Raw genomic sequence first — 56,258 nt, 5'->3', positions numbered from 1 at the left:
CTCGCTGTAGTTACGGCAGCCAGGCCGAGGTGGCCAGGTTGCGCAGCGTCTGCACGGCGGCACCGGGGTCGGCGGTGTTGTAGACGGCCGACCCGGCCACGAAGCAATCGATCCCGGCCGCGGCGGCCTGCTCGATGGTGTCGTCGTTGATGCCACCGTCGATCTCGACGACCAGGTGCAGTTCGCCCGAGTCGACCAGGTTGCGCACGATCCGCGCCTTCTCCAGCACGCCGGGAATGAACGACTGCCCGCCGAAACCGGGTTCCACGCTCATCACCAGCAGGGTGTCGAATTCGCGCAGGATCTCCAGGTACGGCTCGATCGGGGTGTTCGGCTTCACCGACAGCCCGGCCCGGCCGCCCGCGGCGCGGATATCGCGCGCCACCGCGATCGGATCATCGGTCGTCTCGGCGTGGATGGTGACGTTGTAAGCGCCCGCCTCGGCGTAGCTCGGGGCCCAGCGGCCCGGATCGTCGATCATCAGGTGGCAGTCGAACGGGATGTCGGTGGCCTTCAGCAGGCTCTGCACGATCGGCAGACCCAGTGTGAGGTTCGGCACGAAGTGGCCGTCCATGACGTCGACGTGAAGCCAGTCGCAACCCTCGACAGCGGCGGCCTCGGCGGCCAGATTCGCGAAGTCCGCGGACAGGATTGACGGGGCGATCATCGGCTGGGACGGACGAGAGAACGTCGGAGTGGACACAGCGCGCAAGTGTAGCGACGGCCATGGTGATTGCCGTGACGGGTTATGGGTAGCCTCATCAGGGTGACCAATTTTTCGGCGGAACATGGGCCTTTCGGCGCCCCGGTGGAGATTCGTGTGGCAGCCCAGCTGACGCAGCTGCCAATCGTGCGCGGACTGGCCGAAACACTGGTGCTACTCAGTGATTTCACCCTCGACGAGGTGGCCGATGTGCGCCTGGCCGTGGACGAGGTGTGCTCGACGATCATCGCGATCGCAGGCCCGGATACGCTGCTCACCTGCGAATTCCTTGTCGGTGACAACGAATTGCAGGTGCGCGTGGACGGCGTCGCGGGCGCACAGGGCATGCCGGATCAGCGCAGCTTCGGGTGGCATGTGCTGCGCACACTCTGTGACGAGGTCATTGCCGACCAGCGCGACTTCGACGCGACCGTGTCCGGGTATCCGACGACGGTCCGATTCCGTCGGGTCCGGGGGAAGGCGTAGTGCACGGCGAGGAAAAACAGCCCGACCAGCACGATCTCAGCGAAACCGACACCACCGACTCCCCTGCCGCCGAGTCGGACAAGACCGCTGAGCCGGACAAGGCTGAAACAGCTCTCGAGCAGGAAACTCTCGACGACGAAACCGACACGCCCGAACCGGTGTCCGGGTACGACGACGTCAGCGCGCTGTTCGAGCGGCTGGCGGCGACCGAGCCCGGCAGCGTGGCACACGCGGTGGCCCGCGACGCGCTGATCAACCGCTGCATCCCCCTCGCCGACCACATCGCGCGCAAGTTCAGTGGGCGCGGTGAGCCGTTCGACGATCTGTCGCAGGTGGCGCGCGTGGGTCTGGTGCACGCGGTGGACCGGTTCGATCTGAGCCGCGGCTCGAATTTCCTGTCGTTCGCGGTGCCGACGATCATGGGTGAGGTCCGGCGGTATTTCCGGGACAACACCTGGGCGATGCGGGTTCCGCGGCGAGTCAAGGAAACTCACCTGCGCATCGGCGCGGCGGTGGACCAGCTGTCGCAGCGGTTGGGGCGCTCACCCACTGCCAAGGAGATCGCCGCCGAACTCGACGTCGATCCCGATGAGGTCACCCAGGCGGTGATCGCGGGCAACGCCTATCAGCCTACGTCGATCGACGCGGCTTCGATCGGGCGCGACAGCGATGCCTCGCTGCTCGACACCCTCGGCGAGGAGGAATCGCAGTTCGACCGGGTCGAGGAGTACATCGCGGTGCGCCCGCTGCTGGCGGGCCTGCCCGAGCGTGAGCGCCGCATTCTGACCATGCGGTTCTTCGAGTCGATGACGCAGACGCAGATCGCCGCACAGCTGGGGATCTCTCAGATGCACGTGTCGCGGATTCTCGCGAAAACGCTTGCGCGCCTGCGCGAATTGTCCGAACGGGACTGACGCGCACCAGGACAACGACGTCCTAGGCGCTCTCCCTCGCGCGCCGCAGTTTCGCGGGTGCGCGCAACCACCAGGCACTGTCGATCAGTTCGGCGAGCTGTTGCCGGTCGACCACGTCGAGGTCGATGAGAATGTACGGGTGCCCGTCGTAGTGCGGGGTCGTGTAGAAGGACGGGTCGCCGGAAGCCAGCAGCGCCTCCTTTTCCGCGGGCTCGCAGAGCAGCACGAGGCCGCCTTCGGCTTCGTCCCGTAGCCGGGCGAAGCTCTTTCCGCCGACGTTCAGGCCCGGACTGCGCCACCAGGTGCCTTCCGCCACACCCGGCAGCTCCGTCGCCATCGCCACCACCTGTTGCCACGTCATCGCCATCTGCCGATTCTCCTGCGCGGCGAGGGCCGTGCGCTTGGACAAATGGAACGGCGCCGTCCCGCTGGGGAACGGCGCCGTTGTCGTGTCGCGGCTATTTCTTGCGCAAGGTCGCCAGGAACATGGCGTCGGTGCCGTGGCGGTGCGGCCACAGCTGCGCGGACGGGCCGTCGCCGAGAGCGGTGACACCGGGCAGGTATTCGCGGCTGTCGAGTTCCTCGGCGCCGGTGCGACGGACGAAATCGGCGATCACGGATACTGTTTCGGCCAGGTGCGGCGAACAGGTGGAGTACACGACGACACCGCCCGGACGCACCAGATCCCATGCGGCGGTGAGCAGTTCACGCTGCAGGGTGACCAGTTCCGCCACATCGGCGGGGGTGCGACGCCAGCGTGCTTCCGGGCGGCGGCGCAGGGCACCGAGGCCGGTGCACGGTGCGTCGACGAGCACGCGGTCGTAGCCGGGGGTCAGGCCGCTGTCGCGTCCGTCGGCGACGTGCACGGTGACGGGCAGGTTGCGCGTGGATTTGCGGACCAGTTCGGCGCGGTGCTCGGCCGGTTCGACGGCGTCGACGGTGAACAGGTCGATCGCGGCCAGTGCGCCGAGCAGGGCCGCTTTACCGCCGGGACCTGCGCAGAGGTCGAGCCAGCGCCCGTTGTCCGGACCGTCCAGTGGTGCGCGGGTGAGGGCGAGCGCGACCAGCTGGGAGCCCTCGTCCTGGACCGAGGCGATGCCGTCGCGGACCGGTTCCAGCAGGCCCGGGTCGCCACCGTCGAGGTACACCGCGTACGGCGACCAGCGGCCCTCTTCGCCGCCGGTGACCAGAGCCAGTTCTTCGGAGGTGATCTCGCCGGGGCGGGCGACCAGGTGCACGACCGGGCGCTCGTCGTCGGCCTTCAGGAGTTCGTCGAGCTCGCCTGCCTCGGCGCCGAGCGCGTCGGCGAAGGACTGGGCGATCCACTTCGGATGCGCGTGTTCGAAGGCGAGCTTGCCGACCGGGTCGGCGGGTGCCAGCTCGGCGATCCACTCCTCGTGGGTCTTCTCCCCCGCCCGGCGCAGCACGGCGTTGACGAAACCGGCACGGCCCTGGCCGAATTCGGCGCTGGCCAGATCGACGGAGGTGTCGACGGCGGCGTGCGCGCTGGTGCGGGTCCGCAGCAGCTGGTAGACGCCGAGGCGCAGGATGTCGAGAATGGGGCCGTCGATTTCCTCGACCGGCCGGCCCGCGCACGCCGAGATCACGGCGTCGAGCTGGCCCTGCGAACGACTCGCCCCGTAGGTGAGCTCGGTCGCGAAGGCGGCATCGCGCCCACTGATCTTGCGCTCGCGCAACAGTTTCGGCAGCGCGAGGTTGGCGTAGGCATCGCGTTCACGCACCGCGCGCAGCACGTCGAGGGCAACCTCGCGCGCCGGATCCACGGGTTCGCCGCGGCGCTTGCGCGGGCTGGGCACGCTGGGATCGGGACGTTCGGGACGGCGCTGAACGGGCGCCTTGCCCGCACCGGCATCCCGGCCGGACGCACCACGACCCCGCGAATCCCCTTCGCGCGCACCACGATCGGGACGCGATGCACCACGATCGGATCGTCCCTCACCGGAACGTCCAGTACCTGAGCGACCTGCGCCACCACGCTGCTCGGCCGCGCCACCACGCTGTGCGGCCGCCTCACCCCGCTGCCCGGGCGCCTTCGCACCACCGAAACCGGGACGGTCGTCCGCGCGGCGTGGCCCGCCGGATCGGTTGCCGCCGTCGCGGTCGTCGCGGCGAGGTCGATCGGCGCCACCCCGGTCGTCACGGCCGGTCCAGCGGTCGCCGTCGGCGCGGGGGGTGGTGGTGCCCTTCGCAGCGCGGGCAGCCCAGCCGCCGTCGACGTTCTTGCCGGTGATCTTGCGGTCCTCGCGGGAGCTGCCCGGCTTGCCGGTGGGCTTGCGGTCCTCGCGGGGGCCGACACCCTTCGCGGCGTCGGCTTCGCGACGCCTGCGGCGGTCAGAGGCACTCATGCCTGCACCTCTCGGTCACTGGGCTCCGAAACCATGGCAGCTGCGTCAATCGGGCGCTCGCTCATCCGATCACCGTGCCGGGGGCGAGGCGGGCGCCGCGGGCCCAGTCGAGGGCGTTCATCATTTTCTTGCCGGGCGGTTGGACCTGCCCCAGGCGGACCGCTGTGGTCGATGTTCCGACGAAGACGCCGGATTTGCGCACCTCGATCTCGCGTTCGGGCAAGGTTTCCTCCACCATTTCCACCGGGCCGAGTTTGAGGCGCAGCCCGTTCACCTCGGTCCACGCGCCGGGCGCCGGGGTGACGGCGCGGATGTGACGGTGGATGGCGAGTGCGGGTTCGTCGAACCCGATCCGTCCCGCCTCCACGGTCACCTTCGGTGCGTAGGTCACGCCGTCGTGGGATTGCGGAATCGCTTGCAGCGACCCGTCTTCCACACCGTCCAGGGTCTTCTCGAGCAGCACGGCTCCGGCTTCGGCGAGCCTGGCCAGCAGTTCGCCCGCGGTGTCGGTCAGCCCGATCTTCTCGGTCATCACCCCGTAGACCGGGCCGGTGTCCAGGCCCGCTTCGATCAGGAACGTCGACGCGCCGGTCATGTCGTCACCCGCGTCGATGGCCGCCTGCACGGGCGCCGCCCCGCGCCAGGCGGGCAGCAGCGAGAAGTGCAGATTGATCCAGCCGTGCGTGGGGATGTCCAGGACCTGCTGCGGCAGCAGCGCACCGTAGGCGACGACCGGGCAGCAGTCGGGCGCGAGTTCGGTGAGCGCGGCGACGAATTCGGGTTCGGACGGCTTGCGCGGCGTGAGCACCGGAATGCCGTGCTCGTCGGCGAGCTGTCCCACGGGCGAGCGCAGCAGCTTGCGGCCACGGCCGGCGACCGCGTCGGGTCGGGTGACCACCGCGACGACCTCGTGGCCCGCGCTCTCGATCAGTCGGCGCAGCGACGGCACCGCGGGTTCGGGGGTGCCGGCGAAAACTACCCGCATCAGCGACCACCGCCCACACCGCTGGATTCGCGCACGGTGATCCCGCCGCGGAACCAATCGGATTCGCGGATGGTGCGCATCGCGTCCTTGCGGTCGGCCGGTTCGAGGCGGTTGATGAACAGCACGCCGTCGAGGTGGTCGTGTTCGTGCTGGACGCAGCGGGCGAGGAGACCGTCGGCCTCGAATTCCACCGGTGCGCCGGTGACGTCGACCCCGGTGACCCGCACGCGCGAGGCCCGGCGCACGTCGTAGCGCACGCCGGGAATCGACAGGCAGCCCTCCGGACCGACCTGTTCGTCGGCGCCGATCGCCGACCATTCCGGGTTCACCACGTGGCCCGCCGCGTCGCCGGTGTCGTAGACGAACACCCGCAGCCCGACCCCGATCTGCGGTGCGGCCATCCCGACCCCACCGTCGTCGTGCATGGTCTCGGTGAGATCGGCGACCAAGGTGGCGAGGTCGGGTCCGAACTCGGTGACCGCGTCGGCACGCGAACGCAGGATCGGGTCGCCGAACAGGCGAACGGGCTGAATGGTCACGGCGGCTCCCGGGGAGGACGAATTGCGGTCGTCCCAGTCTAGAGACCCCGTCAGGTGCTTCCGTCCAGCCCGGCCGTCATGAGTTGCCCGCGATGATCACCTCGGGAATACCGGTGCCGAGCGGAACCGGCTTGCAGACCGGAGCCGGTGCCCGGACGGGATCGAGGACGCGCTGCAGCAACTGCTGCACGAACGGGTCGTAGACCAGGTGGAAGTGGCCGGTCATGTCCTGCGCGCACTCGTCCTGCAGCACGATGTTCTCCGCGCCCGCACCGCGTAACGCGATGTTGGAGAACGGCTGGATCATCTCGTCGACCCGGCTGCCGACGGTGACGTAACGGACACCCGGCACGGTGTCGCCGCCCGCGTTGAGCTCCACCATCAGCGGTTCGCCCTGCGCCTGCTGGACCGCCGCCGTTGAGGTGACGCGCGCGAAGACGCCCATCATGCCCGGCACGGCCTGCCCCACCGGCACCAGGCCGTACATGACCCCGCCGTAGCTGGGCGAGGCCAGACCGACCCAGGTGCCGACCTTCGGCGCGCCGCCGAGCTTGTTGACGTAGAACCGGCTGACGTTGGCGCCCTGCGAGAAGCCGACCAGATCGACCTTCGTCGCCTTGGTCGCGACGAGCACATCGTCGACGAACGCGGCGAGCTGAGCGAAACTGATCCGCATGTCCTCGGTGCCATAGGTGTCGGCACCCGGCGCCCCGCCGTAGTTCAGCGCGAAAACGCAGTAGCCTGCCGACACCAGCTGCGGTCCGATACCAGCCCAATCGGAGTACACGCTCGAGTCGGTGCCGTGCACGAGCACGACCGGTCGCGGATGCTCGACGCTCGGGGTACAGCCGAAGTTGTTGAGGCCCACCGGAACCGAGTTCGGATGGGCGTTGATGTAATGAGCGGCTTCCAGATGATCGGACTGCGCCGGACCGACTTTCATCGGAACGACAGCGGGCCGATATCCCGCGGGTTCAGCGGCGGCGATCGGCGCGATGGACACACCGATCACCGCCGTGCACGCGAGTGTCGTGACCGACACCGCCGTGCGCAATCGTGATGTTCCCCAACCCCACAACGTTCCCAGTTGTTCCATGACCCAAAACAATTACTCCATGGGTCCGACAACCGCACGCCGGGAGGGCCGTTCACGACGCCCTCACTTCTCGGGGGTTGCGTCGCCCTCGGTGTTGACATCGTCCTCGGCGAGGATTCGATACAGCGCCCGGCGGGTCTCGGCGAGCACCTCGGCCGCCTTCGCCGCCTGCTGGGGCGTGCCGACCTGGGCCACCTGACCGACCGCGCCCATCACCTGTCCGACCAGGCCGCGCAGGTCGAGCGCCTGGGCGCCGACATCCTGGCGCACCTCGGCCCACGGGTCGCCGAGATCCTCGCGATGGGTCTCGACATAGACCTTGCCCTCGTCGGTGAGCTGCGCGGTTTTGCGACCGGCCACCTTCTCGATGAGCACCAGACCCTCGTCCTCGAGCTGGGCCAATGCCGGGTAGATCGACCCCGGGCTGGGGCGCCAGACATCGTCGCTGCGGTCGCGGATCCGCTGGATCAGTTCGTAGCCGTGCATGGGGCGTTCGACGAGCAGCAGCAGCACCGCGGCCCGCACGTCACCGCGCCTGCCCCGCCCGCCACGGCCGCGTCCACGACCGAAGCCGGGGCCGAATCCCGGCCCGAAACCCGGGCCGAAGCCGGGTCCGAACTCGGGGCCGTGCCCGTGACGTCCGCCGTGGCGGAACTGCTGACGGTCGGGACCGAATTCCCGCGGGCCCGGTCCGCGACCGCGCCGGAAGTGTCCGAATTCTCGTTGTTCTTGGTTGTGCATGACAGCCTCCTCGGGCTCTCTCGTTGTTCTTGACACTATCGACGATATATCGGCAATGCATCGAGTGCAAGGAGTAACCTGAATTCGTGACGGACCCACCCTTTCGGCTCGCCGAGCTGGTCGCCTCGCTGTCACTGGCCACCGACCTCGGGCTCGGCCAGCCGCAGGAACACGTCCTGCGCCAGACCGTTCTGGCCGTGCGACTCGCGCAGGCCGCGGGGCTGTCGGAGGCCGATCGTGCCGCCGCCTACTACGTCTCACTGCTGGCCTGGGTGGGCTGTGTCGCCGACTCCCCCGAGATGGCCCGCTGGTTCGGTGATGACCTGCGGATCCGGGCCGACAGCTACGACGTCGACAAGACCGGGCTGCCGATGATGGGGTTTCTGCTCGGACACCTCGCCGAAGGTGCCTCCCCGCTGCGCCGGATCGCGACGACCGGCCGTTTCCTCGCGGGCGGCGTCCGCGACACGATGGACTCGTTTCTCACCCACTGCCGGACCGCAGCCGATATCGCCGAACGCCTCGGTATGCCCGATGCCGTTCAAGCGGCGCTGCCGCAAGCCTTCGAACGCTGGGACGGCCACGGCGTACCCGGCGGATTGCGGGGCGAGGCGATCACTCCGGTGATGCGGGTCGTACACATCGCCGATGACGCCGAAGTCCATGCGCGCGTGGGCGGTATCGATGCGGCGGTCCGAATGTTGTTGTCGCGCAGCGGAACAGAATTCGACCCCGACTTGGTCGAACTGTGCACGCGAGACGGCGGGGCGTTGCTCGACGGGCTGGACCAGGTCGATGCCTGGCAGCAGGTGATCGACGGCTGCGCGGCGCTGGACAGACCGATCCCGGACTCGGAACTCACCGATGTTCTCACCGTTTTCGCGGATTACTCGGATGCGAAAGCGACCTGGTTTCTCGGCCATTCGCGCGGTGTCGCCGATCTGGCCGAAGCCGCGGCCCGCGAGTACGGCCTGCCCGCAGATCAGGCAGCCACCGTGCGACGGGCGGCCTTGGTGTGCCGTCTGGGCACCATCGGTGTCTCGACGGGAATCTGGAACAAACCGGGACCGCTGACCGCGTCCGAACGCGAACGAGTGCGGATGGTGCCGTATCTGACCGAGCGGGTGCTGGCGCGCAGCCCGCACCTGGCGGCGCTCGCGGGCCCGGCCTCGATGGTCTACGAACGGATGGACGGCTCCGGGTATCCGCGCGGGCTCACCGGGTCGATGCTGCCGCCCGCCGCACGAATTCTGGCCGCCGCCCAGATGTTTCGCGCGCTCGGCGAGGACCGACCACACCGACCGGCCATCGTTCCCGACGAGCGCGCGCGTGTGCTTCGGGCCGAAGTGACAGCGGGGCGACTCGACGGCGACGCGGTGGCCGCCGTCCTGGCCGCGGCCCAGGGTCGACGACCACGCAAACGCGCGCAGATCGCCGGCCTCACCGCCCGCGAACTCGACGTCCTGGCCCTGCTGGTGCGCGGCCGGTCGACCCGCGAGATCGCCCAGACCCTCGGCATCAGCCCGCGCACAGCGGGCAGTCACGTCGAGCACATCTACACCAAGATCGGGGTGCACAGCCGCGGCTCGGTCGCGGTGTTCGCGATGCGCCACGGCCTGCTGCCCGACGAGGATCAGGCGGCAAAGATCGGGTGATCACCCGATGTTCGATGTCGGCGCAGGTCGCAGACTTTTCCCATGACTACTTCGACCCCCACCCCGCAGGTGACCGCATCGGTCGCCGACCTGTTTCTCGCCGCGTTGATCCGGCGCGACTTCGCCACCATGGCGTCCTACCTGGCCCCCGAGGTCACGCTGCGCGGCCTGATCCCACCCGGCCCGTTCACCGAGGTCGGCGCCGATCCCGCTATCGAACGCTTCCGTGGCTGGTTCGGCGGACCCGACGACTTCACCGTCGTCGATTCCGGCCGCGACCGCGTCGGCGACAAGCTCGCGCTGCACTGGCGGGTCCGGATGCGCCCGGCCACCGGTTCCCCGCGCCTCGCCGAACAGCGTGCGTTTCTGACCACCGACAACGGCACGATCACCAGCATCGACCTGGTGTGCACGGGCTGGCAGCCCATCGAGTGAGCCGAGCCCGACGGGGGTTTGCGCCGGGCTCAGCAGACCCCCTTGACCTGCCTCTACTTCTGCGCCAACTCGTCGATCCATCGCTCCAACCGCGCACCCTCGGTGACCATCAGTTCCGGGTCGCGGAAGGTGTTGGCGAGCAACGAGATTCCCTGGTAGGCGGCGACGAAGGCGATCGCGAGTTCGCCGGCGTCGTCGCGACCCAGCTCCGCGAACTGCTCCCGGGCCCACTCCACGAGCAGCCCGATCACCCGGGCGGGCTCGCCGCCGAAGGCATCCTCGCGCTTGTCGAGTTCGGCCGCGAGCGAGCCGGTCGGGCAGCCGAATCGGGCCGCCATCTCCCGCTGTTCGACCCAGCTGCGGACCATCGCCTTCAATTTGTCGGCCGGTCCCGGCAGCTCCGCCAGCTCGGCGACCGCACCCGCCAGCACTTCGGCGTGGAGCTCGAGGACCGCGGCGATGAACTGATCCTTGGTCTTGAAGTAGTAGTAGACGTTGCCGACCGGCACGTCGGCCTCGCGTGCGATATCCGCGATCGTCGTCTTCTCGATCCCCTGCTGGTAGAACACGCGCATCGCCGACTGCACCAGGCGTTCCCGCTTCCCGAGCTTGGGGCTGACCTGCGCCTCCGATTCAGTCATGCAACTAACTATAGGCAGTCGGCGCTCGCACTCCGGCGGCTGCACGCCGATCACCCGATATCGACCGGGTCGACCTGCACCCGCAGCGGCGCATCCGACCGATGCGTACTCCGCACCGCCTGCGCCGCCGCCAGCGCACGAGCCAGCGGACCACCCTCGGACCGACCCACCCGCAACAGCATCCGCTCGACTTCGGCGGGCGCGTCACCGCCCGAGAACGGCTTACGGGCGGTGGGTGGCAACGGCACCGGCCCCAAGATCTCGGTGCCTTCGGGAAGTGTTGCGGCATCGAGCAATTCGGCGATGGAACCGGAAGTCCCGTCCACCGCCGCCAACCGAACCGCGGGCGGAAAGCCCACCTCGGCTCTGGCTTCGAGTTCGGCGGCAGCGTGGTTGACCGGATCCCAGCGAACCAATGCCTGCACCGTGGGCAACGAGGGCTCGGCCATCACGATGACCTGTCCGCGCGGGCGAACCAGGGCGGCGGCACCCATCCAGCGACGCAGGGTGTCCTCGCTCGCGCGCAGGTCGGCGCGACCGAGCAGTGCCCAGCCATCGAGCAACAGAGCCACCCCGTATCCGCCGGGGACGACAGGTTCGGCGCCGACCGTCGCCACGACGACCTGGGCGCCGGGTTCGACGGTGTCGAGCATGTCCCCACCCCCCGACGTGCGAATGGGAACCCCGGAAAACGCGCGCCCGAGTTCCTCGGCGGTCCGACCCGCCCCGATCACTGTCGCCCGCAGCGCCCGGGCGCCACACGCTTGACAGCGAAACGCCGCCTCGGTGATCCCACACCACTTGCACTGCGGGCTGGCCGCTGCACCGTGGGCGGAATGCGGCAACGCCAACGGGCCGTTGCAGTGCCGACACCGTGCGGGCGTGCGGCATTTCGCACAGGCCAGCGACGGAACATATCCGCGTCGCGGCACCTGAACCAGCACCGCCACGTTTTCTTTGATCGCCGAACGCGCGGCCGCGAACGCCACCCCAGGCATGCGCACCGACCGCGCCAGCGCATCACGCTCCAACGCGAAATCGCTGTCGCCCGGCGCGCTGATCCGGGGCGCCACCTCACGCAACACCTCGCGGGGGGCGAGAAGATCACGTGCCCAACCGGATTCGACCACCGCCTGGATCTCCGCGGTCCGCGCGAAACCGGCGGCGACGAACGCGGCACCTGTCTCGTGGGCGCGCAACATCGCCACTTCACGGGCGTGCGGATAGGGCGAGCGCGGCTCGGCGTAGGTGTCGTCACCGTCGTCCCAGATCGCGATCAGCCCGAGATCCCGCGCGGGCGCGAACACCGCCGCCCGGGTCCCCACCACGATCCGCGCCTGCCCACGCAACACCGCCAACCACCGCCGATACCGCGCCGCGGGGCCCAACCCCGCGGACAGGCCGACAGCCGAATCACCCACCAGCGCAACACATTCGGCGAGCAGCCGATCGAGGTCACGTTGATCGGGCACCATCAACACCGCACTGCGCCCGGCGGACACCACGGTCGCCGCCAGCTCCGCGAGCCGCGCCGCCCAGTCCTCCCCGGGTAGCGCCTGCCACGCCGCCCGCACACCCCTCCCCTGCGCCAGCGCCCCGACGAACCCCATGCCGTGCGCATACCGACCCCACGCCGACGCGTCGACCTCGACACTCGATTCCGCTGCGACACCGGGCATCCCCCGGACACCCGCCCGCGCAACCGCAGTCTCCGCCGCACCCGCACCGAACTCCTCAGCCGGATCGCCGACGTCGCTCGAGCCTTGCGCGGCCCTCACCGAGTCCCCACCGGACCTCTCCGCCGAATCGCCCACTTCGCCCGAACCTTGCGCGGCCCTCGCCGAGTCCCCGCCGGACCTCTCCGCCGAATCGCCGACGTTGCCCGAACCGGATGCGACGGAGCCGCCCGAGCGCGAAACTTGCTCGTCATCAACAGCTTCCGGCGCCGGGCCGACCGCATCCCGCTCATCGGCGGCGACCGACTCCGCCGACGCGGACGCGGACGCGGACGTGGACGTGGACGTGGACGTGGACGTGGACGTGGACGTGGACGTGGAATAATCGGCGGTATCAACAACTTCCGCCGTCGAACGCGCCGGCTTCTTCACGGCATCGGTTTTCTTCGCACCGCCGGTTTCGGTGCGGGCGTGGCGCGGCGGGATGGCGAGGCGCAGGACATCGGCGCGTGTCCCCGCGTAACGGGCGGCGACCGCAGTCGCCAGACGCAGGATGTCCGGGGTGAGGACGCGTTCGGGTGAGACGACCCGTTCGAGCGGCATCATCTTGCCGTTGTGGTCGCTGCGGGGCAGACGTTCGAGGAGGTAGCCGTCGACGAGCCGTCCGGCGAAACGGACGCGCACGCGAACGCCCGGCTGAGCGATCTCGTCCAGTTCAGCGGGGACGAGGTAGTCGAAATCGCGGTCCAGGTGCGCAGGCGACAGCAGCGGGAGCACCCGTGCGATCGGGTGTCCCGCTGCTGTCGATGGTTCTTCCGCTGGCACGCGGTCCGTGGGTATTACAGGCCGACGGCCGCGCGCAGCTTGTCGGCGCGGTCCGTGTGCTCCCAGGGCAGGTCGACGTCGGTGCGGCCGAAGTGACCGTAGGCCGCGGTCGGCGCGTAGATCGGGCGCAGCAGGTCGAGATCGCGGATGATCGCGCCCGGACGCAGGTCGAAGACCTCGGAGATGGCGGTGGCGATGCGGGCCGGGTCGACCTTCTCGGTGCCGAAGGTCTCGACGAACAAGCCGACCGGGGCCGACTTGCCGATCGCGTACGCGACCTGCACCTCGACGCGATCCGCGAGGCCGGCGGCCACGACGTTCTTGGCGACCCAGCGCATGGCGTAGGCGGCCGAGCGGTCGACCTTCGACGGGTCCTTGCCCGAGAACGCGCCGCCACCGTGGCGGGCCATGCCGCCGTAGGTGTCGACGATGATCTTGCGGCCGGTCAGGCCGGCGTCACCCATCGGGCCACCGAGCACGAACTTGCCGGTGGGGTTCACCAGCAGCCGGAAGTCGGCGGTGTCCAGGCTCGGCATGTTCAGATCGGCGAGCACGGCCTCGACGACCTTTTCGCGGATATCGGGCGCCAGGAGGTTGTCCAGGTCGATATCGGCGGCGTGCTGGGTGGAGATGACCACCGTGTCGAGGCGGACCGGACGGTCACCGTCGTATTCGATGGTGACCTGGGTCTTGCCGTCGGGACGCAGGTAAGGCAGCACACCCGACTTGCGGACCTCGGTGAGCTTGCGCGACAGGCGATGTGCCAACGCGATCGGCAGCGGCATAAGCTCGGGCGTGTCGGTGCAGGCGTAGCCGAACATCAGGCCCTGGTCACCGGCGCCCTGACGCTCGATCGCATCGTCGGAACCGCCGACGCGCGCCTCGTGCGAAGTGTCGACACCCTGGGCGATATCGGGCGACTGGGCACCGATCGCGATATTGACACCGCAGGAATTGCCGTCGAATCCCTTTGCGGAGGAGTCGTATCCGATCTCGAGGACCTTCTCGCGCACGATCCGCGGGATGTCGGCGTAGGCGGAGGTGGTGACCTCGCCCGCGACATGGACCTGCCCGGTGGTGACCATGGTTTCCACCGCGACCCGGCTGCTCGGGTCCTCCGCGAGCAGTGCGTCGAGGATGGAATCGCTGATCGCGTCACAGATCTTGTCCGGATGCCCCTCGGTCACGGACTCACTGGTGAATAGCCGACTACCTGTCGTACGCACAGTTATTCCCTCTCCCTCAACGGGTTACTCGTTCGGCTTGTGACGGTAACTTCTCGGTGTTACCGCGCAACCCTTCTCATCAAGACTATTCCAAACCACCGACATGGTGGCGAGTAAATACCAAGCCACCACGCGAACACCCGCACCGGCGGTACACTGCGCGACCACCGTTGCCGTGCAACAGTTTTCGCGCCACACAGACGCGGAGCACCCGCTCAGCCCCAGCTGTCAGGACCTCAGCGCAGCAACGGGACCAGCGCGTCGAGCACCCGGCTGGCCAGCAGCGCCTTCGATCCGTGATCGAGCGCGGCCTCGGTGCCGTCGGCGCCGAGCAACCAGCCGTCGTTGGTGTCGACCTCGAACGCCTTGCCCTCGCCGACCGCGTTCACCACGAGCAGATCGCAGCCCTTGCGCGCCAGTTTGGCGCGCGCGTGGGTGAGCACGTCGCCGTTGTCGTCACCGGTCTCGGCGGCGAAACCGACGATCGCGGTACCGGCCAGGCGTCCCTCGGTGCGGGCGTCGACCAGACCGGCGAGGATGTCCTCGTTCTTGGTCAGTGGGATCACATCGGGCTCGTCAGCGCCCTTCTTGATCTTCGCTGCCGCCACATGGGTCGGACGGAAATCGGCGACCGCGGCCGCCATGATCACCGCGTCGGCGCCGAGCGCGTGCTTGTCGACCGCGGTCTTGAGCTGGTCGGCGGTGGTGATGTGGACCAGTTCGACCGCGGCGGGCGGCGCGAGCTCGATGGTGTTGCCCGCGATCAGCGTCACCTGGGCACCGCGCTGGGCGGCGACCCTGGCCAGGGCGTAGCCCTGCTTACCGGAGCTGCGGTTGCCGAGGAAGCGCACGGGGTCGAGGGGTTCCCTCGTGCCACCGGCGGTGATCACCACGCGGCGACCGGTCAGGTCGCGGGGCAGCGCGTCGGCACGTTCGAGCAGCAGCGAGGCCAGACCGAAGATCTCCTCCGGCTCCGGCAGCCGTCCGGGACCCGTATCGGTGCCGGTGAGCCGACCCGACGCGGGTTCCATCACGTTGGCGCCGTGCGCGCGCAAGGTCGCGACATTGGCCACCGTGGCCGGATGCTCCCACATCTCGGTGTGCATCGCGGGCGCGAACAGCACCGGACATCGGGCCGTCAGCAAGGTGGCGGTGAGCAGATCGTCGGCGCGCCCCTGTGCGGCGCGCGCCATCAGATCCGCGGTGGCGGGGGCGATGACGACGAGATCGGCCTCCTGGCCGATCCGGACATGCGGCACCTCGGGCACGTCGGCGAACACCGTGGTGTGCACCGGCTGCCCGGACAGCGCCTCGAAGGTCGCTTTGCCGACGAACTGGAGAGCGGACTCGGTGGGGACAACCCGCACCTGATGTCCGGTCTCGGTGAAACGGCGAACGAGGGCACACGCCTTATAAGCGGCGATGCCCCCGCCGACCCCGACGACGATCCGCATGGTCTTACGCCTCCGGAGTAGAGATTGTCACTCGCCCTCGGTGTGTTCGAGCAGGTCGGAGTGGATTTCGCGCATGGCGACCGACAGCGGCTTCTCCTGCAGACCCGGCTCCACGAGGGGGCCGACGTACTCGAGGATGCCGTCACCGAGCTGGTTGTAGTAATCGTTGATCTGACGCGCGCGCTTGGCCGCGTAGATCACCAGGGCATACTTGGACGAGGTGCGCTCGAGCAGCTCATCGATCGGGGGGTTGGTGAGGCCGATCGGGGTGTCGTACGCGGGTACTGCGGTGATGTCTGTACTCACTAGGAGTGGCTCCTGCGGGTTAGTGGGTCAAGAACTCGAATTTGTGCTAACGAACAACGATACCAACTGCTCACACGCAGTGGTTACCTCGCTGTTCACGATGACCGTGTCGAACTCGTCACGGGCCGCCAATTCGACCCGGGCGGTCTGGAGCCTGCGCTCGATCACCTCGGGTGTCTCGGTGCCGCGCGAACGCAACCGCGAGACCAGTTCTTCCCAGCTCGGCGGCGCGAGAAACACCAGCAGTGCCTCCGGCATCGCCTGCCGGACCGACCGTGCACCGGCCAGGTCGACTTCGATCAGTACTGAAAGTCCGCTCGCCAGCGCTCGACGCACCGGGGCGGCGGGGGTGCCCGATCGCTGCAACCCCCCATGGATGTCTGCCCATTCGAGCAGTTCGTCCGCCGCGATCATGGCGTCGAACTCCGCTCGGGAAACAAACCGGTAGTCGCGACCGTCGACCTCGCCGGGACGGGGGTCCCGGGTTGTCGCCGACACACTGAAAACCAGCTCGGGCAGGCGTTCCCGCACGCACTTCACGACCGTGGATTTACCCACGGCCGAGGGGCCGACCAGTACTACCAGCCGACCCTTCCGCGTGTTTTTGTCCACCAGACTTTAGGCGTCGAAGTCGAAGCGGGTGAGCAGCGCGGCGCGCTGCCGGGCACCGAGACCACGGAGACGACGCGTAGGCGCGATCTCCAGCTCGGTCATGATCTCCGCCGCCTTGACCTTGCCTACCTTCGGCAGAGCCTCGAGCAGCGCAGAAACCTTCATCTTGCCGAGAATCTCATCGGACTCGGCGTCGGTGAGGACCTGCTTCAAGTTCGTTCCACCACTCTTCAGGCGCGACTTGAGCTCTGCCCGAGCGCGGCGAGCGGCAGCCGCCTTCTCCAGAGCAGCGGCGCGCTGCTCATCGGTCAGCTGGGGAAGGGCCACGGGTTCCTCCGTCTCATCGTTCATTGCCAGATCTACCGCCGGTTACCCGGACGGTCTGTGCGACCGTACCCACGGTGCGCGCCGATTGCGAACCCGACCCCCAGGTCAGGGCAGGATTACGGATGCCGTATGGCGCGCGCGGACTCGATGCGGTGACGGCTGATTCCGCCATCACGATCGTACCGCCGAATCAGGAAAATGCATCCCCACCTGCGGTTATACCGATATGGGCGATGATAGCCACCAGGTAGCGCGAGCGTCGAGTTCGACCCTGGCAAACCCGGTGGTGCGCGACCAGCGGATTTCCTGAAAAAGCCCGCGTGTCGCCCGATTTCGCGCAGCGTGTCGTCACGCTCGGGCCCGAAACTCGTCGAGAACCGCCCCCGAAGCGGTCGCCACGACGTCGTCGATCCAGTCCGGAATCGGGGCCGCGCGGGCGATGTAATCGCGGACGAGTCCGTACGGAATCGCCTTCACGGCGGCGCCCGCGATGGCCAGCGAGCGGTCGTCGGCGGCGCCGAATTCCGTCACGACGGCGGTCAACAGGGCGGCGTTCATGTCGTCGTTGACACCGGCGATCTCGGCCCGCAGATCGTCCGGACCGACCTCGAGGAGTTCGTCGCGATGGAACATCTTCATCGCCCGCGCCTCGGTCGGGTGCGCGCGGCAGTAGCGCGGCAGGAACGTGGCGGCGGCCAGCAGTGGCGCGGGACCGGTCAGCGCCGCGATGAAGCCCTCGTGGAAGCGGCGGATAGATCGCAACCACAGCCGGGCGAGGAGTTCGTCACGTGAGGCGAAACGCACATAGAGCGACCCGGAGTGCACCCCGGCCGCGGCACCGATCGCGGTGATCGCCGGTCGGGTGACGGCGGGGTCGATCAGCAGGTCACGGGCCGCGTCGAGCACCTGGTCGTCGGTGAAAAGGCGAGGTCTTGCCACCGGCTCAGCCTAGTGGCACAGTTTATGAATATGGATTCAAAAACAAGATTTCCGCTCGCCGGAGCACTGATGATCTTCATCGGGACTGTGCACACCGCACTCGGTGTGGCCCTGTTCACCGCCGACGATCACGACGTGGAACTCACGTTCTGGTTCACCGAGTTCGGGGTGCTCGCGGTCGGTTTCGGTATCGCGATGATCGCGCTGGAACGCGCGCTCGGGTACCTGCCGGGTGCGGTGCTGCTCGCGCTCGGTGTGGTCACGGTGTCCGGGCTGGCGTTCATGCCGCTGTCGGGGTTCCTGACGGTGCTGGTGCCCCTCGGTGTCGGCGCGTTCGGATGGTGGCGAGCGCGCGACAAACGCTTCGCGGCGACCTGAGGTCGGACGGACCTATTCCGAAAAGCGCACTACCGAGGCGGCCGGCCCGGTGCGTTACGCCTGTGTCGCACCGGCTCGCAGGTGTTGCAGGATGGCGAGGACCCGCCGGTTGTGTGCCTCGCCGACCGGGAGGTCGAGCTTGGTGAAGATCGCGTTGATGTGCTTTTCGACGGCGCTGCGGGTGACGTAGAGCTGGGCGCAGATCGCCGCGTTGCTCAGGCCCTGTGCCATGAGTTCCAGGACCTCGCGTTCGCGCTCGGTGAGTCGGTGCAGTGGCGAGTCCGCGCGATTGTGCAGCAGGAGCTGACGGACCACCTCCGGGTCGAACGCGGTGCCGCCCGCGCCCACTCGGTCGACGGCGTCGAGGAACGAGCCGATCGCGGCGACCCGGTCCTTGAGCAGGTAACCGATGCCGCCGGTGCCGGTGAGGAATTCCGCCGCGTGCCTGCGCTCGACGTACTGCGACAGCACCAGGATTGCGATCCCCGGCTGGTCACGGCGGATTTCCAGGGCCGCTCGGATGCCCTCGTCGACGTGGTCCGGTGGCATTCGCACGTCGGCGATGACCAGGTCGGGTGGGCGCACCCGCACGGCGGCGAGCAGTTCGGTTCCGGTGCCGACGGAGTCGACGATCTCGTGCCCCTCGGCGGTGAGCAGCTGGGCCAGGCTCTCGCGCAGCAGCGCGGAGTCCTCGGCCAGGGTTATCCGCACGGAACCTCCACGGTGATGATCGTCGGACCGCCCGGCGGGCTGTCCACTGTCATGGTGCCGTCCAGTGCGGTGACGCGGGTGGCGATGCCGGTCAGGCCGTGTCCGGCGGGGTCGGCGCCGCCGTGTCCGTTGTCGTGGACTCTCAGGCGCAGGATCCGGCTGTCGCGCTCGACATCGACCTCGATGGCGGTGGCTCCGGAGTGCTTGATGGCGTTGGTGATCGCCTCGCTGGCGGTGAAATAGCAGGCGGATTCGGCGGGGCGTGGTGGGCGTTCGTCGAGGTCGACGGTGAGGCGCGTCGGAATCGGAGTCCGGTCGGCGAGGGCTTCGAGGGCGGCGTGCAGGCCGTCGCGGGCGAGCATGGCCGGGTAGATCCGCCAGGAGACCTCGCGCAATTCGTCGAGGATGTGGCCGGTTTCGGTGATCGCGCGGCGCTGCAGTTCTCCGCGCGCCGCCTCGTCTGTCGCGCGGTCCATCCGGCCCAGCAGGATCGACAAGGCAACCACCCGCTGCTGCACGCCGTCGTGCAGATCGCGTTCGATCCGGCGCCGTTCGTCGTCGATCACCTCGACCACCTCGGCGCGGGTGGTGGTGAGCTGGGCGACCCGCTGGGCGAGTTCGTCCTGCCCCGGGCGAGTGCTGCGCCGCAGGCACCATGCGTCGGCACGCACCACGCCGAGCAAACCCTGCACGGCGAGGAAACACAGCACCGCCCCTGGCAGCGCCAGCACCGCGACCGTCGCCCAGGTGACCTGACCCGGTTCGGTCGCGTCGATGATCGGCACCGCGGCGCCGGTGGACGCGCCGTAGACCACGGCCACCGCGACGACCACACCCAGCGCCGACAGTGCCAGCACCAGCGCACCGAGCACACCGACGAGCGCCCGGGCCGCCAAGTAGCCTGCGGCCCGCGCGCCACTGGGCGCACTGTTCGACCGCACACCGAGCAATCGGGTGAGGCGCGTGCGCTCTCCCTCCGCGATCCGATCGGTGATGCCCGGGGCGATCGGCGTGGCGAACACACCGAACAGGTCGAGCGGCACGGTGAGCACCCCGAGCAGATATCCCACAACCGCGGTGGCTACGCGAGATGACCGCGCCGGGGAGGTACTCATCGCCCAATTCTCGCGTGCGCCTGTGTCTGTCGCACGCGCCGGACGATGAACACGGTCACGGCTACGAGAACAGCGGCGATCACGGCTTTCTGCAGAATCCCCGCGTAGCTCTCGACGAGGTGCCAGTTCTCGCCGAGAAAGTAGCCCGCGAACACGAAAATCGCATTCCACAGCAGGCTGCCTGCGGTTGTCAGGAGGGTGAAGCGGGTCAGTGGCATGCGTTCGACGCCGGCCGGGATGGAGATCAAGCTGCGGAAGATCGGGATCATGCGGCCGAAGAAGACGGCCTTGTCGCCATGGCGGGCGAACCAGTCCTCGGTGCGGTCCAGGTCGGACAGGCGGACCAGGGGTAGGCGGTCGACGATGCGGCGCAGGCGGTCACGGCCGAGGGCAGCGCCGAGTCCGTAGAGGGCGAGGGCTCCGACAACCGAGCCGAGTGTTGTCCAGAGCAGGACCTCAGCCAGGCTGAATCGGCCGCGGCTGGCGGTGAAACCCGCCAGGGGCAGGATCACCTCGCTGGGGAGCGGCGGGAAGAGGTTTTCCAGTGCGATCGCGATGCCCGCGCCGAGGCCACCGAGTTGTTCCATGAGGTCGACCGCCCAGCCTGCGATGCCGGTGAGTTCGGTCGAAGTGCCTGTCGTATCCATGGTTTCGACGCTAGGAATCAGGCGGCTCGCGATCAGTAGCGTCAGCCACCCGGTCGGTGCGGTACGACCACAGGCGCGGGGTGGGGTTTTCCGCACCCCTGTTGCGGGGCGTACACCCTCGCTACGGGAAGAACAGGTCCCTAGCGTCGAAAGGTATGCGACAGAGACTGTTTCGGGCCGCAGTGGTCATTCTCGGCACCGCGCTGACGACCACGCTGGTGGCCGCCCTGGTCCTCGTGACGGCGCGATGGCAGGTCGTCGGGGACACGGTGGAGGCGGCGGCCCGCTGGCACGACACCGACGTGGTGCTGCGAGTCTCCGACGGCGAACAGCAACGCGAATGGCATCACGTAGGCAGCGCGGACGGACAGGCGACCAGGCCCGGGCCGCACAGCAGGTTCCGGATCGGCAGCATCACCAAGACCTTCGTCGCCACCGTGGTGCTGCAACTCGTCGATGAGGGCAAGGTCGACCTGGACGGTTCGATCGCCGCGCAGCTGCCCGATCCGATTCCCGGCGGGGAGCGGATCACGGTGCGGCAGTTGATGAATCACACCAGCGGGCTCTACGACTACATGAAGGAACCCGGCATGTCGACGAACCGGTGGCGCGGCGACGACCGGTTCCGCAGCCACACACCCCGGGACCTGCTCGCCACCACGGTCCGCCACGACCCCTATTTCGCCCCGGGTGCCCGTTTCCGCTACTCGAACACCAACTACATCGCCCTCGGCCTGCTGATCGAGCACGTGACCGGCCACCGCTACGGCGACGAGATCCGCGACCGCATCCTCGCCCCGCTCCGACTGACCGCCACCAGCGTCCCCGGCAACGACCCCGGCATCCCCGAGCCCGCCCTCACCGCACATCGCGACATCGAGGGCGTTGGCCGAGTGGATGTCACCGAAATGAACCCGTCACTGGACTGGGCGGCAGGCGAAATGCTCTCCACGACAGCCGATCTCGACGCGTTCTTCGCGGCCCTGCTGGACGGGCGCCTGATGAGCCCGGCCGCACTGGACCGGATGCGCGAGACCGTTCCGATGGGCATGGGATTCCATTACGGCCTCGGTCTGCAACGTTTCGGGCCGCCGTGCGGGGACGATCTGTGGGGACACGGTGGTGAACTGCTCGGCTACGTCACCTACGCGTTCCGGTCGACGGGCGGCCGGTCGATGACGATGGTCGTCGGCTCGGCAGCGTCCTCGGACGCGCTCTCGATGTTCGCCACGGTCACAGCGACGTACTGCCTCGCCTGAACCGTCACCCGCGCTCGGCGAAAACCTGTTTCGCATCGTGCGGGCCGTCGGAATAATCGGCGCGATGGATTTCAGCGAGTTCGATACACGCGGATATCGCACCGTGGATGTGCGCACCGGATACGGCGAGTGGGTCGCCCATTACGAGCGGACCGTCGAGGACGCGATGGATATCGCACTGCTGGACAGACTCCAGGAGCCGTCGTGGGCTGCCGTGACCAGGGCCGTCGACCTCGGCTGCGGTACCGGCCGAACCGGACTGTGGCTGCGGGACAAGGGAGTCGGTTCCATCGACGGGGTCGATCTGACGCCGGAGATGCTGGCCGTAGCGCAGCGCCGTGGCGCGCACGACCGCCTCATCGAGGCCGATATCGCAGCCACCGGTCTCGACGATTCGACCTACGACCTCGTCATTTCGTCGCTGGTCGACGAGCATCTCGACGATCTGCGACCGCTGTACCGGGAGGCATGGCGGCTGGCGACCCCGAAGGCGACCTTTGCCCTGGTCACCTTCCACCCGCATTTCATCATGGCTTCGGGCATGCCGACGCACTACACCGCCGTCTCCGGCGAATCGGTGGCCATCACGACCAATGTCCATCTCATCAGCGACCACGTCACGGCGGCGGTGAACACCGGCTGGCAATTGGCCGAGTTGCACGAGCGCGTCATCGACGACGAATGGGTTGCGCTGAAACCGAAGTGGGAGCGCTTCCGCCATCACCCGATCTCGGCCGCCTATGTGTGGCGCAAGGACTGAACAGCGACGGAGCCGGAGTGGTAGTCCACTCCGGCTCCGTCACACCAGGTTTCAGGCCTGGAGGAAAGCGAATGCTTCCTGCAGCTCAGCTGTTTTGCCGCACAGCGCCGTCACCGACGGACCCGCGTTGAGGATCTCGCGGGACACGGCGGGCACGACCCCTGACAGGTTCGCCTCGGGGACCAGGGCGCGGATGGAGTCCGCTCCCCCGCCCTGAGCGCCCACGCCCGGCATCAGGATCGGGCCGTTGAGGGCCGACAGATCAGGTGCCTCGGTGAGTGTCGCACCGACGACCACGCCGACTGAGCCGAAACCGGGTCCGGCGTTGCGGGCGGCGGCTTCGTCGACCATCGTCTGGGCGATCGTGCGCCCGTCCGGGGCGGCGATCCGTTGCAGTTGCGCCCCTTCGGGATTCGAGGTCGCCGCGAGAACGAAAACGCCACGGTGATTGTCCTTCGCCAGATTCAGCGCCGGATCGAGGGATCCGAAACCGAGGTACGGCGAGACCGTCACAGCGTCCGACCCCAGGGGTCCGTCGCCGAGCCAGGCGTGGGCGTAGGCATCCATGGTGGAGCCGATGTCGCCACGCTTGGCATCGGCCAGCACCAAAGTGCCCGAGGCCCGCAGCACCGAGATGGTGCGTTCGAGCACCGCGATGCCGCCCGACCCGTAGGTCTCGAAAAACGCGACCTGCGGCTTCACCAACGCGACGCGACCGTCGAAGGCTTCGACGCAGATCTCGGCGAAGGCCTCGAGCCCGTCGACGTCTTCGGTCAGGCCCCACGCCCGTAAGAGCGCAGGATGGGGATCGATGCCGACACACACCGGGCCGAATTCGCGCATGGCGTGCTGCAATCGACTACCGAACGTCGTCATCGATCCTGCTCCTGATTGTCGTCATGGTGGTCAGCCACGCAGCTTGGAGTGCAGTTCCTGCAGCGAGCGCACCCCGATGCCACCGTTGATGCTGGCCTCGATGCCCTGCACCGCCGCCGCCGCGCCCTGCACGGTGGTGATGCACGGGATGTTCGCGCCCACCGCGGCGGTGCGGATCTCGTAGCCGTCCACGCGGGGGCCCGAGTTGCCGTAGGGGGTGTTGAACACGATGTCGATCTCGCCGTCGCGGATCTGCTCCACGATCGAGGCTTCCGGCATGCCGGTGGCCGGATCGGTGGCGTCCGGGTCGGAGTGCTTGCGCACCTGTTCGCACGGAATGCCGTTGCGGCGCAGGGTTTCCGCGGTGCCCTCGGTGGCGAGGATCCGGAAGCCCAGGTCGTGCAGGCGCTTGATCGGGAACACCATGGCGCGCTTGTCGCGGTTGGCGATCGAGACGAACACGGTGCCCTCGGTGGGCAGCGAGCCGTAGGCGGCGGCCTGGCTCTTGGCGAAGGCGGTGCCGAAGTCGGCGTCGATGCCCATGACCTCGCCGGTGGACTTCATCTCCGGGGAGAGCAGCGAGTCCACGCCGGAGCCGTCGGCGCGACGGAACCGGTGGAAGGGCAGCACGGCTTCCTTCACCGCGACCGGCGCGTCGAGGGGCACGTGGCCGCCGTCGCCCTCGGGCGGCAACATGCCTTCCTTGCGCAGGTCGGCGATGGTGGCGCCCAGCATCACGCGCGCGCAGGCCTTCGCCAGCGGTACGGCGGTGGCCTTGGAGACGAACGGAACCGTCCGGCTGGCACGGGGATTGGCTTCCAGGACGTAGAGCACGTCGTCCTTGAGGGCGTACTGCACATTGAGCAGGCCCTTGACGCCGATGCCCTTGGCCAGGGCGATGGTGGAGCGTCGCACGGCCTCGATGTCGCTGCGGCCCAAGGTGATCGGGGGCAGCGCGCAGGCGGAGTCGCCGGAGTGGATGCCGGCTTCCTCGATGTGTTCCATCACGCCGCCGAGGTAGACCTCTTCGCCGTCGCACAGGGCGTCGACGTCGATTTCGATGGCATCTTCGAGGAAGCGGTCGACCAGCACCGGATGGTCCGGGTTGAGTTCGGTGGCGCGGGAGATGTAGCCCTCGAGGGACTGCTCGTCGTAGACGATCTCCATGCCGCGCCCGCCCAGCACGTAGGACGGGCGGACCAGGACCGGGTAGCCGATCTCGTTGGCGATCTTCTTGGCCTGGGCCACGGTGGTGGCGGTGCCGTACTTGGGTGCGGGCAGTCCGGCGGCGACGAGCACGTCACCGAATTCTCCACGGTCTTCGGCCAGGTCGATCGCGGCCGCGGAGGTACCGACCACCGGCACGCCTGCATCGGTGAGGCGCTGCGCCAGACCCAGCGGAGTCTGACCGCCGAGCTGCACGATCACACCGGCGACGGTGCCCGACTCGGCTTCGGCGTTGTACACCTCGAGGACGTCCTCGAAGGTGAGCGGCTCGAAGTAGAGGCGATCGGCGGTGTCGTAGTCGGTGGAGACGGTCTCGGGGTTGCAGTTGACCATCACGGTCTCGTACCCGGCGGCCGAAAGGGTCTGTGCCGCATGCACACACGAATAGTCGAACTCGATGCCCTGACCGATGCGGTTCGGGCCCGAACCCAAGATGATGACCTTTTCGCGGTCGGGCTGCGGGGCGACCTCGGACTCGGCACCGGGGTCCAGCTCGTAGGTGCTGTAGTGGTACGGGGTCTTGGCCTCGAACTCCGCGGCGCAGGTGTCGACGGTCTTGTAGACCGGGCGCACCTGGAGGCGGTGACGCAGCGAGCGCACGCCCGCCTCGCCCGCGAGCTCGGGACGCAGCGCCGCCAGCTGACGGTCGGACAGACCGTAGTGCTTGGCGCGACGCAGCAGATCCTCGTCGAGGACGGGCGCGTCGAGGACTTCCTGACGCAGCTCGACCAGACCGAGCACCTCGGCGACGAACCACGGGTCCACACCGGAAGCCAGTGCGACCTCTTCGACGCTCGCGCCGTAGCGCAGCGCACGCTCGACCTGGTAGATGCGACCCTCGGTCGGCACACGCAGATCGGCGAGAATGGCCTCGATCGCCTCGCGCACCGACGCCGGATCGCTCGGATCCGCCGGTGCCCACTGGCCGTCGTCGGTGGTCCAGAAGCTGGCGGCCTTGGTCTCGAGCGAACGCAGCACCTTGCCGAGCGCCTCGGAAAAGTTGCGGCCCATCGACATCGCCTCGCCCACCGACTTCATGGTGGTGGTCAGCGTGGCATCCGCGCCGGGGAACTTCTCGAAGGCGAACCGGGGCGCCTTGACGACGACGTAGTCCAGGGTCGGCTCGAAGGAAGCCGGGGTCTCGCCGGTGATGTCGTTGACGATCTCGTCGAGGGTGTAGCCGATGGCCAGCTTCGCGGCGATCTTCGCGATCGGGAAGCCCGTGGCCTTCGACGCCAGCGCCGACGAACGCGAGACGCGGGGGTTCATCTCGATGACGATCAGACGACCGTCCTTGGGATCCACCGCGAACTGGATGTTGCAGCCACCGGTATCGACGCCGACCTCGCGCAGAATGGCGATACCGAGATCGCGCATCTTCTGGTACTCGCGGTCGGTCAGGGTCATCGCGGGGGCGACGGTCACCGAGTCACCGGTGTGCACACCCATCGGGTCGACGTTCTCGATCGAGCAGACGATGACCACATTGTCGTTGCGGTCACGCATGAGCTCGAGTTCGAACTCCTTCCAGCCGAGGATGGACTCCTCGATCAGAACGTTCGCGGTCGGCGACGCGGACAGGCCACCACCGGCGATCCGGTCCAGGTCGGCCTCGTTGTAGGCCATGCCCGAACCGAGCCCACCCATGGTGAACGACGGGCGCACAACCACCGGGTAACCGAGGTCGGCGACGGTCTCGCGCACCTCGTCCATGGTGTAACAGACTGCGCTGCGGGCACTTTCACCGCCGACCTTGGCGACGATGTCCTTGAACTTCTGCCGGTCCTCACCGCGCTGGATGGCGTCGAAGTCGGCGCCGATCAGCTCCACGTTGTACTTCTGCAGCACACCGTTCTCGTGCAGCGCGACCGCGGTGTTGAGCGCGGTCTGCCCACCGAGGGTGGCCAGGATGGCGTCGGGGCGTTCCTTCTCGATGACCTTCTCGACGAACTCGGGGGTGATCGGCTCGACGTAGGTGGCGTCGGCGAACTCCGGGTCGGTCATGATGGTCGCCGGGTTGGAGTTCACCAGCGACACGCGCAGTCCCTCGGACCGCAGCACCCGGCACGCCTGGGTGCCGGAGTAGTCGAATTCGCACGCCTGGCCGATCACGATCGGGCCAGAGCCGATCACCAGAATGTGCTTCAGATCCTCGCGGCGAGGCATCAGGCTCCTTCCATGAGACCGGCGAAACGGTCGAACAGATATGCGGCGTCGTGCGGGCCTGCGGCGGCCTCAGGGTGGTACTGCACCGAGAAGGCGCGGCCGTCGATCAGCCGGACCCCTTCGACGGTGCCGTCGTTGGCGCAGATGTGGGAGACCTCGGCCTTACCGAACGGGGTGTCGAACACCTCGCCGCGCTCGCCTTCGAGGGCGAAGCCGTGGTTCTGGGCGGTGATGGACACGCGGCCGGTGCCCTCTTCGATCACCGGGATGTTGATGCCGCGGTGGCCGAACTTCATCTTGTAGGTGCTACGGCCCAGCGCCCGGCCCAGGATCTGGTTGCCGAAGCAGATGCCGAACAGTGGGATCCCGCGTTCGAGGACACCCTGGGTGAGCGCGATCGCGCCGGTCTGGGTGGCCGGGTCGCCGGGACCGTTCGACAGGAACACGCCGTTGGGGTTGAGCGCGAGGATGTCGTCGATCGAGGTGTTGGCCGGGACAACGTGCGTGCGCACGCCGCGCTCGGCGAACATGCGGGGGGTGTTGGTCTTGATGCCCAGGTCGACCGCGACGACGGTGAACTTGTGGTCGCCCACCGGTTCGATCGTGTACATCGCGTCGGTGCTGACCTCTTCGGCGAGGTCGGCGCCCAGCATCGAGGCCTGGCCGTTGACCCGGGCGAGGAGTTCCTCGTCGGTGGCCAGCGCGGCACCGGAGAAGATGCCCGCCTTCATCGAACCGCGGCTGCGCAGGTGGCGGACCACCGCGCGGGTGTCGATCCCGGCGATGCCGACGACGCTCTGCTTGTCCAGTTCGTCCTGCAGCGTGGTGGTCGCGCGCCAGTTCGAGCTGACCCGCGAGGGGTCGCGCACGGCGTAACCGGCGACCCAGATCTTGCCGGACTCGTCGTCCTCGTCGTTCCAGCCGGTGTTGCCGATCTGCGGGGCCGTGGCCACCACGATCTGGCGGGCGTAGCTGGGGTCGGTGAGGGTTTCCTGGTACCCGGTCATCGCCGTGCAGAACACGGCCTCACCGAGTGTCTGGCCCTGCGCGCCGAAGGCGGTTCCGCGGAATACGCGGCCGTCCTCGAGCACCAAGGCTGCCTTATCTGTGCTCATTCATCGTCTCCCGTCGTCACCCTGGTCGCATCCGCAGTCCATGCCGGGTACACCGTCTTGTCGTCGCCGCGGAAACCGGTATCGATCTCGGTTCCGCTCGGCAGTGTCCAGCGAATTACCAGCACACCATTTTCCGTCATCACTTTGCCCGCGTGGCCGCGCTCGGTACGCACAGCGCTCACGGATTCCTGCGGAATCCAGATCACCGTGGCGCCGTCGCGTTCGAGCAGAATTCCGCGTTCGAACCGCGTCAGTTCGGCGGTCGCCCGGAATCCCAGGTCACCGACCGCGATCCGGTCCTGCCAGCTGGGCGCGATGGTGCTGCCCAGGTACATGCCGGTGGTCGGTTCCAGTAGTTGTGCGCCCAGTTCGGCCGGCACCGTCGGCAGTTCGCCGATGCGTGCCTGCTGTCGCGTGGCCTTCTTCTGCCATGCCCGGTACATCAGCCACAGGCACACAATGAAAAATGCCAGCAGCCCGACTACCCACAGCGTTCTTTCCACGTCCTGGCCTCCCTAGATCCCGACCGCCTTGCCCTCGCGGGCAGTTACCCGGCCGCGCAGCACGGTGGCTGTGACCTCGGCCGGGAACGTCATGTCCTCGAACGGTGTGTTGTTCGAGATACTCGCCAGCTCGGCGCCGCGCACCGTCCACTCGGCGTCGGGGTCGATCAGCGTGAGGTTGGCCGGTTCACCGACGGCGATCGGGCGACCGTGGTCGTCGAGGCCGACGATCGCGGCGGGCTTCTCGCTCATCACCTTCGCGACACCGCGCCAGTCGAGCAGACCCGGCTGGACCATCGTCTGCACGATGATCGACAGGGCGGTCTCGAGGCCGAGCATGCCGGGGCGGGCGGCCGCGAATTCGCAGCACTTGTCCTGTTCGGCGTGCGGGGCGTGGTCGGTGGCGACACAGTCGATGATGCCGTCGGCGAGTGCCTGGCGCAGGGCGGCCACGTCGGTGGATTCGCGCAGGGGCGGGTTCACCTTGTTGACCGCGTCGTAGGTTTCCAGGCGCGAGTCGTCGAGGAGCAGGTGGTGCGGGGTGACCTCGGCGGTGATCGAGATGCCCTGGGACTTGGCCCATTTCACCAGTTCGACGGTGCCAGCGGTGGAGGCGTGGCAGATGTGCACGCGGGCGTTCGCATCGCGAGCGAGCAGTGCGTCGCGGGCGACGATCGACTCCTCGGCGGCGCGCGGCCAGCCCTGCAGGCCCAGGCGCGCGGCGTTGGGGCCTTCGTGCGCGATGGCGTTCTTGGTCAGGCGCGGCTCTTCCGCGTGCTGGGCGATGAGCACGCCCAGGGAGTTCGCGTATTCGAGGGCGCGGCGCATGATCAGCGGGTCGTCGACGCAGTGGCCGTCGTCGGAGAACATTTTGACCTGGCCGATACCGGCGGCCATCGTGCCCATCTCGGCGAGCTGCTTACCCTGCAGACCCACGGTGACCGCACCGACCGGGAACACGTCGACGAGGCCGACTTCCTGGCCGCGACGCCACACGTGGTCGGTGATCACGACCGAGTCGGCAACCGGGCTGGTGTTGGCCATCGCGAACACCGCGGTGTAACCACCCAGTGCCGCTGCGGCGGAACCGGTTTCGATGGTCTCGGTGTCTTCGCGGCCGGGTTCACGCAGGTGCGTGTGCAGGTCGACGAAGCCGGGCAGCAGGACCTGGCCGTTGCCCTCGATCACCTCGGCGTCATCGGAAACCGCGAGGCCCGAACCGATTTCGGCGATGATGGTGTCGCGCACCAGGACGTCGACGGGGTCGCCTTCGCCGTAGGGCTTGACGTTCTTGATCAGCAGCTCACTCATACCGTTTCCTCCTGACCGACGAGCAGCCGGAACAACACGGCCATCCGCATGTGCACACCGTTCGACACCTGCTGCAGCACCGCCGATTTCGGCGAATCGGCGACCGCCGAGGCGATTTCCATACCGCGCAGCATCGGGCCGGGGTGCAGCACCACGGCGTCGTCGTCGAGCAGTCCGAGCCTGCGCTCGGACAGTCCGTAGTTGATCGAATATTCGCGGGCCGACGGGAAGAACCCGCCGTTCATCCGCTCCGCCTGCACCCGCAGCATCATCACCGCGTCGGCACCGGGCAATTCGGCGTCGAGGGAGGTCGAGACCCGGCAGGGCCACGCCTCCACGCCGATCGGCAGCAGGGTGCGCGGGGCAACCAGGACTACTTCGGCACCAAGGGTGTTGAGCAGCAAGACATTCGAGCGGGCGACCCGGCTGTGCAGGATGTCGCCGACCAGCACGATCCGCTTGCCCTCGATGTCACCGAGGCGCTGACGCAGGGTGAGTGCGTCGAGCAGCGCCTGGGTGGGGTGCTGGTGGGTGCCGTCACCGGCGTTGATGATCGACGGGGCGACGCGGTTCTCCTCGCGCGCCCACTGCTCCATCCAGCGCGCGATCTGGTGCGCGGCACCTGACGCCGGGTGGCGCACGATCAGCGCGTCGGCGCCTGCCGCGTGCAGGGTGAGCGCGGTGTCGCGCAGCGATTCACCTTTGGAGACAGACGAACTCGACGCGCTCACGTTGATCACGTCGGCGCTCATCCACTTGCCCGCGACCTCGAAGGACACGCGGGTGCGGGTGGAGTTCTCGTAGAACACCGTCATCACGGTGCGACCGCGCAGAGTCGGCAGCTTCTTCACCTCGCGGCCCAGCAGGGCCTGTTCGAAGCGCTCGGCTTCGTCGAGGAGTTCGGTGGCGGCGCCGCGATCAAGATCGGCGACCGTCAGCAGATGCTTCACTCTTGGCCCTCCTGATGCAGGTAAACACCATCACGACCGTCGTGCTCGACCATCAGCACCGAGATGTCCTCGGCGCGCGAGGTCGGCACGTTCTTGCCCACGTAGTCGGCGCGGATCGGCAGCTCGCGGTGACCCCGGTCGATGAGGACCGCCAGCTGCACGGCGCGGGGGCGGCCGAGGTCGCGCAGGCCGTCGAGGGCGGAGCGGACTGTGCGGCCGGAGAACAGCACGTCGTCGACGAGCACGACCAGGGAGTTCTCGATCCCGCCGTCGGGCACCGAGGTGCGCTCGAGCGGGCGATGCGGGCGACTGCGCAGGTCATCGCGATACAGGGTGATGTCGAGGGAGCCGAGCGCGGGACGCACGCCCGAGAACTCCTCGATCTTGGCCGCCAGCCGATTGGCCAGGGTGGTGCCGCGCGTCGGGATTCCCATGAGAACCACCCGCGGTGCGTCGGCGTCGCCGGAATCCAGGGCGGTCTTCTCGATGATCTGGTGCGCCATCCGCGCTACCGTGCGCTGCACATCCGACGGGGACAACAGCTCGCGTCCGGCTTCCACCCACTCCGGGGTGTGCCGTTGCGATGTTTCGCTCGCGCCGGTTCTGGCCGCCCGTTCGGGCACAGCCATGCCGACCTCCTTCCCCGCCTCACCGGACGGTCCGTTAAAGGATGTCTAACTCGCCCGTCAGCCTATCAGCGCCCCGAGGCGCCTTTGACCAGGTAGGCCCACCTGTGAGCGCAACCACGGACCATCCGCGGGTGCGTGTCGAGGTGTCGGTGATCACATGCGCGCCGAAAGTCCAGTGAGCGCGCGTATTTCACCGCCGTGGCACGGCGCACCGACCACCCCGGCTCGAACCGATCCGTGATCGCATTCACGTCGGCGAGCATCCGGAATTACGTTGCCGGGCATCGCCGGATTCCGCCATCATCGGACATGGCCATCGACATGAGCGCGTGCCCCGCAGCGACACCGCCTGAGCGGGTCGATCTGGGCGATGTCCTGCTGCGCCGCTGGCAGCCGAGCGACCTGGACCGCCAGTTCGCGGCGCTCACCGATTCGCATGCGCATCTGCGTCGGTGGATGCCGTGGGCGGAGCAGATGCCGACGCTCGACGGGCAACGCCAATTCCTGCGGATCTGTGCCGCGCACTGGCCGACGCCCAGCGGTGGTTACCTGTACGGGATCTTCACCGCAGCGGACGAGGTGGTGGGCGGTATCGGACTGCACGACCGGATCGAACCCGGCGCGATCGAAATCGGATATTGGGGCCATGTCGCTCACACCGGCCGCGGATTCATCACCCGCGCTGCCCGCGCCCTGACCGACGTGGCACTGGCCCTCCCCCACATCGCGCGCGTCGAAATCCGTTGTGACGCAGAGAATGCCCGTAGCGCGGCAGTGCCCCAGCGGCTCGGATACGAACTGATCAGTACCGCCCCACGACCACCGGCGGCGCCGGGTGACTCGGGTATCGGAATGGTCTGGGCGACCACGTCCCAACCGACCGGACGGCTTGTCGAGAGGTAGGCTGCGGACTAGACTGTGACCCGCATCACATCGCGACGACGGGTTCATGCCGCCGCACAGAACGGTCGTGGCCCGATCGGAGCGCCGGGTCACGATGTTCGATCGCGACCCCCCGCTTGTTGGGCCGGGCCTTCAGACACTCCACCCCGCTCGACCGCGCAAGGAGATGACCGTCATGACGATTGCCGTCGAACTCGAATTCACCGGCTCGACTCTCGAACAGTACGACCAGGCCCTCGCGAAAATGGGCTTCGTGCACGGCGGCTCCGGCGGCCCCGGCCTACTGTTCCACCTGGCCAGAAAGACCGACACCGGATTCCACGTCACCGACGTCTGGGAATCCCCCGAACAGTTCCAGAGCTTCGCCGAATCCACCCTCGGCCCCGTCGGCATGGAAGTCGGCATGCCCAACCAGCCCACCATCGAGGTCCACGAAATCTACAACTACCTGGCCCAGAACAACTGACCACACGGAACCCATTCCACGACAAACCTTCTCGATGATCGCCTGCCAGACGACTCCCACCCCGACCTGGACGTCTGATCACCATGCACTGGTGCAGAATCCTTCTCGGGCGATGCTTGCATGAGTGCATGGTGATCAGCTGCCCAGATCGCTACCGACCGTCGGGTATTCGGTTGCGGCCGCGATAGGTGTGGGCTGCGATCGAGGTCATGGAATCGGGGGCGTTGGGTGGTCGGGCTGGTTATCGACTCCGAGGGCGGGTTCCGGCGGTCGACGTAAGCGGCTCGCGACGTGCGCCACCCCATACCTCCATCATCTATACGCAGCCGTATATCTGGCGTTATGCTCAGACTTGTACGGTGCCGTATATCTGGTGGGAGTCAGCCATGGAACAGTCGAATTCGAATCGGATGATCAGGTGGGGCGGCGGGATTATCGCGTTCATCGGCATCGGGCATCTCATGCTCGGGATGCTGGCCAGCTGGTCCTATTACGACGACTGGCTGACCTTGGAATTGTGGGGGCACTGGTGGGAGGACACCGGCGCGGCGAATGCGTTCTGGGGCAACCCCGCCGGCTTCGGCTGGCCGCTGTTCGTGGTCGGGGTGATGGTCGTCTGGATGGATCGCAACGGGATCGTTCCGCCGGCGTTCCTGGGCTGGATGGTGCTCGGCTGGGGCGTGTTCTGCTCAGTCGTCGTCGAGCCGACGCCGGGACCGTTCGTGGTGGTCGGTGCTGTCCTGCTTCTACGCGGAATCCGCAGTGCCAGTACGCCTGTCGATGCACCGACGCCGGATCTGGCGCCTCGAACGTGATCAGAGTGGCGCGGGCGGTTCCGGCGCGGCCTGACGGGTGGGTATCGCACTGATTGTCAAGGCCAGCATGACCAGTGCGATGCCCGCCAGTTCCAGCGCGGTGGGCCGCTGCGCCAGGGCGATCGCGCCGACGACGGTCGCGGTTGCCGGGAGTAATGCGAGCAGCAGGGCGAAGCGCGCACGGCCCACCGCGGTGAGAACCACCTGGTCCAGCGCGTAGGGCACCGCGCTCGACAGCACGCCGACGCCGAGTCCGAGCAGCCAGGTGCGTGGGTCGGCGAACACCCCGGCGTCGATTGCCAGCTGCGGGATCAGCACGAACGGCGCCAGCAAGACCGCTGCGGCCGCCATGCCGACGGCGAGGGAATCCTGGCCGTCACCGGTGTCGGCGACGCGTTTGCCGACCAGGATGTAAGCCGCCCACAGCACTGCCGAGGCGAGGGCGAACGCGACGCCGACAGGCTCGACATCGAGTTGCACGCCGGCGAGCAACACCACCCCGACCGCCACCAGCGCCACGGCGATCAGATCGCGAGCCCGTCGTGAGCCCAGCGTTGCCACGGCGACCGGGCCGAGGAATTCGATGGCGACGGCGGTGCCGAGCGGAATCCGCGCGATCGCCTCGTAGAACACGATGTTCATCCCGACCGTGACGATGCCGAAACCGGCCGCCGTGGCGATCCCCCGCCGAGTCCAGCGGGTTCGCCACGGTCGCCGCCACGCCAGCAGTGCCACGGCGGCCGCAGCGGCGCGCAACCACGCGACGGTGGACGGTTCGGTGGTGTCGAACAGGAAGACACCGAGCGCCGCGCCCACATATTGCGAGGTCGCGGCGATGATGAACACCATCGGCACCGACCAGCCGGGCAGCGCGTGCTTCGTCGGCCCGCCGGTCGTCGAGATCGCATTCATCCCAGGATTAATCCACAGCCGATCGAGGATTTCAATGCGAACCCGGCCCGGCCCGAACGATCAAGGGCCGGACCGTGATTCGCCTGACGTTCCGTCACGTGGCGACCGGGTTCAGGCCGACCTACTTCGATCGCATCGATTCCGGAATGCCGAACCATTTCGCCAATGCCGTGCGCAGTTCGGATTTCGCGGTGTCGGAAGGTTCGTCGATCGTTGCGGCCCAGGCGAGATGACCGTCCGGGCGGATCAGCAGAGCATCGGCCGGGCGATCACCGGTCTTCGCCGTGTGGATCACCACGCGCGGTGCCCACTCCTCGGCGACTTCGCGCAGGTCCGCACGATCGGCCAGATCGAGGAAGATCGGCCGTGCGGCGTGCATGAGTTCGGCGACGTCGGTGGCGCCATGATCTGTGTGCAGCGGCAGGTCGGGCACGAAAGTGCCGGTGAGCGAATGGGTTCCGGTGTTCGGGTAGCGCAGGTCGGTGCCCGCGACGAGAGCTCCCATGCGGCGCAGCGCGGGTTCGTCGGCGAGGAGTTCGGAGAACACCGCGCGCAGCGCTTCGGCAGCGGGGTCCTGGCCCTGGCGAAGGGCCGCCTGGGCGCGGGTCTGCAGTAGCGCGCGACCACCGGCGAAGTGGCGTTCTTCGTGGTAGGTGTCGAGCAGGTCGGCCGGTGCCCAGCCGTGGATGTCGGCGGCGAGTTTCCAAGCGAGGTTCACCGAGTCGGTCATGCCGAGGTTCATCGCGGCACCGGTGGCGGGCAGCAGGTGAGCAGCATCGCCGGAGAGGAAAACCCTACCCACGCGGTAGTTTTCGGCCTGCCGGTCCTGGAACTGGTAGCGCGACAAACGCGTCGGTGCCCCCAGCGGAACCTCCGCACCGAGGACGCGGCGGACGCTGTCGCCGAGTTCGGTCATGGTCAGCGGTTCGTCGTTGTCGTATTCGGTGTTGTCGTTCTCCGTGGTCTGGAAGAACATCACGCGCGACTCGGGGCTGACCGCGCCGAGCGCGAACACGCCGCGGTCGGTGTGGGTGAATCCCGGCGCGATCCGGCCGAATCCCGGCACCTCGATTCCGCCGTCGTCGAGCACGGTCACCGATTCGTGCACCGCCACCGCGGCCAACCGGTTGACCTCCGGATACGTGCTGCCCGGGAACTCGATGCCCGCGAGTCCACGAATCCGGCTGCGCCCACCGTCGCAACCGACCAGGTAGCGAGCGCGCACCCGGTACGACCCGTCGGGTCCGTTCACCTCCACGAGTACTGCGTCGGCGTCCTGCTCCAGCGCGACCACCTCGTGCCCGCGGCGGATCTCGGCGCCCAGCTCGATGGCATCCTCGGCCAGGAGTTGCTCCACCTGCGCCTGCGGAATCGCCATGGCGTGCAACGGGGTTTCGTCGAGGCCGGTGAAATCCAGATACACCCCGCCGAACGGGAAAATCGGCTTCGGACTGGCGTCACCGTTGACCGCGCTGATCCGATCGAGCAGCCCGCGATACCGCAGCACATCCAGAATCCGCCCACCGAGACCGCTGGCCTTCTGCGCTGTTCCCGGCTGCTCCCGACGTTCCAGCACCAACGGCCGAACCCCGGCCCGACCCAACTCCCCCGCGAGCATCAACCCGGCGGGCCCAGCGCCGACAACGATCACGTCGGTGGTCATCTCTTGCATCGTGTGTTACTCCCGAATATCGCTGGTCCCTGGATAGCTCAGCGATTGTGCAGCACTACCGGGGGCTTGCCGCAAGCCCCCGGATCGGCTATATCTTGGAGAGGGAAGTCAGTTCGTGCCGGTCAGCGCCATCCCCGCACCGACTCCGATGATCATCACCCCGCCGGTACTTCCGACAGTCTCCAAGCGTCGCGGCGAACGCACGAACCACGACCGCGCCGTCGCCGCGAGCAGCGCCCAGCAACCGTCCGAAAGCGCTTGGATCGCGAGGAAGATCGCGCCGAGGACCAGCAACTGCGCGGGCAGCGCACCCTCGGCAGGCACCGCGAACTGCGGAAGAACCGCGCCGAAGAACACGATCGTCTTGGGGTTGGTGGCACCGACGATGAATCCCTGTCCGAGAACCCGGCTTTCACCGAGGCTCGGCTGGTCCGACCGCAAAGCCGCCGCCAGTTCCTTCCGCTGCCGAATCGTCGCGATACCCAAATAGATCAGATACCCGGCCCCGGCAATCTTCACGATCAGAAACAACGTCGCCGAAGCCATCAACACCGCACCGAGCCCCAACGACACCGCAACCAACGGAACGAGTGATCCGACGACGGTGCCCGCGACCGACAAAACCGCGGAACGCCGCCCCAAAGCCAGCGCTCGACCGATCGCGAACAACACATTCGGGCCCGGAATCACAATGATGATCAGGGCGGCAACAGCGAACGCGGCGGCATGTGACAGCGGAACCATCTGTCGCAGCGTAGCCACTGTCGACCACACGCCGCATCGGATTTTCGATGAGGCCAGCGGGTGTCCACGCTCAGGGACCGCGCAGAACCGAACGAACCAGTTCCTCGATCCCCGAACGCAAGCGGTCGACCTCCCCTGCCCTGGCCATCTGCTGAGCGAGTTCCCCGCCGACTGTCGACAGCAACAGCGCGCCCACGGTGTCGGCGTCGACATCGGGGCGGACCTCGCGTAAGAGCGTGCCGATGTGCTGTGCCCAGAACGTATGGAATTCGGCGCTGCGCGGATGTGGCGGCATCGCTTGGTAGGCCGCGATCAGTTCCACATCATCGGTGACCAGGCTCGTCATGGCGTCGAAGAAGGCGAGTAGCCGGTCGGTCGCCGGTGCACCCGGCCCCAGCGGCGGCGGACCGCTCGAGACCGCCGCCATCAACTCGACGGCACCCTCGGCCACGAGCTCGTAGAGCAGGCCCGCGCGACTTCCGAACCGGTGGAAGATGGTGCCCTTCCCGACGCCCGCTGCTGCCGCTACCCGATCCATCGTCACCCCGGCCGCGCCGTGTTCGGCCAGCAACGCGGCGGTGGCATCGAGGATCGCTCGACGGTTGCGTGCGGCATCGGCGCGCTCGGCGGGACGTCGGTCGGTCATCGCACCGCTTTCTCGGCACCAGGCCGATCCGTTGACAAGTTGACCGGCGGTCCATATCGTTCGAGACATCTTGACCGGCAGTCAACTTATGGAGTTCTGATGCAGGCAATCGTAATGACCGAGACCGGCGCACCCGACGTTCTGGTGGCGCGCGAAGTCGACGAACCTCGCCCCGGCGACGGACAGGTCCTCGTCCGAGCGGAGGCGGTGCCGGTCCTATACCCGGAGACCAAGGTCCGGGCAGGCACGTTTCCCTTTCCCGCACCGCTGCCCGCAGTCTTCGGGTTCCAGGCAGCGGGCACGGTGGTCGAGGTCGGAGCGGGCGTCGATGCGGGGTTACTCGGCACACGAGTCGTCGCGTCAACGCCCGGCTTCGGCTCGTACGCTGAACTCGTTGTCGCCGAAGTGGATTCGCTCACGACTATTCCGGACAACCTGAGCACCGAACACGCTGCGGCGGTGCTGATGCCGGGTTCAGTGGCACTGGCCTTGATGCACACAGCAACAGTCGCCGTCGGCGAGACGGTCCTGATCGAGGCCGCCGCAACCGGTGTCGGCAGGTGCCTCACCCAACTGAGCGCCGCCGCGGGCGCGCGCGTGATCAGCACCGCGGGCGGGCCGAAAAAGGCCGAACTGGCACGCGACAACGGCGCGCACCATGTGCTCGACCACACCGCACACGACTGGGCCGCCGAACTGGCCGATCTCCTCGCAGGCGACACGGTGGACGTCGCGTTCGATTCCCTCGGCGGCGATTCGCTCTCCCCCCTGCTCGATCTCATCACGCCCCTTCGTGGCCGAATCCTCAGCTACGGCTGGCTGGACGGCGCACCGGCACAACTCAGCGTTAGCGATCTGATCTTGCGCGGACTCACGTTGTCGGGTTGCGCGGGTACCGCTTGGCTCGATGAGGTCGCTCGTCAACGATCCGCCGCGTTGGAAGCTGTGGCGCAAGGCCTGCTGACACCCTTGGTCGACTCGGCTCTCCCCCTCGCCAACGCGGCGGCCGCGCACCGAATGCTCGAGGAGAGGATCGCATTCGGTGCCGTCCTGTTGCGGCCATAAGGGATCTGTCGGCTCGTGGACGTGGATCGACACGGAGGCCGTGCCGCCTCGAGGTCTAGATGTCAGGCGGTGCCGAACGGGTTGTCGATGATGTAGCGCCAGTGGCCGTCGGCGTCGCGGCGGGCTACGTCGGTGGCGGTCCCTGTGAGGTGGATCGGGGTGCCGTCGGGGCCGGTGCCTTCTATTTCCCAGTCGACGATGAGCAGGGCGGTATCTCCCGCGACGTAGGTGTGGCGGGGGCTGACCCGGATCGGCAGGCCCAGAGCGAGAAAATCGGCGTTGGCTGCTCGCAAGGCGGGGCCGGCGACCTGACTGCCCGGTTCGGGCACGAACACGGCGTCGTCGGTGTAGACCTCCGCGAGCGAGTCCGGGTCGCCGGTGTTGAAGCGGTTCGCGAATACCGCGGGGTGTTGCCTCGGGTCGGTGGTGAGGGCGAGGGTGGGTGTGTGGTGAGAACTGATATGGGTCATAGCGACAGCCAACTCGGGCCGCACGTAGGCAACCAAACGGTGACCGACGTGGACTGGGACGACGAGCTCGTGCCCGACGACGGTGGGCGGACTCGCGCGCCGGAACCCGACTGCCCGGTCGAGGTCGCGCTGGCGGCGATCTCCGGCCGTTGGACGACCTTGGTACTGCGCGAACTGATGAGCGGGCCGCTCTCGTTCGGAGAACTTCGGCACCGACTGCCATCACTGAGCGCCAAAGTGCTCACCGATCGCCTCCGCGAACTCGAGGCCCGCGAGTTGGTAGAGCGACAGACACTTCGCGGCTTCCCCGTGCGCACAAGCTACGACCTCACCCCGCGCGGACGGGCGCTACGCCCGCTCCTGATCGAGCTCTACCGCACCGGCAACACCCTGACACCTCTATCGAACATACATTCGAACACCCGCTAGAATGGCCTCATGTCGCTGCCCCTGCAAGGTTCACTGTTCGACGGTGATGCGGTTGCCCTGGGTTCGATCGGGGCGATTCGGCGCACCCAGCTCGATGCGACGGCCTGGGTGGACGCGCTACCCGGGTGGTTGAGTGGCGCGAGTGAGCTGTTCGATCGGCTGGCGGAGCGGGTGCCGTGGCATGCCGAGCGCAGGCCCATGTACGACCGGGTGGTGGATGTGCCGCGGTTGGCGTCGTTCTTCGGGGAGAACGATCCGCTGCCGGATCGGATTCTGGTCGAGGCACGGGCGGCGCTGACCACGCATTACGAGACCGAACTGGGCGAACCGTTTCGGACTGCCGGGTTGTGTTTCTATCGCGACGGACGCGACAGCGTGGCCTGGCACGGCGACACCATCGGCCGTGGCGCCACGCACGACACGATGGTCGCGATCGTGTCGGTCGGAGCAGCGCGGTCCCTACTACTGAGGCCTCGTGGCGGCGGGGCGAGTGTGCGATTCACGGCGGGGCACGGGGATCTGTTGGTGATGGGTGGCGCGTGTCAGCGCACCTGGGAACACGCGGTGCCGAAAACCGCGCGCCCGGTCGGTCCCCGCATCAGTATCCAGTTCCGGCCGCGCGGCGTGCGGTGATCCGACCCACAACCCTTGACCTGAACCATTGTTGAGGGTCGAGAGTTGTTCACATGAGCGCGAACCTGATTCAGCCCCCGGTCCTCGACGACGAGACCGTGGACCACACCGCCGACATCGCCGCGATCCGCCGGATCATCGCCGACACGCAAACTGCCTACAACACCAACGACGCCGAGCTCATGACCGCACAGTTCACCGCCAACGTCGTAGTGGGCAATGCCGTCGGCATGCTGATCAGCGGACGCGATGCGCTGCTCGAAGCGAACCGACGCGGGTTGGCCGGATTCCTGAAGGATGAATTCGTTCGGTACGACGTCGTCGACGTGGCCTTCTTGCGGCCCGACGTTGCCATCGCCCACAAAACAGCACGTGCCACTACCGCCGACGGCACCCTGATCGACACCGAACCCGCGATGGTCGCCCTCTACGTGCTGGTCAAGCAGGACGGGCAGTGGTGGACCGCAGCCCGGCAGAACACGCTGGTGCCGTCAGCAGAGTGACCGAGGCGCCCGGTCGAGAACTGAGTCTTGTCGGTGCACCGCAATAGGATTCGTCGATCGGGGAGCCACGGATCTCGACTGCGCTAACGCAATGGGCCGCGACGTTCGGTGACAACAGGGCGGCGGGGTAATGGCCGTTACTCGCAATACTCGCCGGGCCGCCGACGGAACTCCCACGGCGAACTGGCTACGGCGATAGGCGAATCGCTGCGAGTTAGCTGGCTGACCAGTGGCATTCGCTGATACGAGGAGTTCGTGGCGGTAACCGGAGTCGGCGGTTGGGGGCGTCGGTTTGCGGCGACGTGGCGGATTGTCGGTGGCTGGTCGTAGGATTCGGGGATGGGGAGTTCACTTGTGCCGCATGTGCGGGCATCGAATGCGTTGACGGGGCGGTGGTGCGCGACGTTCGGGGGCGAGGACGCGGTGGTGTCGGGGGCGGGGTTGTGGCCGTTGCTCGCGATCTCCGCCGCAGGCCAGAATGTTGTCGCGCGGTTCGATGCCGCAGGCTTCGAAGCGGCCGCCGTCACCGCGGCGGCCATGGTCGCCGGGTCCGTGCCGAGGAAGGGATGGGCGACGATCACTTCGGTGGATATCGACCGACCCTTCGGTTTTCTTGCGGTGGACCGCCCGACCGGCCTCGTCCTCGTCGCAGGTCAGGTCACTGCACCGCCGCTGGAATGGGTTCGGCCAGTCGGCGAGGAACCGTCGGCGGGCCTGATACCGGTGGCGCCGTGGTGAGTTCGGTAATCGATATTGCCGAAGACGTTGCTCAGCAACAGGATTCGGTTTCGATACGGCCAGTGGAGGCCGTATCCTGGTAGAAGTCCGCAGTCGGGTGCACAGGGGGTCGTGGTGATCGTCGTTGTCGCGGACGAGAGCGATCTCGAGGGCGCAGAGCAGATCGTCGGCGAGGCCGTCCGTGATCAGGCGTTTCAGGCAGGTGGCGTTGTTGTCTTCCGCTGCCATGTGCCGGAGAGCCGGGGCGGGTCGGTCGAGGTCGATGCGCTGGTGTGCACGCCGCAAAGCGTCACCATCGTGGAGGTGAAGGGGTTCACCGCCCGTCAAGAGGGCACCCTCGCCACCCCACCGAACGGGCCGTGGACCATCGACGGCGAACCGGCCGCGCTCTATCACGCGACACGGGTGCCGAATCCGTTCGTTCAGGTGCGCCGTCAGGTCTTCGCCGCGAAAAGCCTACTGCAGCAGACCGGGATCTTCGGCTGGGTGAACGCGGTGATCGCGCTGGTCCCCCAGCCCGGCGCCGAGATCACCATCGAGGAGACCCGGATCGCCGACGGCTACCGTGCGGTGCTGGTCGACCGTGACGACGCATCGGCGCTGCACGACTACTTCCAGGGGGAGAGCGGGCGCACTGTTCGGCTCAGCGTCGAAGATGTCACGCGGGTGTTCGCGGCATTGAACCTGGGACATCAGCTGCCGTCGTCGGATGAGCTGATGGCTCAGGGTTTTCCAGCCGCCCTCGACCCCGCGACCACGAATCGGCCTGCCGCGCCGACTGCCATCGCCCCCTCGGTATCCGGTTCGGGCACAGAGGGTTCCGGTGATTCATCGAGCTCTGATGCCGGGTCGGGTAGATCGTCGCGGGTGGGCCAAGCAGCCGCCCCTGCGTTCCTTGCCGCTATCGATCGGCTTGCTCATCGGCCACCGGCGGCGGTCGCCACGTCATCGACCGGGACGGAGGAATCACGGGAATCGCCTACTCCGCGTGCGGAACTGAGCCGTGAGGACGCTACCGGTTCAGACGAGCCCGCCGCCGACGATGAAATTCCCAGTGGATCCGAGGGGCAGAACCCGCCACCCGACGATATTTCGGAGGATGAACCGGTCGGTGCTGACGCCACGCCGTTGACTGAACAGACCACAGACGCTTCGTCCCTTGATGATTCGCGGGTCAGGGAAGATGCCACGCCCGTTGCGCCTGACGACGCGGACCCGACATCCGCCGTCGCGGTGGCGGCACCGATCGGTATGGCCGCCGCGAGTCTTCCGACTGCTGGCGAGCAGGCGCAACGCGGGGATCATGGTGTAGATCAGGCACCGAGCGCAGCGGTCGTCGGGCCGAATTCTCACGATGAGCGGCTCGACCCACCGCTCGGAGATGAGCCCGAACAGGCTGTCTCGCTGAGCAAGTCCCCCGATGGGCCCGGATCAGGAGCGATCGACGTTCCACGAACCGACGACGAACCCCCGACGAGCGCCGCGCGTCACCGCGAACCGCCACCGGAAGAATTCGCCGAGCCCACGAAGGGATCAGGTGCCGCGGTCGGTGCCGCAACAGCGATCGGTGTCGGCGCTGCGGTTGGTGCCGGAGCAGCGGTTGGTGCGGCCACTGCAAGGTCGGCCTCCGAATCGTCCGACGCCGCTCCCCGGGTGAGCGCCACTCCGCACCACTCCCCTGAACAACAAGTGCCCCAGCAGAACCCGAGCCATTGGACCGATTGGGTCGACCGTGACCGGACGACTCGGCCGAGCCTGCTGCAAAGGTGGCGAGCGAGAGGCTCATCGCTGCGAAACGGCTGGCACAACCGCCCCGTTCGCGAACGCCACGCGCCGAGGCGGGGCCTGCGGATCGGACCCGGTGTCGGATTGCTGCTGTTCATCGTGCTGTTCGGCGCCGGATTCTTCGCGATCACCGCGGTGCAGGCGAGCCAGTTCGAAATGTCGGACTACGACCGGATGTGCGGCGCGGACAAGAAGCCGTTCCCGAATGCGGCGCCCTACGATCGCGACGGCTCGAGCCCGATCTACCTGTCGGGCCACCTCACCTCCATGGTCAACCCGGCCGACCCGACCGCATGGAATCCGAGCGACCCGTCCACCGTGCAGCTCATCGCCTGCATGAAACAGCTGGAACTGCGCGACCTAGTCCAGACCTGTCAATACGGCCCCGGCCCCGGCGCACCGGTCGGGCGCACCGTCAACCTCTTCCGCGCGACCTACGAGATCGCCGTCTACGAACTCCACACCGGCCGCGAAGTCGCCAAGGCGACCATGCTCGGCGAGCGCTACTCCAACAACCCGTCCAACACCGACCCGGACCGCTGCCGAGCAGCCGCCGACGCCGACGACTACCTCGGCCGCCGCCTTGGCCAACCATCGACAGCCCAGCTCACCGGCTTCCTCGCTCCCCTGGTCCACGCCGCCCGCACCACCCCTTGACCTGAACCCACCTCGAGGTAGCAAGATCACCTCGTGCCCCGCGCACACCCGACACCGCGCCCACCCAGCGCCGGTCGCGCCTCCGCCGGTTCCCTCGTACACCCACCGGCGGAGGCCGTCGGGATCAGGCAGCGGCCGCGTCCACTGACCGGTGGTGCGCGAGTCCGATTGCGGCAGTGGCAAGCTGACAGGGTGGAACAGCCGAGCCTCCCGCAGAACCAACCGACCGGGCAGCCACCGCGACCCGGCGAGTGGCAACCACCTCGCGGTCGTCGCAAACGCCCAGGTTATCGGGAACAACAAGCCCGCAACGCGCGCATGTTCGGCGGTAGACGCAAATGGGTTCTGCTCGCGCTGGCCGCGGCGGTGCCGATCAGCGCGGTCGGATCGGTAGCGTGGGGACTGATCTCTCCGCGATCGGATACAGCGCGGACCGGCGATTGCGGGTACTTCACCCGCCCCGGACGAGGTGGCTGGGACTTCCATCGCCGCGCATGCACCGACCCCGACGCGGTATTGCTGATCACCAACGGGTGGAGTACGCAGGAATGCGCGACGGGCGACATGAACTTCGCCCAGTCACGACGCAAGAACACCAGCAGTCCGATGAAGTATCTCTGCACTCACCTCAACGCGACAGTAGGCGAGTGTGTCAACGATCCGGGCAACGTCAACGCCCACCTCTACCGCATCCGCAAAGTCCCCTGTGGCCCAGGGGTATTCGAGGTCGACGCTCGCGTCGAGGCCCGTGATCCGAACGTCTGCGACGCATCACGGACGAGATTTCGCGAGACGAAGGCGATTACGCACGCCGCGCCCCCGGTCTCGTTCTGCTTGCACAAGATCTGACATCACGCAGCGGGAGTGTTCGGTTCCTCGGTCGGCTGTTCGCTGGTCCCCAATTCGAGTGCGCGATTGACTTTCGCCTGGGCCCGGAGCAGATCCTCGGCCACGATCCGCAGTGTGTGCGGCTCATCGAGGCCGCGGGCGCGAACCAACTCCGTCACAGTTTCCAGACGCAGCAGCGAAGCGGCAATGTATCCCTGCAGGACCGCGATTCGGTCAGCGGGGATCGTCTGAATCGTCTTGCTCGCCAACGACTCCAAGTCACGCTGCGCTTTGAGCGTATCGGAGGTGAGGACCGCGAAAACGCCCCAGAGGTCGTCCACGGTTTCGCCGGCGATCTGCGCGCGCAGCGACTCATAGGTTTCGTTGCGACGTGCTGAGGCTTCTCTGATATCACGCAATGCATCGCTGAGGTGCGATTTCATCCCCGCTGGAATCTGATAGACAGGATTGATTTCGGATGTCCCGATCCGCTTGGCGACCCCGCTCACGATCGCCAGCGCGTCGTCGAGATCGGTCAGCGCCACGCGCAGCAGTGGCGCGGTCGCGTGGAACCGAGGTTCCATCGCCTGCAGGTCGTAGAACTCGTTGATCCGTTTGCCTGCCACCGCGATGTCGCGGCTCAGCAACGCGATGTTCTCGTGCAAGCCCATCGCGTGCAACCGTTGGTCGACAGCAGTGTCCAGCGCGGCAACAACATTCGGATCTCGAGGTTCGTGGATATGATGGACTGCCGAAGCGACACTCGACCGCGAGAAGGCCTTCGTGAAGAAGATCGTACTGATCGATAGAGAGAGTCCGAGCACGAAATCGGGCTGAATCTTGAATATCTCACGCACGCTCCCCCGCGCCATGATCAAGATCGCAAAGACGACAGCGAGTCCCAAAGCAGCCCACAGATATTGGGCGCGTGTCATATGCAGGCTGTGCAAAGACTGATGACCAGTACTCATGATGCTCCCCCGTGCTTCGACCAATCGGCCGCAAATTTCGTACTACCTCCGAATCATCCTGTACAACAGCGTGATCCGCATGCCGAATAGCGGTGAAGGTCGAGCACCGAAGACGACAACAGCCGCCCATCCGGGTGGGATGGGCGGCTGTCGGTGGAACGGGGTTCAGGCCGAGACGGCTATTTCCCATTCGTAGATCGTCAGGTCCGAGGCGCCGGTGGTGTGGACCGGGTCGGAGTGGGCGATCGCTGTTGCGGCGGTGAGGCTTTCGGCCAGGATGACGTAGGCGCCACCGGTGCCGTCGGTGAAGCGACCGCTTTCCTGGAGTTGGCCCTTGGCGAGCAAATCCTGCAGGAAGTCGCGATGCGGTTCGATGACCGACGGGTCGAACTTCGGGGTGCGCATGACCATTACGAGGTACTTGTTCGCCACGGTCAGGACTCGGACTCGTCGCGCGCGGACTTGACGGCGGCGGTGGCGGCCGCGGCGGCGCGGACCTGGGGTGCCACCTGCACGACCTGGCCGAGGACGCCGTTCACGAACGACGGGGAGTCGTCGGTGGACAGTTCCTTGGCCAGCTCGACGGCCTCGTCGACCGCGACGACCGGGGGGACGTCGGTGGCGTGGAACAGTTCCCACACCGCGATCCGCAGGATGGCCCGGTCGACGGCGGGTAGCCGCTGCAGGGTCCAGTCCTGGAGGTAGCCCTCGATGGTGCCGTCGACCCGGTCGAGATCGTCGGCGACGCCCTCGACGAGGGTGGTCGTGTAGGCGTGCACGGGGGCCACGCTCTGGTCACGCGTGGCGAGGTCGGCGCGATCGGTGAGCAGCACGGAGACGTCGACATCGCGCGCCTCCGCCTCGAACAGCAGGTCGACGGCCCGGCGGCGCGCCTTGTGGCGCGCGCCGAGCTTCTTGAACGAGCCCTTCTTGTCTGCCGGGGAGTCGGTCACGATCAGCCGTTGACGCGGCCGAGGTAGCTGCCGTCGCGCGAGTCGATTTTCAGCTTGTCACCGGTGTTGATGAACAGCGGGACGTTGACCTCGGCGCCGGTTTCCAGGGTGGCGGGCTTGGTGCCACCGGTGGAGCGGTCGCCCTGCAGGCCGATGTCGGTGTGCTGCACGACCAGCTCGATGGTGACGGGGAGCTCCACGAACAGCGGCGCGTCCTCGTGCACGGCGACCTGCACGCCCATGTTCTCCAGCAGGAAGCGGGCACCGTCACCGATGGTGGCCTCCGGGATGGAGATCTGGTCGTAGGTGTCGCCGTCCATGAAGATGTAGTCGCTACCGTCGTGGTACAGGTAGGTCATGTCACGACGGTCGACGGTCGCGGTCTCGACCTTGACGCCCGCGTTGAAGGTCTTGTCGACGACCTTGCCGGACACGACGTTCTTCAGCTTGGTCCGCACGAACGCGGGGCCTTTGCCCGGCTTCACGTGCTGGAATTCGACGATCTGCTGAAGCTGACCGTCGATCTTCAGCACAAGGCCGTTCTTGAAGTCGCTGGTGTCCGCCACTGTCTTCGGATCTCCTCGTTCGTATTACTGCGTACTTGGGGGTTACTGCGTTCTGCGCGCCGACATCAGTCGACGATGATCAAGTCCTTGCTGGTGCGGGTGAGCAGTTCCGGGCCCGCTTCGCGCACCACGAGCGTGTCCTCGATCCGGACCCCGCCGCGGCCGGGAAGGTAAACACCAGGTTCGACGGTCACCGCCACACCAGCAAGAAGTGTACCGGTACTCGTTTTCGCCACTCCGGGTGCTTCATGGATCTGCAGCCCGACGCCGTGTCCTAGTCCGTGCACGAACTGCGGACCGTACCCCGCGTCATCGATGATCATCCGGGCGGCGGCGTCGACGTCGCTGGTCTGCGCGCCCGGTTTCAGCGCCTCGGTTCCCGCGCGTTGCGAGCGGGCGACCAGTTCGTAGATCTCGCGCTGCCAGTCGGCGGGCGGGCCGAGGACCAGGGTGCGGGTCATGTCGGAGTGGTAGCCGTTGACCGTCGCGCCGAAATCGAACTTCACGAAGTCGCCGGCGGCGAGGACGGCGCCGGTGGGGCGGTGGTGCGGGATGGCGGAGTTAGCGCCTGCGGCGACGATGGTCTCGAAGGAGATCGCGTCGGCGCCGTGGTCGAACATCGCCCATTCGAGGTCTCGGGCGACCTGCTTCTCGGTGCGGCCGGGACGCACCAGGCCGCGTTCGAGCAGGGTCGCCAGCGCCTTGTCGGCGGCCGTGCACGCGGCGCTGAGCTGGTCGACTTCGTAGGCGTCTTTGACCATGCGCAGCTGTTCGACCAGGCCCGAAGTGGGGACGAGCTGCAGGCCGGTGCGCAATTCTTGGAATGCGGTGTGGCGATCGACGGTGACCACGTGGCTTTCGAAGCCGACGCGGCCCAGTTGCCACTCCCCGGCCAGCTCGAGGATGCGGCGCGCGGTGGCCCGGCAGATCTCGGCCTGCAGGTCAGGGACCTGTTCGGCGACCTGTGCGGAGTAGCGGCCGTCGGTGCCGATAACGGTCCGGTCCTCGGCGCCGCGCATGTCCCAGGAGTGCACCAGCACAACGGCATTGGATCCGGTGAAGCCGGTCAGGTAGCGGATGTTGACCAGCTCGGTGACCAGCAGCGCGTCGACACCGTTTTCCACAAGCAGACTCCGCAGGGCGCCACGCCGGGCCGCGTAATCGGGAGCCGTGTATTCAGCACACATGTGTCAACGCTACCGCTGAACGGGCGACACGTCGGCACGCGACGGGAGGTGAATTCGGATCAGCGGGCAACTGGATACGGGTTTGTTCACATGTGCGGAAGTTATCCACATTCTCTGCTGAGGCCCGCTTTTGGTGGTCGTGGCGCGCCACGATCGATGCCATGACCACTGCCGCGTTCTGTTGCCTCATCGCCTGGTGTTTGTTGCTCGGCGTCATCGATATCCACGCTCGTCGCCTGCCCAACGCGCTGACAGGCGTCGGTGCGGCCGCGGTGTTCCTGTTCGCCTTCTCGACAGGGGAATTGGGGACCGCGGTGATCGGCGCCGCGCTGTTGACGATGCCGTATCTGGTGACGCATCTGCTCTCCCCTGCCGCGCTCGGGGCGGGTGATGTGAAGCTCGCGGTGGCGCTCGGTGCCGCCGCGGCGATCGCCGGGCCGCCCGCATGGGTGTGGGCTGCGATCGCTGCACCTGTGCTCACCGCGGCCGCCGCGGCCGTGCTGCTCGGCAGTGACCGATTGCGGGCGGTGTTCGGTCGTGATTCGGGGCGGGTACGTGCGGCGCCGACACGACGGCTGGTTCCGCACGGTCCGGCGATGTGCCTGGCCACGGTGACCGCGATGGCGTTGGCATGATCGGCGGTGCGACGCGCCGGGAAGACCTCGGTGACGCGATGTCGTCGACGGTCCGCAGCAGGCCGGTTCGGCCGGATCAGGGCGGTGGCCGCCACCGCGCGGCCCTGCGCGGCGAGGACGTGCCGCTCGTCACGTCGGCCCGCATTCCCAGTTACACGTGTCGACATGGGAAGATGGTCGGCGTGTTGCGCTGGATAACTGCCGGAGAATCCCATGGTCCCGCTCTCGTCGCCCTCCTGGAAGGGATGGTCGCCGGAGTCGAGGTGACATCGGACGATGTCTCCGCACAGCTCGCCCGCCGCCGGCTCGGTTACGGGCGCGGCGCCCGGATGAAGTTCGAGGCCGACAAGGTCACCCTGGTCGGTGGCGTGCGCCACGGCCGCACGATGGGTGGACCGGTCGCGATCGAGATCGCCAATTCCGAGTGGCCCAAGTGGACCGAAGTGATGTCGGCGGATCCGATCGACGAGGCCGAGCTCGCGGGCATGGCGCGCAATGCGCCGCTGACCCGGCCGCGCCCCGGTCACGCCGATTACTCCGGAATGCTCAAGTACGGCTTCGACGATGCCCGGCCGGTGTTGGAACGGGCCAGTGCCCGCGAGACCGCGGCACGGGTCGCGGCGGGCACCATCGCGCGCAACTTCTTGCGTCAGGCCTTCGGCGTCGAGGTGATCTCGCATGTGGTGTCGATCGGCACCGCGGCCAACACCACCAGTGTCACGCCCGGCGCGACCGATCTCGACGCGATCGATGCCAGCCCGGTGCGGGCGTTCGACGCCGATGCCGAGGCGGCGATGATCGCCGAGATCGAGGCGGCGAAGAAGGACGGCGACACGCTCGGCGGTGTTGTCGAGGTGATCGTGGACGGCCTGCCGATCGGGCTCGGTTCGTTCGTCAGCGGCGAGCAGCGCCTCGATTCGCGCCTGGCCGCCGCCCTCATGGGCATCCAGGCGATCAAGGGTGTCGAGGTGGGCGACGGGTTCGAGACCGCGCGTCGGCGCGGCAGCCTGGCCCATGACGAGATGCGTCCCGGTCCCGACGGTGTGCTGCGTTCGACCAACCGGGCGGGTGGTCTCGAAGGCGGCATGACCAACGGTGAAGCACTGCGCGTGCGTGCTGCGATGAAGCCGATCTCGACGGTGCCGCGTGCGCTGTCGACCGTTGACATGTCCAGTGGCGAGGAAGCCGTCGCCATCCACCAGCGCTCCGATGTGTGCGCGGTGCCCGCGGCTGCTGTTGTCGCGGAGTCGATGGTGGCATTGGTGCTGGCGCAGGCCGCGCTGGAGAAGTTCGGTGGCGACTCGCTGGCCGAGACCGTCGACAACATCACCAGTTACGTCAAGCGGATCGGCAGCCGCCCACACGTGCCCGCGGACAGCCGTACCCCGTGACCGAGCAGGGGCGGCAGGGGGCCGCGCCGGAGAGCGACGCGGACCCCTCACCAGCGACCGTCGAGCCAGGCGCTCCGACGAGCGTGACGCCCACCAGCGGCGACACTCGGGCCGCACCGGTTGCGCGGGTGGTGCTGGTCGGGCTGCCCGGCTCGGGGAAGTCGACGATCGGGCGCAAGCTGGCCAGGGAACTCGGGGTGCAGCTCTACGACACCGACGCGGGGATCGAGGCCGATACCGGACGCACCATTCCCGATATCTTCGCCACCGACGGTGAGGCGGAGTTCCGCCGGATCGAGGAAGAGGTGGTGCGCCGCGCCGTGCTCGGGCACGACGGGGTGGTCTCCCTCGGTGGTGGCTCGGTGCTGTCCGCGCGGACCAGGGAACTGCTGCGGGACGCGATGGTCGTCTACCTGGAAATCAGTGTGTCCGAAGGGGTTCGGCGCACCGGCGGGAGCAGTGCCCGCCCACTGCTCAACGGTGTCGACCCGGCCGCCAAGTACCGGGACCTGCTGCGTGAACGTCGCCCCCTCTACCGCGAGGTCGCTTCGGTGCGCGTACGCACCGACGGGCGCAGTCCTGGCCGGGTGGTGCGGATGATTCTGGCCAAGCTCGGCCTGGAATCGGTGCGCACCGACGTTCAACCCGCACGGGCCAATGCTGGAAATGCTTCCGCCGCAGCGGGTTCGGTCACAGGCAGACCCGGAACGGGCAGCAATCGTTCCAAGAACCGGAGACGGGCCAGGGCTCGTGCCGCCGCCGCGCGACGAGGCGGTGCGGAGCAGACGGGCGTGGTGTCAACCGAACGTCCCGACAGCACCGAAGGTCGGAATTGTTCGGCGGCAACACAATCCACGACAACCAGGGCCACGGTCGACGAAACCACCGGTGCCGCCCCCACACCCGGCGCCGCGCACGGCGAGTCTCGCAGTGCCGGCAGTCGACGGTCCCGGCGCGGCCGGTCACGCCGAGGCGGCGCACGTATCCGGTCCACAACCAGCGTTGCCGCGCGCGACACGGGCAGCTCCGTACCCGAGAACTCTGAGAGCCAATCGAGCTCGCGAACAGGATCGCGCACGGACAGCGCCGACAACCGCCATGCCGATAATAGCCCGGCGAACACTCGCAAGACCGGACGCGGCCGAAGGTCGGCTCGCCGTGAAGCAGGTGCCCCCGGACGGGCGGGCCATCGCGGTGGTGCGGCAGATTCCTCATGCAAGCCATCGGGTTCGGCGACGTCGGATCAGTCGACGGACAACCGGGCCGGTGCACCGCAACAGGGTCAGCGCGCCAGGGCATCCGGCGATGCGGATCGCGGGACGAGTACCAACGAACGCAGGCGGCGCGGGCAGTCGCGTCGGCGTGGCGGGCGACGTAATAACAGTGACCAGAAAGAATCGGAGCAGCGCACGTGAGTCGAGAGTCTGCGACCGCTCCCGGTGCACTCATCAACCCATCGTCAATCACCACCATGCATAGCCGAATGCTATTGTGCCAACATGCAGTTGCGCTATCAGTACCGCGTATACCCGACTGCCGGGCAGCAGAACCTGCTTGCTCAGGTGTTCGGGTGCGTTCGCGTGGTGTACAACGACTGCCTGCGGTTGCGCCAGAATGCAACTGCGACCGATGTAAAGATTTCCGACACCGAGATTCAGCGGCAGGCGATCACGCTTGCCAAGCAGACTCCGGAGCGCGCATGGCTGGCCGAAGTGGCGAGCGTGGCGTTGGTTCAGGCGTGCCAGGATGCACGGCGGGCATACCGCAACTGGTTCGACTCCCTCTCGGGCGTCCGCAAGGGACGCCGAGTCGGTGCACCTCGGTTGCGATCCCGCAAAGACAATCGGCAATCGATTCGGCTGACCCGCAACGGGTTCACAGTGCGCCCGAATGGGCGACTGTTCGTGGCGAAGGTCGGGGAACTCAACGTGCGGTGGTCACGTCGCCTACCAAGTATCCCCTCGTCCGTAACGATCATCAGGGACGCATCGAACCGATACTTCGCATCGTTCGTGGTGGAGGTCGGCAACGAGCCATTGCCGCCTACAGATTCCGACGTCGGAATCGATCTTGGGTTGACTACGTTCGCAGTCTTGTCGAGTGGCCGAACGATCGACTCTCCGAAGTTCCTACGCCACGCGGAACGCAGCCTCCGAAAAGCGCAACAGTCCCTGTCCCGCAAGGAGAAGGGCAGTCGGAATCGCGCCAAGCAGCGCGTTCGTGTCGCGAAAGTACATGCGTCGGTAGCCAACTCCAGACGCGACTGGGCTCACAAACAGTCCACTACGATCATCCGCGAAAACCAAGCGGTGTTCGTCGAAGACCTGTGCGTGCATGGCATGGCCCGAACCAGGATGGCGAAGTCGATTCACGACGCCGGTTGGGCCATGTTCACCCGAATGCTGCAAGACAAAGCCGCCCGCTTCGGGCGGCACTTCGGAAAGGTGGGCCGGTTCTATCCGTCGAGCCAAATATGCTCGACGTGCGGGACTTCAGACGGCCCGAAGCCGCTCTCGATTCGGGAGTGGCAGTGCAAGGCGTGTGGCGTGGTCCACGACCGCGATCTCAACGCCGCTATCAACATCCACGCCGCAGGACGTGCGGAGTGGCTAAACGCCTGCGGAGAGACGGTAAGACTCTCTGCCTAGCAGGGAGCGCGACTCAGTGAAACAGGAACCCACCGCAGCGCTGCACGGCGGCGAGGACGTCAAAGAGCCGAACATCATCCAGGTTCGCACCGCCGACCCGTACCCGGTGATCATCGGCCGCGGGCTGCTCGGCGATCTCGTCGAAGCGGTCAACGCGGGCGGTGCCGTGCGGACCGTGGCGATCTTCCATCAGCCGCCGCTGGCCGAAACCGCCGAGGCGGTGCGTAAAGCGCTGGCCGACACCGGGATCGACGCGCACCGCATCGAGATCCCCGACGCAGAGGACGGCAAGGAACTGGCCGTGGCCGGGTTCTGCTGGGAGGTGCTCGGCCGGATCGGCCTGACCCGCAACGATGCCATCGTGAGCCTCGGCGGCGGCGCGGCCACCGACCTGGCCGGATTCGTGGCCGCCACCTGGATGCGCGGGGTGCGGATCGTGCATGTGCCGACCACGCTGCTGGCGATGGTCGACGCGGCGGTCGGTGGCAAGACCGGTATCAACACCGAGGCGGGCAAGAACCTCGTCGGTAGCTTCCACGAGCCCAGCGCGGTGCTGGTCGATCTCGCGACCCTGGAAACGGTGCCGCGCAACGAGATCGTGGCGGGCATGGCCGAGATCATCAAGGCCGGTTTCATCGCCGATCCGGTGATTCTCGACCTCATCGAAGCCGATCCCGAGGCCGCCCTCGATCCGACCGGCGAGGTGCTGCCCGAACTGATCCGCCGCGCCATCCAGGTGAAAGCCGACGTGGTCGCCGCCGACCTCAAGGAATCGAGCCTGCGCGAAATCCTGAACTACGGCCACACCCTCGGCCACGCCGTGGAGCGCCGCGAGCGCTACCGCTGGCGTCACGGGGCCGCGGTGTCCGTCGGGCTGGTCTTCGCCGCCGAACTGGGTCGGCTGGCCGGACGCCTCGACGACGCCACCGCCGACCGGCACCGCACCATCCTGGAGAGCGTGGGCCTGCCCGTCAGCTACGACGGCGACGCCCTCCCCCACCTGATGGACGCCATGCAGACCGACAAGAAGACCCGCTCCGGGGTGCTGCGTTTCGTGGTCCTCGACGGCCTCGCCAAGCCCGGCCGTCTCGAGGGTCCTGACCCGTCGCTGCTGGCCGCGGCCTATTCGGCGATCGCCCGCGAGGCCACCCCCGGCGGTCCGATCCTGCTCTGATCGACTCGTGTGTGCCCGGCACTCGATGCCGGGCACGCACGATCGACTCGGGTTCGGCGGGCGACGAAGATCCGGCCGGTGCGTACGGTCGCGGTTGCCCACCCGCACAGTGGAACTCGCGGCGCCCGGTAGGAAACCGGTTGGTACAGTCCGCGACATGAGGGACGCTCGTTTCACACGTAGGACGGCGCTGCGCGCAGCCGGAGCCGGGATCGCGGCAGGCGCGTTGGGGATCGGGTCCGCCATCGCGGATCAGGGCAAGACACCGGCTCAGGGTAAGACCGCTGTGGTGATCGGCAGCGGGTTCGGCGGGGCGGTCGCCGCGTACCGGCTCGGCACGGCGGGCATCAAGACGATCGTGCTCGAGCGCGGTCGGCGGTGGCCGATCACCGCGGCGGGCGACACATTCTGTTCCAGCGCTGCGCCTGATCGTCGCGCCGCCTGGTTCAGCGATTCCCCGGTGTTGTCGCCGCTGCAGCAGACCACGCGAATCGAACGCTATGCCGGAGTCCTCGACGCGGTCCGTGGCAATGGCCTGGTCACACAGTACGGCGCCGGCGTCGGTGGTGGTTCCCTGGTGTTCGGCGGGTTCCTCGCCCAGCCGCGCCGCCGCGATTTCGAAGCCACCTTTCCCCGCGAGCTCGACTACACCGAGCTGGCCGACGTCTACTACGCGCGCGCCCGCAAGAACCTGGGCGGTAGTCCCCTGCCCGCCGACATCCTCGCCACCCCGGAATACCAGGGTGCGCGGTCCTGGCTGCAGGACGTCGCCGACGCGGGGATGGAGCCGCACTTCTTCGACTTCTGTATCGACTGGGATGTCGTGCGCGCCGAACTCGCCGGTGAACGGGTGCGCTCCATCGCGATCGCCGAGATGAACAACGGGACGAATTCGGGCGCCAAGAACAGCGTCGACCGCAACTACCTGCTGTGGGCCGAGCAGACCGGCAATGTGACGGTCAACCCGCTGCACGAGGTCACCGAGATCCGGGAATCCGGGCGGCAGTTCACGGTCTCGGTCCGCCAGATCGACGAGTTCGGCACCACGCTGGGGAACACGCAGGTCGTCGCCGACTACCTGTTCATGGCGGCGGGCTCGTATTACACGCCCGCGCTGCTGGTGTCGGCGAAGGCCAAGGGGCACCTGCGCAATCTCAACCAGCATGTCGGCCAGGGCTACGGCACCAATGGCGACTTCCTGTTCAACCGCCTCAACAATCGACGCCCGTACGGCGCGACCCACGGTGGTCCCGGTGTCGCGCTGGTCTACGACGACACCCATGAGCGCGGCTCGATCTCGATGGCGTGGCAGGCGGTGCCACCGGTCGGCGGGATCGACCTGAACAGTCTCACCACCCACCTGATCATCACCGACCCGCAGCACCGTGGGTCGATCGACTACAACTCCGCGCTCGGTCGCGCCGAATTGAACTACCCGTGGCCGGAAGGCAATGAGGCCGACCTGCGTTCGCAGTGGATGGCGAGCCGGTTCAAGCAGTTCGCCGACGACCGGCACGGATTCACCGCCAACGGGGTTCCGGTGTGGCCCCGGCAGATCGGAATGGGCAGCTACTCCAGCTACCACGGCCTCGGCGGCATGGTGATGGGCAAGGCCTGCACCACCGACGGTGTGGTGCACGGCTACGACAATCTGTTCGTCGTGGACGGTTCGTTGTTGCCGGGCTCAGCCGCCCTGGTCAACCCGTCGCTGACGGTCGCCGCGTTCGCCGAGCGCTGCATGGACAAGTTCCTGACAGCACCCCGCTGATTCGGCGCGAAGGGCCGGGGCTGCGGCACGAGGCGGTTTCAAGGGGTCGTCGCAACACCACTGGTGTTAGACGGTAAGTAGATCACGCAGACGCTCGGCTGGGGTATCCCAGCCGAGCGTCTTGCG

58 protein-coding genes and 1 pseudogene (1 of these 59 running past the window's edge) are annotated in these 56,258 nt (G+C 67.5%); 24 read left to right on the top strand and 35 right to left on the bottom strand.

The genetic code is table 11. The features are described from left to right. A protein-coding gene (locus tag ACFWUP_RS27055) for a hypothetical protein (protein ID WP_379238784.1) crosses the window boundary here: on the top strand, window positions 1-10 show its 3' end. It extends 461 nt beyond the left edge of the window; 10 of the gene's 471 nt are visible here — the last part of the coding sequence; its start codon lies beyond the left edge, outside the window; it ends in the stop codon at window positions 8-10. Here the strand turns inward: ACFWUP_RS27055 and rpe are convergent, their stop codons facing one another. Further along, window positions 11-667: a ribulose-phosphate 3-epimerase gene (rpe, locus tag ACFWUP_RS27050; RefSeq protein WP_379238819.1), complete on the bottom strand. Its 657-nt coding sequence runs from the start codon at window positions 665-667 to the stop codon at window positions 11-13. Between the two features lie 153 nt (window positions 668-820). Here rpe and ACFWUP_RS27045 point away from each other — a divergent pair, with 153 nt between their 5' ends. After that, a complete protein-coding gene (locus tag ACFWUP_RS27045) occupies window positions 821-1,189 on the top strand; it encodes an anti-sigma factor (protein ID WP_379238783.1) in 369 nt (122 codons plus the stop codon). Then, window positions 1,189-2,103: an RNA polymerase sigma factor SigF gene (locus tag ACFWUP_RS27040; RefSeq protein ID WP_379238782.1), complete on the top strand. Its 915-nt coding sequence runs from the start codon at window positions 1,189-1,191 to the stop codon at window positions 2,101-2,103. The genes ACFWUP_RS27045 and ACFWUP_RS27040 overlap by 1 nt, the downstream gene beginning before the upstream one ends. Window positions 2,104-2,125: 22 nt before the next feature. On the opposite strand, the gene ACFWUP_RS27035 is transcribed toward ACFWUP_RS27040, so the two are convergent. The 6 genes from ACFWUP_RS27035 to ACFWUP_RS27010 all read right to left on the bottom strand — a co-directional run bounded on the left by ACFWUP_RS27035 (window position 2,126) and on the right by ACFWUP_RS27010 (window position 7,830). Continuing rightward, window positions 2,126-2,470, bottom strand: coding sequence for an MmcQ/YjbR family DNA-binding protein (locus tag ACFWUP_RS27035; RefSeq protein WP_379238818.1), 345 nt, complete (start codon window positions 2,468-2,470; stop codon window positions 2,126-2,128). Window positions 2,471-2,561: 91 nt separating this feature from the next. Further along, window positions 2,562-3,920 carry an RsmB/NOP family class I SAM-dependent RNA methyltransferase gene (locus tag ACFWUP_RS27030; protein ID WP_379238817.1) on the bottom strand — a complete coding sequence of 453 codons (1,359 nt, stop codon included), beginning with the start codon at window positions 3,918-3,920 and terminating at the stop codon, window positions 2,562-2,564. A gap of 610 nt (window positions 3,921-4,530) precedes the next feature. Continuing rightward, a complete protein-coding gene (gene fmt / locus ACFWUP_RS27025) occupies window positions 4,531-5,454 on the bottom strand; it encodes a methionyl-tRNA formyltransferase (protein WP_379238781.1) in 924 nt (307 codons plus the stop codon). After that, complete coding sequence (gene def, locus ACFWUP_RS27020; RefSeq protein WP_379238780.1) at window positions 5,454-5,993, bottom strand: peptide deformylase; 540 nt, start codon at window positions 5,991-5,993, stop codon at window positions 5,454-5,456. The genes fmt and def overlap by 1 nt, the downstream gene beginning before the upstream one ends. Window positions 5,994-6,069: 76 nt before the next feature. Next, complete coding sequence (locus ACFWUP_RS27015; protein WP_379238779.1) at window positions 6,070-7,089, bottom strand: esterase/lipase family protein; 1,020 nt, start codon at window positions 7,087-7,089, stop codon at window positions 6,070-6,072. A 63-nt stretch (window positions 7,090-7,152) separates the two neighbouring features. Further along, window positions 7,153-7,830, bottom strand: a complete 678-nt coding sequence (locus ACFWUP_RS27010) for a PadR family transcriptional regulator (protein WP_379238778.1) — start codon at window positions 7,828-7,830, stop codon at window positions 7,153-7,155. An 86-nt stretch (window positions 7,831-7,916) separates the two neighbouring features. Here ACFWUP_RS27010 and ACFWUP_RS27005 point away from each other — a divergent pair, with 86 nt between their 5' ends. After that, window positions 7,917-9,485, top strand: a complete 1,569-nt coding sequence (locus ACFWUP_RS27005) for an HD domain-containing phosphohydrolase (protein WP_379238777.1) — start codon at window positions 7,917-7,919, stop codon at window positions 9,483-9,485. 42 nt (window positions 9,486-9,527) lie between these two features. Then, a complete protein-coding gene (locus ACFWUP_RS27000; protein ID WP_379238776.1) occupies window positions 9,528-9,920 on the top strand; it encodes a nuclear transport factor 2 family protein in 393 nt (130 codons plus the stop codon). Between the two features lie 53 nt (window positions 9,921-9,973). On the opposite strand, the gene ACFWUP_RS26995 is transcribed toward ACFWUP_RS27000, so the two are convergent. The 8 genes from ACFWUP_RS26995 to ACFWUP_RS26960 all read right to left on the bottom strand — a co-directional run bounded on the left by ACFWUP_RS26995 (window position 9,974) and on the right by ACFWUP_RS26960 (window position 17,926). Next, window positions 9,974-10,561 carry a TetR/AcrR family transcriptional regulator gene (locus ACFWUP_RS26995; protein ID WP_379238775.1) on the bottom strand — a complete coding sequence of 196 codons (588 nt, stop codon included), beginning with the start codon at window positions 10,559-10,561 and terminating at the stop codon, window positions 9,974-9,976. A 50-nt stretch (window positions 10,562-10,611) separates the two neighbouring features. Then, window positions 10,612-13,062: a primosomal protein N' gene (locus ACFWUP_RS26990; RefSeq protein ID WP_379238774.1), complete on the bottom strand. Its 2,451-nt coding sequence runs from the start codon at window positions 13,060-13,062 to the stop codon at window positions 10,612-10,614. 14 nt (window positions 13,063-13,076) lie between these two features. Next, window positions 13,077-14,288 (bottom strand): methionine adenosyltransferase, encoded by a 1,212-nt coding sequence (gene metK, locus ACFWUP_RS26985; RefSeq protein WP_379238773.1) that lies wholly within the window; start codon window positions 14,286-14,288, stop codon window positions 13,077-13,079. Between the two features lie 236 nt (window positions 14,289-14,524). Further along, the gene (coaBC, locus tag ACFWUP_RS26980; RefSeq protein ID WP_379238772.1) at window positions 14,525-15,742 is read right to left on the bottom strand and encodes a bifunctional phosphopantothenoylcysteine decarboxylase/phosphopantothenate--cysteine ligase CoaBC; all 1,218 of its coding nucleotides are present in this window, start codon (window positions 15,740-15,742) and stop codon (window positions 14,525-14,527) included. Window positions 15,743-15,769: 27 nt separating this feature from the next. After that, the gene (gene rpoZ, locus ACFWUP_RS26975; RefSeq protein ID WP_056810542.1) at window positions 15,770-16,048 is read right to left on the bottom strand and encodes a DNA-directed RNA polymerase subunit omega; all 279 of its coding nucleotides are present in this window, start codon (window positions 16,046-16,048) and stop codon (window positions 15,770-15,772) included. 27 nt (window positions 16,049-16,075) lie between these two features. Beyond that, window positions 16,076-16,660 (bottom strand): guanylate kinase, encoded by a 585-nt coding sequence (gene gmk / locus ACFWUP_RS26970; protein ID WP_379238771.1) that lies wholly within the window; start codon window positions 16,658-16,660, stop codon window positions 16,076-16,078. A gap of 6 nt (window positions 16,661-16,666) precedes the next feature. After that, complete coding sequence (gene mihF / locus ACFWUP_RS26965; RefSeq protein ID WP_194825168.1) at window positions 16,667-16,987, bottom strand: integration host factor, actinobacterial type; 321 nt, start codon at window positions 16,985-16,987, stop codon at window positions 16,667-16,669. 348 nt (window positions 16,988-17,335) lie between these two features. Then, window positions 17,336-17,926 (bottom strand): TetR family transcriptional regulator, encoded by a 591-nt coding sequence (locus ACFWUP_RS26960; RefSeq protein ID WP_379238770.1) that lies wholly within the window; start codon window positions 17,924-17,926, stop codon window positions 17,336-17,338. A gap of 30 nt (window positions 17,927-17,956) precedes the next feature. On the opposite strand from ACFWUP_RS26960, the gene ACFWUP_RS26955 reads away from it, so the two are divergent. Then, window positions 17,957-18,304 carry a DUF6463 family protein gene (locus ACFWUP_RS26955; protein WP_379238769.1) on the top strand — a complete coding sequence of 116 codons (348 nt, stop codon included), beginning with the start codon at window positions 17,957-17,959 and terminating at the stop codon, window positions 18,302-18,304. Between the two features lie 54 nt (window positions 18,305-18,358). On the opposite strand, the gene ACFWUP_RS26950 is transcribed toward ACFWUP_RS26955, so the two are convergent. Genes ACFWUP_RS26950 through ACFWUP_RS26940 form a run of 3 tightly spaced genes read right to left on the bottom strand, consistent with a single transcriptional unit; the run spans window position 18,359 to window position 20,777 of the window. After that, a complete protein-coding gene (locus tag ACFWUP_RS26950) occupies window positions 18,359-19,015 on the bottom strand; it encodes a response regulator (RefSeq protein WP_379238768.1) in 657 nt (218 codons plus the stop codon). After that, window positions 19,006-20,130, bottom strand: a complete 1,125-nt coding sequence (locus ACFWUP_RS26945) for a sensor histidine kinase (RefSeq protein WP_379238767.1) — start codon at window positions 20,128-20,130, stop codon at window positions 19,006-19,008. Before ACFWUP_RS26945 ends, ACFWUP_RS26950 begins: the two co-directional genes overlap by 10 nt. Then, on the bottom strand, window positions 20,127-20,777 hold the full coding sequence (locus tag ACFWUP_RS26940) for a DedA family protein (protein ID WP_379238766.1): 651 nt from the start codon (window positions 20,775-20,777) through the stop codon (window positions 20,127-20,129). Before ACFWUP_RS26940 ends, ACFWUP_RS26945 begins: the two co-directional genes overlap by 4 nt. 155 nt (window positions 20,778-20,932) lie before the next feature. Here ACFWUP_RS26940 and ACFWUP_RS26935 point away from each other — a divergent pair, with 155 nt between their 5' ends. Continuing rightward, on the top strand, window positions 20,933-22,036 hold the full coding sequence (locus ACFWUP_RS26935; protein ID WP_379238765.1) for a serine hydrolase domain-containing protein: 1,104 nt from the start codon (window positions 20,933-20,935) through the stop codon (window positions 22,034-22,036). A gap of 64 nt (window positions 22,037-22,100) precedes the next feature. Then, the gene (locus ACFWUP_RS26930; protein WP_379238764.1) at window positions 22,101-22,796 is read left to right on the top strand and encodes a class I SAM-dependent DNA methyltransferase; all 696 of its coding nucleotides are present in this window, start codon (window positions 22,101-22,103) and stop codon (window positions 22,794-22,796) included. Between the two features lie 51 nt (window positions 22,797-22,847). Here the strand turns inward: ACFWUP_RS26930 and pyrF are convergent, their stop codons facing one another. From pyrF to pyrR, 7 genes are read right to left on the bottom strand one after another with little or no spacing between them, the layout of a single operon-like run. Next, the gene (gene pyrF / locus ACFWUP_RS26925) at window positions 22,848-23,672 is read right to left on the bottom strand and encodes an orotidine-5'-phosphate decarboxylase (RefSeq protein ID WP_379238763.1); all 825 of its coding nucleotides are present in this window, start codon (window positions 23,670-23,672) and stop codon (window positions 22,848-22,850) included. Between the two features lie 30 nt (window positions 23,673-23,702). Further along, on the bottom strand, window positions 23,703-27,065 hold the full coding sequence (carB, locus tag ACFWUP_RS26920) for a carbamoyl-phosphate synthase large subunit (protein WP_379238762.1): 3,363 nt from the start codon (window positions 27,063-27,065) through the stop codon (window positions 23,703-23,705). Beyond that, window positions 27,065-28,180, bottom strand: a complete 1,116-nt coding sequence (gene carA / locus ACFWUP_RS26915; RefSeq protein ID WP_379238761.1) for a glutamine-hydrolyzing carbamoyl-phosphate synthase small subunit — start codon at window positions 28,178-28,180, stop codon at window positions 27,065-27,067. Before carA ends, carB begins: the two co-directional genes overlap by 1 nt. After that, the gene (locus tag ACFWUP_RS26910) at window positions 28,177-28,683 is read right to left on the bottom strand and encodes a transporter (RefSeq protein ID WP_379238760.1); all 507 of its coding nucleotides are present in this window, start codon (window positions 28,681-28,683) and stop codon (window positions 28,177-28,179) included. Before ACFWUP_RS26910 ends, carA begins: the two co-directional genes overlap by 4 nt. A gap of 12 nt (window positions 28,684-28,695) precedes the next feature. Next, complete coding sequence (locus ACFWUP_RS26905; RefSeq protein WP_379238759.1) at window positions 28,696-29,994, bottom strand: dihydroorotase; 1,299 nt, start codon at window positions 29,992-29,994, stop codon at window positions 28,696-28,698. After that, window positions 29,991-30,944: an aspartate carbamoyltransferase catalytic subunit gene (locus tag ACFWUP_RS26900; RefSeq protein WP_379238758.1), complete on the bottom strand. Its 954-nt coding sequence runs from the start codon at window positions 30,942-30,944 to the stop codon at window positions 29,991-29,993. Before ACFWUP_RS26900 ends, ACFWUP_RS26905 begins: the two co-directional genes overlap by 4 nt. Then, window positions 30,941-31,573, bottom strand: a complete 633-nt coding sequence (gene pyrR / locus ACFWUP_RS26895) for a bifunctional pyr operon transcriptional regulator/uracil phosphoribosyltransferase PyrR (RefSeq protein ID WP_379238757.1) — start codon at window positions 31,571-31,573, stop codon at window positions 30,941-30,943. The genes ACFWUP_RS26900 and pyrR overlap by 4 nt, the downstream gene beginning before the upstream one ends. A gap of 309 nt (window positions 31,574-31,882) precedes the next feature. On the opposite strand from pyrR, the gene ACFWUP_RS26890 reads away from it, so the two are divergent. The 3 genes from ACFWUP_RS26890 to ACFWUP_RS26880 all read left to right on the top strand — a co-directional run bounded on the left by ACFWUP_RS26890 (window position 31,883) and on the right by ACFWUP_RS26880 (window position 33,757). Next, window positions 31,883-32,476 (top strand): GNAT family N-acetyltransferase, encoded by a 594-nt coding sequence (locus ACFWUP_RS26890; RefSeq protein ID WP_379238756.1) that lies wholly within the window; start codon window positions 31,883-31,885, stop codon window positions 32,474-32,476. Window positions 32,477-32,651: 175 nt separating this feature from the next. Further along, window positions 32,652-32,942: a hypothetical protein gene (locus ACFWUP_RS26885; RefSeq protein ID WP_379238755.1), complete on the top strand. Its 291-nt coding sequence runs from the start codon at window positions 32,652-32,654 to the stop codon at window positions 32,940-32,942. A gap of 386 nt (window positions 32,943-33,328) precedes the next feature. Further along, window positions 33,329-33,757: a DUF6463 family protein gene (locus tag ACFWUP_RS26880; RefSeq protein WP_379238754.1), complete on the top strand. Its 429-nt coding sequence runs from the start codon at window positions 33,329-33,331 to the stop codon at window positions 33,755-33,757. Here the strand turns inward: ACFWUP_RS26880 and ACFWUP_RS26875 are convergent, their stop codons facing one another. From ACFWUP_RS26875 to ACFWUP_RS26860, 4 genes are all read right to left on the bottom strand, one after another. Next, on the bottom strand, window positions 33,758-34,669 hold the full coding sequence (locus ACFWUP_RS26875; RefSeq protein WP_379238753.1) for a DMT family transporter: 912 nt from the start codon (window positions 34,667-34,669) through the stop codon (window positions 33,758-33,760). 121 nt (window positions 34,670-34,790) lie between these two features. Continuing rightward, window positions 34,791-36,332, bottom strand: coding sequence for an FAD-dependent monooxygenase (locus ACFWUP_RS26870; RefSeq protein WP_379238752.1), 1,542 nt, complete (start codon window positions 36,330-36,332; stop codon window positions 34,791-34,793). A 117-nt stretch (window positions 36,333-36,449) separates the two neighbouring features. After that, window positions 36,450-37,085, bottom strand: a complete 636-nt coding sequence (locus tag ACFWUP_RS26865; RefSeq protein WP_379238751.1) for a LysE family translocator — start codon at window positions 37,083-37,085, stop codon at window positions 36,450-36,452. A 70-nt stretch (window positions 37,086-37,155) separates the two neighbouring features. Next, entirely contained in the window at window positions 37,156-37,731 is a 576-nt protein-coding gene (locus ACFWUP_RS26860) for a TetR/AcrR family transcriptional regulator (RefSeq protein ID WP_379238750.1), read from the bottom strand. A gap of 99 nt (window positions 37,732-37,830) precedes the next feature. On the opposite strand from ACFWUP_RS26860, the gene ACFWUP_RS26855 reads away from it, so the two are divergent. Continuing rightward, window positions 37,831-38,796: a zinc-binding alcohol dehydrogenase family protein gene (locus tag ACFWUP_RS26855; RefSeq protein WP_379238749.1), complete on the top strand. Its 966-nt coding sequence runs from the start codon at window positions 37,831-37,833 to the stop codon at window positions 38,794-38,796. Window positions 38,797-38,858: 62 nt separating this feature from the next. Here the strand turns inward: ACFWUP_RS26855 and ACFWUP_RS26850 are convergent, their stop codons facing one another. Next, window positions 38,859-39,266 carry a YybH family protein gene (locus ACFWUP_RS26850; RefSeq protein ID WP_379238748.1) on the bottom strand — a complete coding sequence of 136 codons (408 nt, stop codon included), beginning with the start codon at window positions 39,264-39,266 and terminating at the stop codon, window positions 38,859-38,861. A 39-nt stretch (window positions 39,267-39,305) separates the two neighbouring features. Between ACFWUP_RS26850 and ACFWUP_RS26845 the strand changes: the two genes are divergently transcribed. The 6 genes from ACFWUP_RS26845 to ACFWUP_RS26820 all read left to right on the top strand — a co-directional run bounded on the left by ACFWUP_RS26845 (window position 39,306) and on the right by ACFWUP_RS26820 (window position 44,860). Then, entirely contained in the window at window positions 39,306-39,695 is a 390-nt protein-coding gene (locus ACFWUP_RS26845) for a winged helix-turn-helix transcriptional regulator (RefSeq protein WP_379238747.1), read from the top strand. A gap of 9 nt (window positions 39,696-39,704) precedes the next feature. Continuing rightward, on the top strand, window positions 39,705-40,328 hold the full coding sequence (locus ACFWUP_RS26840; protein WP_379238746.1) for an alpha-ketoglutarate-dependent dioxygenase AlkB: 624 nt from the start codon (window positions 39,705-39,707) through the stop codon (window positions 40,326-40,328). A 53-nt stretch (window positions 40,329-40,381) separates the two neighbouring features. Continuing rightward, the gene (locus ACFWUP_RS26835) at window positions 40,382-40,831 is read left to right on the top strand and encodes an SgcJ/EcaC family oxidoreductase (protein ID WP_379238745.1); all 450 of its coding nucleotides are present in this window, start codon (window positions 40,382-40,384) and stop codon (window positions 40,829-40,831) included. A gap of 339 nt (window positions 40,832-41,170) precedes the next feature. After that, the gene (locus tag ACFWUP_RS26830; RefSeq protein ID WP_379238744.1) at window positions 41,171-41,569 is read left to right on the top strand and encodes a serpin family protein; all 399 of its coding nucleotides are present in this window, start codon (window positions 41,171-41,173) and stop codon (window positions 41,567-41,569) included. Between the two features lie 114 nt (window positions 41,570-41,683). Further along, window positions 41,684-44,011 carry an NERD domain-containing protein gene (locus tag ACFWUP_RS26825; protein WP_379238743.1) on the top strand — a complete coding sequence of 776 codons (2,328 nt, stop codon included), beginning with the start codon at window positions 41,684-41,686 and terminating at the stop codon, window positions 44,009-44,011. A gap of 192 nt (window positions 44,012-44,203) precedes the next feature. Beyond that, window positions 44,204-44,860, top strand: coding sequence for a hypothetical protein (locus tag ACFWUP_RS26820; protein WP_379238742.1), 657 nt, complete (start codon window positions 44,204-44,206; stop codon window positions 44,858-44,860). 2 nt (window positions 44,861-44,862) lie between these two features. Here ACFWUP_RS26820 and ACFWUP_RS26815 read toward each other — a convergent pair whose 3' ends face one another. From ACFWUP_RS26815 to ACFWUP_RS26795, 5 genes are all read right to left on the bottom strand, one after another. Continuing rightward, complete coding sequence (locus ACFWUP_RS26815; protein ID WP_379238741.1) at window positions 44,863-45,834, bottom strand: hypothetical protein; 972 nt, start codon at window positions 45,832-45,834, stop codon at window positions 44,863-44,865. Between the two features lie 141 nt (window positions 45,835-45,975). Beyond that, entirely contained in the window at window positions 45,976-46,215 is a 240-nt protein-coding gene (locus ACFWUP_RS26810) for a YciI family protein (protein ID WP_379238740.1), read from the bottom strand. Between the two features lie 29 nt (window positions 46,216-46,244). Beyond that, window positions 46,245-46,763 (bottom strand): transcription antitermination factor NusB, encoded by a 519-nt coding sequence (gene nusB / locus ACFWUP_RS26805; protein ID WP_379238739.1) that lies wholly within the window; start codon window positions 46,761-46,763, stop codon window positions 46,245-46,247. Window positions 46,764-46,765: 2 nt separating this feature from the next. Then, window positions 46,766-47,329, bottom strand: a complete 564-nt coding sequence (gene efp, locus ACFWUP_RS26800) for an elongation factor P (RefSeq protein ID WP_358181657.1) — start codon at window positions 47,327-47,329, stop codon at window positions 46,766-46,768. Window positions 47,330-47,394: 65 nt separating this feature from the next. Beyond that, the gene (locus ACFWUP_RS26795; protein WP_379238738.1) at window positions 47,395-48,516 is read right to left on the bottom strand and encodes a M24 family metallopeptidase; all 1,122 of its coding nucleotides are present in this window, start codon (window positions 48,514-48,516) and stop codon (window positions 47,395-47,397) included. A gap of 161 nt (window positions 48,517-48,677) precedes the next feature. Here ACFWUP_RS26795 and ACFWUP_RS26790 point away from each other — a divergent pair, with 161 nt between their 5' ends. The 6 genes and pseudogenes from ACFWUP_RS26790 to ACFWUP_RS26765 all read left to right on the top strand — a co-directional run bounded on the left by ACFWUP_RS26790 (window position 48,678) and on the right by ACFWUP_RS26765 (window position 56,132). Further along, complete coding sequence (locus tag ACFWUP_RS26790; protein ID WP_379238737.1) at window positions 48,678-49,151, top strand: prepilin peptidase; 474 nt, start codon at window positions 48,678-48,680, stop codon at window positions 49,149-49,151. A 182-nt stretch (window positions 49,152-49,333) separates the two neighbouring features. Continuing rightward, window positions 49,334-50,542, top strand: coding sequence for a chorismate synthase (gene aroC, locus ACFWUP_RS26785; RefSeq protein ID WP_379238816.1), 1,209 nt, complete (start codon window positions 49,334-49,336; stop codon window positions 50,540-50,542). Window positions 50,543-50,625: 83 nt separating this feature from the next. Then, window positions 50,626-51,156 (top strand): annotated as a pseudogene (locus tag ACFWUP_RS26780) (shikimate kinase); the annotation flags it as partial. 885 nt (window positions 51,157-52,041) lie between these two features. Further along, on the top strand, window positions 52,042-53,190 hold the full coding sequence (locus ACFWUP_RS26775; protein WP_379238736.1) for an RNA-guided endonuclease InsQ/TnpB family protein: 1,149 nt from the start codon (window positions 52,042-52,044) through the stop codon (window positions 53,188-53,190). Window positions 53,191-53,230: 40 nt separating this feature from the next. After that, a complete protein-coding gene (gene aroB, locus ACFWUP_RS26770) occupies window positions 53,231-54,364 on the top strand; it encodes a 3-dehydroquinate synthase (RefSeq protein ID WP_379238815.1) in 1,134 nt (377 codons plus the stop codon). A gap of 157 nt (window positions 54,365-54,521) precedes the next feature. Then, entirely contained in the window at window positions 54,522-56,132 is a 1,611-nt protein-coding gene (locus ACFWUP_RS26765) for a GMC oxidoreductase (protein ID WP_379238735.1), read from the top strand. Window positions 56,133-56,258: the final 126 nt, after the last annotated feature.

The sequence above is a fragment of the Nocardia sp. NPDC058658 genome, from assembly GCF_042716665.1.
In the GTDB taxonomy this organism is placed as follows: Bacteria; Actinomycetota; Actinomycetes; order Mycobacteriales; family Mycobacteriaceae; genus Nocardia.
The sequence above is the reverse complement of the archived record's forward strand: the minus strand, read 5'-3'. Positions and strand labels throughout refer to the sequence as shown.

Coding starts and splice junctions, on each gene's coding strand:
- pyrR (WP_379238757.1), bottom strand. CDS start 31,573: ATGGCTGTGCCCGAACGGGCGGCCAGAACCGGCGCGAGCGAAACATCG.
- fmt (WP_379238781.1), bottom strand. CDS start 5,454: ATGCGGGTAGTTTTCGCCGGCACCCCCGAACCCGCGGTGCCGTCGCTG.
- ACFWUP_RS26865 (WP_379238751.1), bottom strand. CDS start 37,085: ATGGTTCCGCTGTCACATGCCGCCGCGTTCGCTGTTGCCGCCCTGATC.
- ACFWUP_RS26795 (WP_379238738.1), bottom strand. CDS start 48,516: ATGTGTGCTGAATACACGGCTCCCGATTACGCGGCCCGGCGTGGCGCC.
- ACFWUP_RS26930 (WP_379238764.1), top strand. CDS start 22,101: ATGGATTTCAGCGAGTTCGATACACGCGGATATCGCACCGTGGATGTG.
- carB (WP_379238762.1), bottom strand. CDS start 27,065: ATGCCTCGCCGCGAGGATCTGAAGCACATTCTGGTGATCGGCTCTGGC.
- ACFWUP_RS26765 (WP_379238735.1), top strand. CDS start 54,522: ATGAGGGACGCTCGTTTCACACGTAGGACGGCGCTGCGCGCAGCCGGA.
- ACFWUP_RS27000 (WP_379238776.1), top strand. CDS start 9,528: ATGACTACTTCGACCCCCACCCCGCAGGTGACCGCATCGGTCGCCGAC.
- pyrF (WP_379238763.1), bottom strand. CDS start 23,672: ATGACGACGTTCGGTAGTCGATTGCAGCACGCCATGCGCGAATTCGGC.
- ACFWUP_RS26905 (WP_379238759.1), bottom strand. CDS start 29,994: ATGAGTGAGCTGCTGATCAAGAACGTCAAGCCCTACGGCGAAGGCGAC.
- ACFWUP_RS26830 (WP_379238744.1), top strand. CDS start 41,171: ATGGGGAGTTCACTTGTGCCGCATGTGCGGGCATCGAATGCGTTGACG.
- carA (WP_379238761.1), bottom strand. CDS start 28,180: ATGAGCACAGATAAGGCAGCCTTGGTGCTCGAGGACGGCCGCGTATTC.
- ACFWUP_RS26935 (WP_379238765.1), top strand. CDS start 20,933: ATGCGACAGAGACTGTTTCGGGCCGCAGTGGTCATTCTCGGCACCGCG.
- ACFWUP_RS26940 (WP_379238766.1), bottom strand. CDS start 20,777: ATGGATACGACAGGCACTTCGACCGAACTCACCGGCATCGCAGGCTGG.
- ACFWUP_RS26840 (WP_379238746.1), top strand. CDS start 39,705: ATGTCGCTGCCCCTGCAAGGTTCACTGTTCGACGGTGATGCGGTTGCC.
- ACFWUP_RS27035 (WP_379238818.1), bottom strand. CDS start 2,470: ATGGCGATGACGTGGCAACAGGTGGTGGCGATGGCGACGGAGCTGCCG.
- ACFWUP_RS26880 (WP_379238754.1), top strand. CDS start 33,329: ATGGAACAGTCGAATTCGAATCGGATGATCAGGTGGGGCGGCGGGATT.
- ACFWUP_RS26875 (WP_379238753.1), bottom strand. CDS start 34,669: ATGAATGCGATCTCGACGACCGGCGGGCCGACGAAGCACGCGCTGCCC.
- ACFWUP_RS26790 (WP_379238737.1), top strand. CDS start 48,678: ATGACCACTGCCGCGTTCTGTTGCCTCATCGCCTGGTGTTTGTTGCTC.
- ACFWUP_RS26860 (WP_379238750.1), bottom strand. CDS start 37,731: ATGACCGACCGACGTCCCGCCGAGCGCGCCGATGCCGCACGCAACCGT.
- ACFWUP_RS27010 (WP_379238778.1), bottom strand. CDS start 7,830: ATGCACAACCAAGAACAACGAGAATTCGGACACTTCCGGCGCGGTCGC.
- ACFWUP_RS26835 (WP_379238745.1), top strand. CDS start 40,382: ATGAGCGCGAACCTGATTCAGCCCCCGGTCCTCGACGACGAGACCGTG.
- ACFWUP_RS26775 (WP_379238736.1), top strand. CDS start 52,042: ATGCAGTTGCGCTATCAGTACCGCGTATACCCGACTGCCGGGCAGCAG.
- ACFWUP_RS26850 (WP_379238748.1), bottom strand. CDS start 39,266: ATGACCCATATCAGTTCTCACCACACACCCACCCTCGCCCTCACCACC.
- ACFWUP_RS26885 (WP_379238755.1), top strand. CDS start 32,652: ATGACGATTGCCGTCGAACTCGAATTCACCGGCTCGACTCTCGAACAG.
- rpe (WP_379238819.1), bottom strand. CDS start 667: ATGATCGCCCCGTCAATCCTGTCCGCGGACTTCGCGAATCTGGCCGCC.
- ACFWUP_RS26855 (WP_379238749.1), top strand. CDS start 37,831: ATGCAGGCAATCGTAATGACCGAGACCGGCGCACCCGACGTTCTGGTG.
- coaBC (WP_379238772.1), bottom strand. CDS start 15,742: ATGCGGATCGTCGTCGGGGTCGGCGGGGGCATCGCCGCTTATAAGGCG.
- ACFWUP_RS26810 (WP_379238740.1), bottom strand. CDS start 46,215: ATGCGCACCCCGAAGTTCGACCCGTCGGTCATCGAACCGCATCGCGAC.
- ACFWUP_RS26890 (WP_379238756.1), top strand. CDS start 31,883: ATGGCCATCGACATGAGCGCGTGCCCCGCAGCGACACCGCCTGAGCGG.
- ACFWUP_RS26955 (WP_379238769.1), top strand. CDS start 17,957: ATGGATTCAAAAACAAGATTTCCGCTCGCCGGAGCACTGATGATCTTC.
- ACFWUP_RS27015 (WP_379238779.1), bottom strand. CDS start 7,089: ATGGAACAACTGGGAACGTTGTGGGGTTGGGGAACATCACGATTGCGC.
- ACFWUP_RS26995 (WP_379238775.1), bottom strand. CDS start 10,561: ATGACTGAATCGGAGGCGCAGGTCAGCCCCAAGCTCGGGAAGCGGGAA.
- ACFWUP_RS26870 (WP_379238752.1), bottom strand. CDS start 36,332: ATGACCACCGACGTGATCGTTGTCGGCGCTGGGCCCGCCGGGTTGATG.
- ACFWUP_RS26945 (WP_379238767.1), bottom strand. CDS start 20,130: ATGAGTACCTCCCCGGCGCGGTCATCTCGCGTAGCCACCGCGGTTGTG.